The 57,405-nt window shown below is 67.4% G+C and carries 51 protein-coding genes (2 of these 51 only partly in view); 20 read left to right on the plus strand and 31 right to left on the minus strand.

Going from position 1 to position 57,405, the window contains the following annotated elements:
* The 3 genes from WS64_RS22390 to WS64_RS22400 all read right to left on the minus strand — a co-directional run.
* Positions 1 to 511, minus strand: partial view of a dimethylarginine dimethylaminohydrolase family protein gene (locus WS64_RS22390; protein WP_060968551.1) — the 5' portion only. It extends 248 nt beyond the left edge of the window; only the first 511 of its 759 coding nucleotides appear in the window; its start codon is at positions 509 to 511; its stop codon lies beyond the left edge, outside the window.
* A gap of 175 nt (positions 512 to 686) precedes the next feature.
* The gene (locus tag WS64_RS22395; protein ID WP_060967739.1) at positions 687 to 1,937 is read right to left on the minus strand and encodes a DUF1479 domain-containing protein; all 1,251 of its coding nucleotides are present in this window, start codon (positions 1,935 to 1,937) and stop codon (positions 687 to 689) included.
* 111 nt (positions 1,938 to 2,048) lie between these two features.
* Positions 2,049 to 2,438, minus strand: a complete 390-nt coding sequence (locus tag WS64_RS22400; protein WP_060967740.1) for a VOC family protein — start codon at positions 2,436 to 2,438, stop codon at positions 2,049 to 2,051.
* A gap of 71 nt (positions 2,439 to 2,509) precedes the next feature.
* Here WS64_RS22400 and WS64_RS22405 point away from each other — a divergent pair, with 71 nt between their 5' ends.
* Positions 2,510 to 3,487, plus strand: a complete 978-nt coding sequence (locus WS64_RS22405; protein ID WP_060967741.1) for a helix-turn-helix domain-containing protein — start codon at positions 2,510 to 2,512, stop codon at positions 3,485 to 3,487.
* Positions 3,488 to 3,577: 90 nt separating this feature from the next.
* Here WS64_RS22405 and gltA read toward each other — a convergent pair whose 3' ends face one another.
* The 7 genes from gltA to WS64_RS22440 all read right to left on the minus strand — a co-directional run bounded on the left by gltA (position 3,578) and on the right by WS64_RS22440 (position 9,500).
* Positions 3,578 to 4,879 carry a citrate synthase gene (gene gltA, locus WS64_RS22410; RefSeq protein WP_011881720.1) on the minus strand — a complete coding sequence of 434 codons (1,302 nt, stop codon included), beginning with the start codon at positions 4,877 to 4,879 and terminating at the stop codon, positions 3,578 to 3,580.
* A 66-nt stretch (positions 4,880 to 4,945) separates the two neighbouring features.
* Positions 4,946 to 5,218: an FAD assembly factor SdhE gene (locus WS64_RS22415; protein WP_059582797.1), complete on the minus strand. Its 273-nt coding sequence runs from the start codon at positions 5,216 to 5,218 to the stop codon at positions 4,946 to 4,948.
* A gap of 6 nt (positions 5,219 to 5,224) precedes the next feature.
* Positions 5,225 to 5,926 carry a succinate dehydrogenase iron-sulfur subunit gene (locus WS64_RS22420; protein WP_006479352.1) on the minus strand — a complete coding sequence of 234 codons (702 nt, stop codon included), beginning with the start codon at positions 5,924 to 5,926 and terminating at the stop codon, positions 5,225 to 5,227.
* 21 nt (positions 5,927 to 5,947) lie between these two features.
* Entirely contained in the window at positions 5,948 to 7,723 is a 1,776-nt protein-coding gene (gene sdhA / locus WS64_RS22425; protein ID WP_059582803.1) for a succinate dehydrogenase flavoprotein subunit, read from the minus strand.
* 3 nt (positions 7,724 to 7,726) lie between these two features.
* The gene (gene sdhD / locus WS64_RS22430) at positions 7,727 to 8,095 is read right to left on the minus strand and encodes a succinate dehydrogenase, hydrophobic membrane anchor protein (protein WP_006487767.1); all 369 of its coding nucleotides are present in this window, start codon (positions 8,093 to 8,095) and stop codon (positions 7,727 to 7,729) included.
* Positions 8,096 to 8,099: 4 nt separating this feature from the next.
* Positions 8,100 to 8,516 (minus strand): succinate dehydrogenase, cytochrome b556 subunit, encoded by a 417-nt coding sequence (gene sdhC / locus WS64_RS22435; protein ID WP_040139410.1) that lies wholly within the window; start codon positions 8,514 to 8,516, stop codon positions 8,100 to 8,102.
* 168 nt (positions 8,517 to 8,684) lie between these two features.
* Positions 8,685 to 9,500 (minus strand): GntR family transcriptional regulator, encoded by an 816-nt coding sequence (locus WS64_RS22440; RefSeq protein WP_060968552.1) that lies wholly within the window; start codon positions 9,498 to 9,500, stop codon positions 8,685 to 8,687.
* 297 nt (positions 9,501 to 9,797) lie between these two features.
* On the opposite strand from WS64_RS22440, the gene WS64_RS22445 reads away from it, so the two are divergent.
* The 5 genes from WS64_RS22445 to acnA all read left to right on the plus strand — a co-directional run bounded on the left by WS64_RS22445 (position 9,798) and on the right by acnA (position 16,973).
* A complete protein-coding gene (locus WS64_RS22445; protein ID WP_006487742.1) occupies positions 9,798 to 10,784 on the plus strand; it encodes a malate dehydrogenase in 987 nt (328 codons plus the stop codon).
* A 183-nt stretch (positions 10,785 to 10,967) separates the two neighbouring features.
* Positions 10,968 to 11,975: an HpcH/HpaI aldolase/citrate lyase family protein gene (locus tag WS64_RS22450; protein WP_060967742.1), complete on the plus strand. Its 1,008-nt coding sequence runs from the start codon at positions 10,968 to 10,970 to the stop codon at positions 11,973 to 11,975.
* 229 nt (positions 11,976 to 12,204) lie between these two features.
* Complete coding sequence (locus WS64_RS22455) at positions 12,205 to 12,720, plus strand: hypothetical protein (RefSeq protein ID WP_059582813.1); 516 nt, start codon at positions 12,205 to 12,207, stop codon at positions 12,718 to 12,720.
* 31 nt (positions 12,721 to 12,751) lie between these two features.
* Positions 12,752 to 14,203 (plus strand): bifunctional 2-methylcitrate dehydratase/aconitate hydratase, encoded by a 1,452-nt coding sequence (locus WS64_RS22460; RefSeq protein WP_059639161.1) that lies wholly within the window; start codon positions 12,752 to 12,754, stop codon positions 14,201 to 14,203.
* A gap of 52 nt (positions 14,204 to 14,255) precedes the next feature.
* Positions 14,256 to 16,973 (plus strand): aconitate hydratase AcnA, encoded by a 2,718-nt coding sequence (gene acnA / locus WS64_RS22465; RefSeq protein WP_059582818.1) that lies wholly within the window; start codon positions 14,256 to 14,258, stop codon positions 16,971 to 16,973.
* A 103-nt stretch (positions 16,974 to 17,076) separates the two neighbouring features.
* Here the strand turns inward: acnA and WS64_RS22470 are convergent, their stop codons facing one another.
* The 4 genes from WS64_RS22470 to WS64_RS34480 form a co-directional block, all read right to left on the minus strand.
* Positions 17,077 to 17,514 (minus strand): DUF1801 domain-containing protein, encoded by a 438-nt coding sequence (locus WS64_RS22470; protein WP_059582820.1) that lies wholly within the window; start codon positions 17,512 to 17,514, stop codon positions 17,077 to 17,079.
* Positions 17,511 to 17,942 (minus strand): SRPBCC family protein, encoded by a 432-nt coding sequence (locus WS64_RS22475; RefSeq protein ID WP_059582822.1) that lies wholly within the window; start codon positions 17,940 to 17,942, stop codon positions 17,511 to 17,513. Before WS64_RS22475 ends, WS64_RS22470 begins: the two co-directional genes overlap by 4 nt.
* Positions 17,942 to 18,265 (minus strand): ArsR/SmtB family transcription factor, encoded by a 324-nt coding sequence (locus tag WS64_RS22480; protein ID WP_059582824.1) that lies wholly within the window; start codon positions 18,263 to 18,265, stop codon positions 17,942 to 17,944. Before WS64_RS22480 ends, WS64_RS22475 begins: the two co-directional genes overlap by 1 nt.
* A 61-nt stretch (positions 18,266 to 18,326) precedes the next feature.
* Positions 18,327 to 18,500, minus strand: a complete 174-nt coding sequence (locus tag WS64_RS34480) for a hypothetical protein (protein ID WP_155720465.1) — start codon at positions 18,498 to 18,500, stop codon at positions 18,327 to 18,329.
* Between the two features lie 412 nt (positions 18,501 to 18,912).
* Between WS64_RS34480 and WS64_RS22485 the strand changes: the two genes are divergently transcribed.
* Positions 18,913 to 20,646 (plus strand): S53 family peptidase, encoded by a 1,734-nt coding sequence (locus tag WS64_RS22485; protein ID WP_060967743.1) that lies wholly within the window; start codon positions 18,913 to 18,915, stop codon positions 20,644 to 20,646.
* A 64-nt stretch (positions 20,647 to 20,710) separates the two neighbouring features.
* Here the strand turns inward: WS64_RS22485 and WS64_RS22490 are convergent, their stop codons facing one another.
* The 5 genes from WS64_RS22490 to WS64_RS22510 all read right to left on the minus strand — a co-directional run bounded on the left by WS64_RS22490 (position 20,711) and on the right by WS64_RS22510 (position 26,867).
* Complete coding sequence (locus WS64_RS22490) at positions 20,711 to 22,129, minus strand: MFS transporter (RefSeq protein ID WP_081103895.1); 1,419 nt, start codon at positions 22,127 to 22,129, stop codon at positions 20,711 to 20,713.
* A 257-nt stretch (positions 22,130 to 22,386) separates the two neighbouring features.
* Entirely contained in the window at positions 22,387 to 23,223 is an 837-nt protein-coding gene (locus WS64_RS22495; protein WP_059583143.1) for an ABC transporter permease, read from the minus strand.
* 37 nt (positions 23,224 to 23,260) lie between these two features.
* Complete coding sequence (locus tag WS64_RS22500) at positions 23,261 to 24,526, minus strand: ABC transporter permease (RefSeq protein WP_208606877.1); 1,266 nt, start codon at positions 24,524 to 24,526, stop codon at positions 23,261 to 23,263.
* Positions 24,527 to 24,637: 111 nt separating this feature from the next.
* A complete protein-coding gene (locus WS64_RS22505; protein WP_060967745.1) occupies positions 24,638 to 25,684 on the minus strand; it encodes an ABC transporter substrate-binding protein in 1,047 nt (348 codons plus the stop codon).
* 76 nt (positions 25,685 to 25,760) lie between these two features.
* Positions 25,761 to 26,867, minus strand: a complete 1,107-nt coding sequence (locus WS64_RS22510) for an ABC transporter ATP-binding protein (protein ID WP_059582835.1) — start codon at positions 26,865 to 26,867, stop codon at positions 25,761 to 25,763.
* Between the two features lie 107 nt (positions 26,868 to 26,974).
* Here WS64_RS22510 and WS64_RS22515 point away from each other — a divergent pair, with 107 nt between their 5' ends.
* Positions 26,975 to 28,495 (plus strand): MocR-like pyridoxine biosynthesis transcription factor PdxR, encoded by a 1,521-nt coding sequence (locus WS64_RS22515; protein ID WP_060967746.1) that lies wholly within the window; start codon positions 26,975 to 26,977, stop codon positions 28,493 to 28,495.
* Between the two features lie 27 nt (positions 28,496 to 28,522).
* Here the strand turns inward: WS64_RS22515 and WS64_RS22520 are convergent, their stop codons facing one another.
* The 5 genes from WS64_RS22520 to WS64_RS22540 form a co-directional block, all read right to left on the minus strand.
* Complete coding sequence (locus tag WS64_RS22520) at positions 28,523 to 29,557, minus strand: lipase secretion chaperone (RefSeq protein WP_060967747.1); 1,035 nt, start codon at positions 29,555 to 29,557, stop codon at positions 28,523 to 28,525.
* A 3-nt stretch (positions 29,558 to 29,560) separates the two neighbouring features.
* Positions 29,561 to 30,655: an esterase/lipase family protein gene (locus tag WS64_RS22525; RefSeq protein WP_060311245.1), complete on the minus strand. Its 1,095-nt coding sequence runs from the start codon at positions 30,653 to 30,655 to the stop codon at positions 29,561 to 29,563.
* A 221-nt stretch (positions 30,656 to 30,876) separates the two neighbouring features.
* Entirely contained in the window at positions 30,877 to 33,009 is a 2,133-nt protein-coding gene (locus WS64_RS22530; RefSeq protein ID WP_060967748.1) for a TonB-dependent copper receptor, read from the minus strand.
* Between the two features lie 83 nt (positions 33,010 to 33,092).
* Complete coding sequence (locus WS64_RS22535) at positions 33,093 to 33,461, minus strand: DUF2946 domain-containing protein (protein ID WP_060967749.1); 369 nt, start codon at positions 33,459 to 33,461, stop codon at positions 33,093 to 33,095.
* 154 nt (positions 33,462 to 33,615) lie between these two features.
* Entirely contained in the window at positions 33,616 to 34,152 is a 537-nt protein-coding gene (locus tag WS64_RS22540; RefSeq protein ID WP_059582855.1) for a cytochrome b, read from the minus strand.
* Positions 34,153 to 34,376: 224 nt separating this feature from the next.
* On the opposite strand from WS64_RS22540, the gene WS64_RS22545 reads away from it, so the two are divergent.
* A complete protein-coding gene (locus WS64_RS22545) occupies positions 34,377 to 35,015 on the plus strand; it encodes a Pr6Pr family membrane protein (protein WP_060968554.1) in 639 nt (212 codons plus the stop codon).
* Positions 35,016 to 35,081: 66 nt separating this feature from the next.
* On the opposite strand, the gene WS64_RS22550 is transcribed toward WS64_RS22545, so the two are convergent.
* Positions 35,082 to 35,816, minus strand: a complete 735-nt coding sequence (locus tag WS64_RS22550) for a peptidoglycan DD-metalloendopeptidase family protein (RefSeq protein ID WP_060967750.1) — start codon at positions 35,814 to 35,816, stop codon at positions 35,082 to 35,084.
* Between the two features lie 416 nt (positions 35,817 to 36,232).
* Between WS64_RS22550 and WS64_RS22555 the strand changes: the two genes are divergently transcribed.
* On the plus strand, positions 36,233 to 36,553 hold the full coding sequence (locus WS64_RS22555; RefSeq protein WP_011694691.1) for a hypothetical protein: 321 nt from the start codon (positions 36,233 to 36,235) through the stop codon (positions 36,551 to 36,553).
* Positions 36,554 to 36,663: 110 nt separating this feature from the next.
* Here WS64_RS22555 and WS64_RS22560 read toward each other — a convergent pair whose 3' ends face one another.
* From WS64_RS22560 to WS64_RS22575, 4 genes are all read right to left on the minus strand, one after another.
* Positions 36,664 to 37,008: a DUF4148 domain-containing protein gene (locus tag WS64_RS22560; RefSeq protein ID WP_060967751.1), complete on the minus strand. Its 345-nt coding sequence runs from the start codon at positions 37,006 to 37,008 to the stop codon at positions 36,664 to 36,666.
* Positions 37,009 to 37,205: 197 nt separating this feature from the next.
* The gene (gndA, locus tag WS64_RS22565; protein WP_027791098.1) at positions 37,206 to 38,618 is read right to left on the minus strand and encodes an NADP-dependent phosphogluconate dehydrogenase; all 1,413 of its coding nucleotides are present in this window, start codon (positions 38,616 to 38,618) and stop codon (positions 37,206 to 37,208) included.
* 97 nt (positions 38,619 to 38,715) lie between these two features.
* The gene (locus tag WS64_RS22570; RefSeq protein ID WP_060967752.1) at positions 38,716 to 39,357 is read right to left on the minus strand and encodes a DUF938 domain-containing protein; all 642 of its coding nucleotides are present in this window, start codon (positions 39,355 to 39,357) and stop codon (positions 38,716 to 38,718) included.
* Positions 39,354 to 40,241: an NAD-dependent protein deacetylase gene (locus WS64_RS22575; protein WP_230943776.1), complete on the minus strand. Its 888-nt coding sequence runs from the start codon at positions 40,239 to 40,241 to the stop codon at positions 39,354 to 39,356. Before WS64_RS22575 ends, WS64_RS22570 begins: the two co-directional genes overlap by 4 nt.
* Positions 40,242 to 41,320: 1,079 nt before the next feature.
* On the opposite strand from WS64_RS22575, the gene WS64_RS22580 reads away from it, so the two are divergent.
* Together WS64_RS22580 and WS64_RS22585 are read left to right on the plus strand one after the other, a co-directional pair.
* Positions 41,321 to 42,280, plus strand: a complete 960-nt coding sequence (locus tag WS64_RS22580; protein ID WP_060967753.1) for an LLM class oxidoreductase — start codon at positions 41,321 to 41,323, stop codon at positions 42,278 to 42,280.
* A 348-nt stretch (positions 42,281 to 42,628) separates the two neighbouring features.
* Positions 42,629 to 45,076, plus strand: a complete 2,448-nt coding sequence (locus WS64_RS22585) for a mechanosensitive ion channel family protein (RefSeq protein WP_060967754.1) — start codon at positions 42,629 to 42,631, stop codon at positions 45,074 to 45,076.
* A 33-nt stretch (positions 45,077 to 45,109) separates the two neighbouring features.
* Here WS64_RS22585 and WS64_RS22590 read toward each other — a convergent pair whose 3' ends face one another.
* Positions 45,110 to 45,946 (minus strand): CerR family C-terminal domain-containing protein, encoded by an 837-nt coding sequence (locus tag WS64_RS22590; protein ID WP_060967755.1) that lies wholly within the window; start codon positions 45,944 to 45,946, stop codon positions 45,110 to 45,112.
* Positions 45,947 to 46,037: 91 nt separating this feature from the next.
* On the opposite strand from WS64_RS22590, the gene WS64_RS22595 reads away from it, so the two are divergent.
* From WS64_RS22595 to WS64_RS22615, 5 genes are all read left to right on the plus strand, one after another.
* Positions 46,038 to 47,162 (plus strand): HlyD family secretion protein, encoded by a 1,125-nt coding sequence (locus WS64_RS22595; protein WP_059582880.1) that lies wholly within the window; start codon positions 46,038 to 46,040, stop codon positions 47,160 to 47,162.
* The gene (locus WS64_RS22600; protein ID WP_060967756.1) at positions 47,155 to 48,741 is read left to right on the plus strand and encodes an MDR family MFS transporter; all 1,587 of its coding nucleotides are present in this window, start codon (positions 47,155 to 47,157) and stop codon (positions 48,739 to 48,741) included. The genes WS64_RS22595 and WS64_RS22600 overlap by 8 nt, the downstream gene beginning before the upstream one ends.
* A 13-nt stretch (positions 48,742 to 48,754) precedes the next feature.
* Positions 48,755 to 50,242, plus strand: a complete 1,488-nt coding sequence (locus WS64_RS22605; protein WP_060967757.1) for an efflux transporter outer membrane subunit — start codon at positions 48,755 to 48,757, stop codon at positions 50,240 to 50,242.
* Positions 50,243 to 50,476: 234 nt separating this feature from the next.
* On the plus strand, positions 50,477 to 52,012 hold the full coding sequence (locus WS64_RS22610; RefSeq protein ID WP_060967758.1) for a catalase: 1,536 nt from the start codon (positions 50,477 to 50,479) through the stop codon (positions 52,010 to 52,012).
* A gap of 77 nt (positions 52,013 to 52,089) precedes the next feature.
* A complete protein-coding gene (locus tag WS64_RS22615) occupies positions 52,090 to 52,701 on the plus strand; it encodes an ankyrin repeat domain-containing protein (protein WP_060967759.1) in 612 nt (203 codons plus the stop codon).
* A gap of 12 nt (positions 52,702 to 52,713) precedes the next feature.
* Here WS64_RS22615 and WS64_RS35100 read toward each other — a convergent pair whose 3' ends face one another.
* Entirely contained in the window at positions 52,714 to 52,950 is a 237-nt protein-coding gene (locus WS64_RS35100; RefSeq protein WP_060967760.1) for a hypothetical protein, read from the minus strand.
* A 98-nt stretch (positions 52,951 to 53,048) separates the two neighbouring features.
* On the opposite strand from WS64_RS35100, the gene WS64_RS22625 reads away from it, so the two are divergent.
* The 3 genes in view from WS64_RS22625 to WS64_RS22635 are tightly spaced (at most 20 nt apart) and all read left to right on the plus strand, a layout consistent with a single transcriptional unit that may run on beyond the window.
* Positions 53,049 to 54,209: an efflux RND transporter periplasmic adaptor subunit gene (locus tag WS64_RS22625; protein WP_060967761.1), complete on the plus strand. Its 1,161-nt coding sequence runs from the start codon at positions 53,049 to 53,051 to the stop codon at positions 54,207 to 54,209.
* Positions 54,210 to 54,229: 20 nt separating this feature from the next.
* Positions 54,230 to 57,373, plus strand: a complete 3,144-nt coding sequence (locus WS64_RS22630; RefSeq protein WP_060967762.1) for a multidrug efflux RND transporter permease subunit — start codon at positions 54,230 to 54,232, stop codon at positions 57,371 to 57,373.
* A 4-nt stretch (positions 57,374 to 57,377) separates the two neighbouring features.
* Positions 57,378 to 57,405 carry the 5' portion of an efflux transporter outer membrane subunit gene (locus WS64_RS22635; RefSeq protein ID WP_059639138.1) on the plus strand. Its footprint extends 1,403 nt past the window's final position, so 28 of the gene's 1,431 nt are visible here — the first part of the coding sequence; it begins with the start codon at positions 57,378 to 57,380; its stop codon lies beyond the right edge, outside the window.

Here is a 57,405-nt window from a genome sequence, read left to right on the forward strand (position 1 = left end):
CGTCGCCGAGCGCATTGACGACCGATTTCAGGTGCAGGCCGGCGCCGACCGGCACCGCGACGACCGAGTAGCCATGGCGCGACACCAGCGACTCGAACGCGGCGATGCCTTGCGCGTCGGTGCGGCTCGTCAGCCCGATGAAGAAGCACTTGCCGACCAGCATCACGTCGCCGCCGTCGAGGCGGCCCTGTTGCATCGGCAGCAGCTCGCGATGCACGCGCAGCGCCGCTTCGATGTGCGCGGTCTCGCCGCGCCGGGCGGGCGCGCCGGGGCGCGTGATCACCGCGAATTCCGGCGTGACGACGGCAACGTCCTCGACGAAGTGCGAATCGGGAAACGCATCGAGCGGCGGCAGTTCGGTCAGCTCGACCGCGAGCATGCGCAGCGCGTCGCAGTATGCGCGGAACTGCGCGAGCGTCTTGTCGTAGTCGGGTGCGCCAAGTTCGGCGGTGGTCAGGCCCGCGCCGCAGGACGGCGCGGGACGGCGAACGATCGCTTGCGTGAATTGCATCGACTCCTCCATGTTCTGCGCCGCACCCGTGCCGTGCACGGGCCGGCGGCGTCGTGTCCGGACCATTATCGGAAGCCAAATTGCGCAATTCGCGTCGATTTCGGCGGCGCCGACAGCCGATTGCGTCGAATTGCGCGCACCACGCAGCCGATTCGGCGAACGGGCCGCCCGCGCGTCATGCGCCGGGCTCGAATCCCATCTGCGCGCGGCCGAGCGCCGTGAGTTCGCCCTCCCCCGCGCGCCCGGCGAAATCGACCTCGAAATGGTCGGCCGGGAAATCGGGCGGGCTGTCGCCGCGCAGGAACGCGCAACGCTGGCGTTGCAGGTACGCGTCGTTCTTCGCGCAGCCGGGCGCGGCCGCGATGTACATCACGTTGCTGTCGCCGCTGCCGCGATGCGCATCCTCGACCGCATGCACGACGTCGCCGTGCCAGAACACCGCGTCGCCCGGTTCCATATGCGGGATCGGCACCAGCGCATCGAGCAGCAGCGCGTGCCATTCCGGGCGAATCGACAACGCGCGGCCGGGACGCGCGCCGCACAGGTCGTCGTCGGCGACGTCGTCCTGCAGCGCGCGCAGCACGACATAGGCCATCGCGTTCGCAACCGGGATCAGCTGCAGCGTGCCGTCGCCGGGCCCCTGCGGTGTCAGCGCTGTCCAGCCCTGGAACGTGCGGAACATCGAACACACGGCCGGCGACGGAATCTCTTCGACGTCGGGCCGGAACGCCGCATCGAACGGATCGTACTCGCGCCAGCGGCCGGCCAGCACATGGCGATAGACCTGCCGAAAATTCGCGCCGAGCCAGCGCTCGACCGAGCCGCCGTCGACATGCGGCGACAGCCCGAGCGAAGTCGAACCGGGCGGCCGGCGGCGGATCCGGTCCGCATACGCGGGCACCCGATCGGGATCGAAATGCGCACGTACGCCGTCCGCATGTCGCCACAGGCGGTTCAGGAACACCCGCGCCTGCGTGAGCGCCGGCGACTGGCGCGCGGCCACCTGCGGCTTCGACCAGTAGACGCCGTAGATCTGCGGCTTGCCCGACGCCAGATTGCCGAAATAGCGGTCTTCCGCGCGCGCGTGCAGCCGGTCGGCGAAACGGTTCGCATCCAGATACGCGCCGATCTCGTCGTTCCAGTCGCGTGCCTGCCTCGCATCGAACACGCCGCGGATCACGACCGCGCCATGCGTTCGGATCGCCGCAACCGCATGCGGATCGACCCGGCCGCCCGCGATATCCGTGAACGGCACGACCGGAATCACGTCGTGGCCGTGCGCGTGCGCGCGGCGGATCGCATCGACCTGCCGGGCGATGTCGCCCTCCACTTCGCGGAACGTGGCCGCGTAGCCGGGCAAGTCGGCGCGCAGCGCCCGTTTCGCCGCGCGGATCGCGGCAGGCAGGTCGTCAATCGTCAGTTGCATCGTCGTCTCCTCGCTGAAAGCGTGTCGTGATGTGCTGTCAGCGTACGGCCGGCACACGGCCGCCATCACCACTATCCGGCCAATGATCGATACAATCCTGACAATCGTGCGTCATTCGGGACGATGGCAGACCACGCAGAGCTTGTTGCCGTCCGGGTCGCGGAAATACGCGCCGTAATAGTCGCGGTGATAGTGCGGCCGCAGGCCCGGCGGCCCTTCGCAGGTGCCGCCATGCCGCAGCGCGAGTGCGTGGCAGCGATCGACGTGCGCGCGGGTCGGCGCATCGAACGCGATCGTGTGGCCGTTGCCCGGCTCCGGTGGGCGGCCGTCGAGCGGCTTGCCGAAGAAGAACAGCGGCCGCTCGGAATCGGCCGGCATCCAGCCCGACCAGCCGTCCGGCTCGCGGAATTTCAGGCGCAGCCCGAGTGCCGCGAACAGCGGCGCATAGAAATCGTAGGCGCGCGCCGTATCACCGACGCCCACGCACACATGTGAAAACATGGCATCGCTCCTTGGTGAGAATCGCTCACGATCATGCCACGGCGCACTGCCCGCCCCTACCGGAGGCCGCGATGAAACCGCAATACGAGCACGTGACGTTCGCGTCCGGCTGTTCGATCCGCGTCTATCACCGCCAGCTCGCGCGCATTCCGTTCGAATGGCATCGCCATCCCGAATACGAACTGACGCTGACGCTCAACAGCCGCGGCCAGCGCTTCATCGGCGATCACGTCGCGCGCTACGCGGACGACGATCTCGTGCTCGTGCCGCCGAACCTGCCGCATACGTGGTCGTCGAACGCGCGCATCGATCGCGACGCGCCTGAAGTCGCGCTCGTCGTCTGGTTCGACGGAGACTGGGCGCGGCGGCTGGCCGACTGCTGCCCCGAATACGCGCCGCTGCGCTCGCTGCTGCGGCGCGCGGCGCCGGGGCTGCGCTTCGACGTGGAGACGGCCCGCGCGATGCGCGCGCGGCTGCCGCGGTTGCTCGATCCGTCGCCACGCGTACGGCTCACGGCCACGCTCGACACGCTTGCCGATCTCGCGGAAGCCGGCGGCGAACCGCTCGCCACCGTGCATGCGTACGACCGGCCCGACGGCGCGCCGTCGCCCGGCGGGCCGGGCGCGCCCGAAGCCGAACGCCTCGACCGCGTGCTCGACGCGATCGACCGGCATTTCCACGAACCGCTGCGCATCGACGCACTCGCCGCTGCCGCGCACCTGTCCGAACGCACGCTGCAACGGTTGTTCGTCCGGCATCTCGGCGAAAGCGTCGGCCGTTACGTGCAGCGGCTGCGCCTCGCGCATGCATGCCGCCATCTCGTCGGCACCGACTGGCCGATCGCGACGGTCGCCGCGCGCTGCGGCATTCCGAATGCCGCGAACTTCAATCGCCAGTTCCTCGCCGCGCGCGGCACGACGCCCGGCGCGTACCGGCAGTTCTTCAAGCAGCACGGCCATGCACCGGACGACGACGCGCCCGCGCTCGACACGCGGCCGCCGTCGCTGGAGCGCCGCGCCGGCTCGGGCCAACGCCGGCCGCGCAAATGAAAACACCCCGACGGGCTGACCCGTCGGGGTGTCGTGGCGTTGCGGTTGCCCGACGCGAGCGACCTGCCGGCCGCTCGCGCCGCACACGGTTTAACGTGCGTTGAGCGGCTTCGCTTCGCGCGGCGTATCGCCGATGAACAGCTGGCGCGGACGGCCGATCTTCTGTTCCGGATCGGCGATCATTTCGTTCCACTGTGCGATCCAGCCGACCGTACGTGCCATCGCGAAGATACACGTGAACATCGACGTCGGGATGCCCAGCGCGCGCTGGACGATACCCGAGTAGAAGTCGACGTTCGGGTACAGCTTGCGCGACACGAAGTATTCGTCTTCCAGCGCGATCTTCTCGAGCTGCATCGCGAGCTTGAACAGCGGGTCGTCGTGCAGGCCCAGTTCGTTCAGCACTTCGTAGCACGTCTCGCGCATCAGCTTCGCACGCGGGTCGTAGTTCTTGTACACGCGGTGGCCGAAGCCCATCAGCTTCACGCCCGAGTTCTTGTCCTTCACCTGCTTGATGAATTCGGGGATGTTGTCCGGCGAACCGATCTGCTCGAGCATGTTCAGCGCGGCTTCGTTCGCACCGCCGTGCGCCGGGCCCCACAGACACGCGATACCGGCCGCGATACACGCGAACGGGTTCGCGCCCGACGAGCCGGCCAGGCGGACCGTCGACGTCGATGCGTTCTGCTCGTGATCGGCGTGCAGGATCAGGATGCGGTCGAGCGCGCGGACGAGCACGTCGTTGACCTTGTACTCTTCGCACGGGTTCGAGAACATCATGTGCATGAAGTTCGCGCTGTACGACAGCGAGTTCTTCGGATACACGAACGGCTGGCCGATGCTGTACTTGTACGCCATCGCGACGAGCGTCGGCAGCTTCGCGATCATGCGGATCGCCGACACTTCGCGGTGACGCGGGTCGTTGATGTCGAGCGAGTCGTGGTAGAACGCCGACAGCGCACCGACTGCGGCGACCAGGATCGCCATCGGGTGCGCGTCGCGACGGAAGCCACGGAAGAAGAAGTGCATCTGCTCGTGCACCATCGTGTGCTTCGTGACGGTGTCGACGAATTCCTTCTTCTGCGCGGCGTTCGGCAGTTCGCCCTTCAGCAGCAGGTAGCAGCTTTCGAGGAAGTCCGCGTTTTGTGCGAGGTTGTCGATCGGGTAGCCGCGGTACAGCAGCTCGCCCTTGTCGCCGTCGATGTACGTGATCGCCGAATTACACGAAGCCGTCGACATGAAGCCCGGGTCGTAAGTGAACTTGCCGGTCTGGCCGTACAGCTTGCGGATGTCGATCACGTCCGGGCCCATCGTGCCCTTGTAGATCGGCATTTCGACGCTCGGCGAGTTGTCGCTGAACGATAGCGTGGCTTTAACATCAGACGGAGTCATGGCACATCCTCAATCGAAATAAAGAAACGGGATTCGATAACGGGCGCAGCGCGTTACACCTTGGCGTCACACGTTGCGCAGCATCTCCAACAGCCGGTGAATGTCCGGGCTGTCTAGGTCGCCTTCTGGTTCCTTGCGCGCGAGGAGCAAGTCCATCAGGTCGTTGTCGCTCAGATCGAGCAGGCGCGACAACGCGCCTACGTCTGCATCGGTGAGGTCATGCTCGTATCGGCTGAAGAATCGCTCGAATACGATGTCGTTCTCCAGCAGACCCCGCCGCGCGCGCCAGCGCAGGCGCGCGCGGCGGTGCGGGTCGGATTGATGCGATTCGTCGCTCATCAAACTTTATACCGCGCGCCGAACCATCAGTTCCTTGATCTTGCCGATCGCCTTCGTCGGGTTCAGCCCCTTCGGGCAAACGTCGACGCAGTTCATGATCGTATGGCAACGGAACAGACGGTACGGGTCTTCCAGGTTGTCGAGACGCTCGCCGGTGGCGGTGTCGCGGCTGTCCGCGATGAAGCGGTAAGCCTGCAGCAGGCCGGCCGGGCCGACGAACTTGTCCGGGTTCCACCAGAAGCTCGGGCACGACGTCGAGCAGCTCGCGCACAGAATGCACTCGTACACGCCGTCGAGCTCGTCGCGCTCTTCCGGCGACTGGAGGCGTTCCTTCTCCGGCGGCGGCGCGTCGTTGATCAGGTACGGCTTGATCGAGTGGTACTGGTTGAAGAAGTGCGTCATGTCGACGATCAGGTCGCGCACGACGGGCAGGCCCGGCAGCGGGCGCAGCACGATCTTCTGCGGCAGGTCGTTCAGGTTCGTCAGGCACGCGAGGCCGTTCTTGCCGTTGATGTTCATCGCGTCCGAACCGCACACGCCTTCGCGGCACGAACGGCGGAACGACAGCGTCTCGTCCAGTGCCTTCAGCTTGACCAGTGCGTCGAGCAGCATGCGCTCATGCTGGATCTCGAGCTCGTACGTCTGCATGCGCGGCGCTGCGTCCTTGTCCGGATCGTAGCGGTAGACTTCAAAAATGCGTTTTGCCATTTCGGATTCCTTTGACTCGGCTTAGAACGTGCGCGGCTTCGGCGGCACGGAATCGACCGTCAGCGGCTTCATTTGAACCGGCTTGTAGTCGAGGCGATCGCCTTCGCTGTACCACAGCGTGTGGCGCAGCCAGTTCTCGTCGTCGCGGTGTTCGTAGTCGCTGTGCGCGTGCGCGCCGCGGCTTTCCTTGCGCGCTTCCGCCGACACCATCGTTGCGCGGGCCACTTCGATCAGGTTCTCCAGCTCGAGCGCTTCGACGCGCGCGGTGTTGAACACCTTCGACTTGTCCTTCAGGTGGATGTTCTCCACGCGCGCCTTCAGGCCGGCCATCTGGTCGACGCCTTCCTTCAGCAGCGCCGACGTGCGGAACACGCCTGCGTGCTTCTGCATCGTCGCGCGGATGTCGTTCGCGACGTCCTGCGTGTACTCGCCCGAGCTCGACTTGTCGAGCTTGTTCAGGCGCGCGAGCGAGAACTCGCCCGCATCCGCCGGCAGCGGCTTGTGTTCCTTCTGGTTCTTCACGTGCTGGACGATGTGGTTGCCGGCCGCGCGGCCGAACACCACGAGGTCCAGCAGCGAGTTCGTGCCGAGACGGTTCGCGCCGTGCACCGACACGCACGAGCATTCGCCCACTGCGTAGAAGCCGTTGACCGGTTCCTTGTGATCGCGCGACGTGCCGACGACCTGACCGTGGATGTTGGTCGGGATGCCGCCCATCTGGTAGTGGATCGTCGGAACGACCGGGATCGGCTCCTTGATCGCGTCGACGTTCGCGAACTTCAGCGCGATTTCGCGGATCGACGGCAGACGCTTCATGATCGTCTCGGCGCCGATGTGCGACAGGTCGAGCAGCACGTGGTCCTTGTTCGGACCGACGCCGCGGCCTTCCTTGATTTCCTGGTCCATCGAACGCGACACGAAGTCACGCGGCGCCAGATCCTTCAGCGTCGGCGCGTAGCGTTCCATGAAGCGCTCGCCGTTCGCGTTGCGCAGGATGCCGCCTTCGCCGCGCACGCCTTCGGTGATCAGCACGCCCGCGCCGGCCACGCCGGTCGGGTGGAACTGCCAGAACTCCATGTCCTGCAGCGCGATGCCCGAGCGGGCCGCCATGCCGAGGCCGTCGCCGGTGTTGATGAACGCGTTCGTCGATGCCGCGAAGATCCGGCCTGCGCCGCCCGTCGCGAACAGCGTCGTCTTGCCTTCCATGATGTAGACGTCGCCCGTCTCCATCTCGAGGGCCGTCACGCCGAGCACGTCGCCGTCCGCGTCGCGGATCAGGTCGAGCGCCATCCATTCGACGAAGAACTGCGTCTTCGCCTCGACGTTCTGCTGGTACAGCGTGTGCAGCAGCGCGTGACCGGTACGGTCGGCGGCCGCGCAAGCGCGCTGGACCGGCTTCTCGCCGTAGTTCGCGGTATGGCCGCCGAACGGACGCTGGTAGATCGTGCCGTCCGCGTTACGGTCGAACGGCATGCCGAAGTGCTCGAGTTCGTACACGACGTTCGGCGCTTCGCGGCACATGAACTCGATCGCGTCCTGGTCGCCGAGCCAGTCGGAACCCTTGATCGTGTCGTAGAAGTGGTAGTGCCAGTTGTCTTCGCTCATGTTGCCGAGCGACGCGCCGATCCCGCCTTGCGCGGCCACCGTGTGCGAACGGGTCGGGAATACCTTCGACAGCACGCCGACCGACAGGCCCGCGCGCGACAGTTGCAGCGCCGCGCGCAAGCCGGAGCCGCCCGCGCCGACGATCACGACGTCAAACTTGCGGCGCGGGAGGGAAGTTTTGATTGCAGCCATTCTTTACACTCTCCAGAGAATCTGCGCGGCGTAGCCCGCACATGCGAGCAGCCAGACGATGGTCAGCGATTGCAGCAGCAGGCGCACACCGACGGGCTTCACGTAGTCCATCCAGATGTCGCGCACGCCGACCCATGCGTGGTAGAAGAGGGAAAGCAGCATCACGAAGGTCGCGAGCTTCATCCATTGCGCGGCGAAGATCGATGCCCAGCCTTCGTACGAAAAATCGTGCGCGCCGAAGAACAGGACGAGCAGAATGACCGTGTAGACCGCCATGATCGTGGCGGTGACGCGCTGCGCGAGCCAGTCGCGCAGGCCGTAGTGTGCGCCGACGACGAGGCGCTTCGAGCCGATTCGGTTGTTGGCTGCCATTTTCTTAGAATGCTCCGAACAGTTTGAGTGCCATGGCGATCGTCAGCGCGATCGAGACGACAAAGACGACGACGGCCGTCCGCTTGCCGCCTTCCTTCGAGACGGCGTCGTGGTTGACGTCCATCAGCAGGTGGCGAATGCCGGCGCAGAAATGGTGGAAGAAGGCCCACGACAACGCGAGGACGATCAGCTTGACGACGATGTTGGAGAGGAACTGCTTGAAGACCTCGAAGCTGAGCTCGGAGGTGAGGCTCTGGTCGAAGAGGAACAGCAAGAACGGCAGGAACAGGAACAGCAGCGCGCCGCTGACTCGGTGGAGAATCGACAGTATCGCCGCCAGCGGCATGCGATACTTCAACGTGATGTCGCCGATTCCGATGTTCCGGTATTCCGGCCTCGGCTTTCTTACTGCGTCAGTCATGCTAGACCCCTACTATGTTGTCACACTAATCCGCGATTTTAGCGCCTTTTCATATCGCGCTGCAGCGAAAGTCTGCTCTGGATAATTGCGCGAACACGAACAAAGGCGGCCCGAAACGTGCTTCGCGAGCGTGGGAAACGCGAATGCACGCGGCTGAACCGAACGTCGTCAGCTCAAGTCATTCTGATAGTAGTACCCGGTTGTGACATACCAGCCGCGGCGCACTTCCACCGGCCGGTCCCCGTACGTATAGGACACGCGCTCGACCGACAGCAGCGGGAAACCGGCCGGCACGTGCAGCAGGTCGGCCACCGCCGGATCCGCCGCGACCGCGCGGATCTTCTCCGTCGCGCGGATCATCCGCGTACCGAACTCCGTCTCGAACATCGCGTAGAGCGGCCCCTTGTATTCGCTCAACCGCTCGAACGTCAGCCCGCGGAACATCGCGCCCGGCAGCCAGATCTCGTCGAGCACCGTCACTTCGCCGTCGAATTCCAGCAGGCGGCGCACCTGCACGACGGGGTCGGCGGGCCTCAGGTCGAGCTGCCGTGCGATCTCGGCCGGCGCGCGCAGGCGCCGGCATTCGAGCAGACGGCTCACGTGCGGGTGCTCGGCGCCGTCGTCGGCCAGCAGACGCAGAAAGCGGAATTGCGCGCGATCCTCGTTGTGCGTTGCAACAAAAGTACCCTTGCCCTGCCGCCTGACCACCAGGTTTTCGGCGGCCAGCTCGTCGATCGCCTTGCGAACGGTGCCCTGGCTGACCTTGTAACGGGCCGCGAGCTCCACTTCGCTGGGGATGATCTCGCCCGGCTTCCATTCGCCGGATTCGAGACTTTGCGTGATCAACGACTTGATCTGCTGGTATAACGGGCTGAACGTCGGCGACGCGGCCGCCGCGGGCGAAGCCGCGGGATCGCCCGCGCCCGGCTGCCCTGGGCCGCCTGCGCCGGTCTGATTCGCGGTGTTCGCCTGGTTCGATGTCATGGCGCGCATTTCATCACAAACCGCACTTTTTCGTCCACTCAATTTCCGCAAAACATCTGTCTTATATAAGACATATGATACCGTTTGACTTTGCGCGTGACGGCTCCTACACTCCCGGTCGAGCAAGGGTTCGCGGGTGCAACAGCGCGTCCCCGGCTACGTGCCACGGCCGTCTCCAGGTTCACCGCGTCCGCCATCGCGAGTCCTCCGCCCTGCTTCAATGCAACGCTACGCACAACGCGCATAGAATGGCGTTTTCGCTCGCGTCCAACGCTTCACCCGTCCTGGAGATTTTCAATGGCTAAGCCCGCAAAGCGCGTTGCCGTCACCGGCGCCGCAGGTCAAATCGCTTACTCCCTGCTGTTCCGCATCGCGAACGGCGACCTGCTCGGCAAGGACCAGCCGGTCATCCTGCAACTGCTCGACCTCCCGCAAGCCCAAGCCGCCGTCAAAGGCGTCGTGATGGAACTCGATGATTGCGCGTTCCCGCTGCTCGCGGGCGTCGTGATCACCGACGATCCGAAGGTCGCGTTCAAGGATGCCGACGTCGCGCTGCTGGTCGGCGCACGTCCGCGCTCGAAGGGCATGGAGCGCAAGGACCTGCTGTCGGCGAACGCCGAAATCTTCACGGTCCAGGGCGCCGCGCTGAACGAAGTCGCGAGCCGCGACGTGAAGGTGCTGGTCGTCGGCAACCCGGCGAACACGAACGCGTACATCGCGATGAAGTCGGCGCCGGATCTGCCGAAGAAGAACTTCACGGCCATGCTGCGCCTCGACCACAACCGCGCGCTGTCGCAGCTCGCCGCCAAGTCGGGCAAGCCGGTCGCGTCGATCGAGAAGCTCGCCGTGTGGGGCAACCACTCGCCGACGATGTACCCGGACTTCCGCTTCGCGACCGCCGAAGGCGAATCGCTGCTGAAGCTGATCAACGACGACGTGTGGAACCGCGACACGTTCATCCCGACCGTCGGCAAGCGCGGCGCGGCGATCATCGAAGCGCGCGGCCTGTCGTCGGCAGCGTCGGCGGCCAACGCGGCGATCGACCACGTGCGTGACTGGGTGCTCGGCACGAACGGCAAGTGGGTCACGATGGGCATCCCGTCGGACGGTTCGTACGGCATCCCCGAAGACATCATCTACGGCGTGCCGGTCACCTGCGAAAACGGCGAATACAAGCGCGTCGAAGGCCTGGAAATCGACGCGTTCTCGCGCGAGAAGATGGACGGCACGCTGGCCGAGCTGCTCGAAGAGCGCGATGGCGTCGCCCACCTGCTGAAGAACTAAACATCACGCATCGGGCCGGGCGGCCTTCGGGCGCCCGGCTTCGGCGCGGGCCGGCATGCCGCCGGCTCGCGCCGAGCGATCCGATTCGCGCACGTTTTACCGCCTCGCGCCACCTCTCGCCGGCCCAGAACCTGCCCGAATCCGATTTTCTCCACGTTGACCCGCTTCCCTGACGTAGAAGAGATGGCCGCGCTCACTCCTGCACAAGTGCTCTACGACGGGGCGTCCCCGCCCGCGATCCTGCCCTGCTGCGATCACTACGCGGGCAGCGAGAAGCTGATGCGCAAGTCGCTCGCGCTGCAGGCCGAGCTGGGTCCCGTGTTCGACCTCACGCTCGACTGCGAGGACGGCGCGGCCGTCGGCCAGGAAGCCGCGCACGCGGCGCTCGTGGCCGACCTGCTCGGCAGCGCCGAGAACCGCTTCGGCCGCGTCGGCGTGCGCATCCACGACTTTTCCCACCCGCACTGGCGCGACGACGTGCGCATCGTGCTGCGCGCGGCGCGCGTACCGGCCTACATCACGCTGCCGAAGATCGCGAACGCCGCCGATGCGGCCGAAATGACCGCGTTCATCGAAGGCACGCGCCGCGAGCTCGGCATCGCGCAACCGATCCCTGTCGACGTGCTGGTCGAGACGCACGGCGCGCTCGCGCAGGCAGCCGCCCTCGCCGCGCTGCCGACGGTCGGCACGCTGAGCTTCGGGCTGATGGATTTCGTCTCCGCGCACCACGGCGCGATCCCCGACTCCGCGATGCGCTCGCCCGGCCAGTTCGATCACCCGCTCGTGCGCCGCGCGAAGCTGGAAATCGCCGCGGCCTGTCACGCACACGGCAAGACGCCGTCGCACAACGTGACGACCGAGGTGCGCGACATGAGCGTGGTCGCCGGCGACGCGCGACGCGCGCGCGACGAATTCGCCTTCACGCGGATGTGGAGCATTCACCCCGCGCAGATCCGCCCGATCGTCGACGCGTTCGCCCCGCGCACCGACGAAGTCGCGCTGGCCGCCGAGATCCTGCTGGCCGCGCAGGCCGCCGACTGGGGCCCGACGCGCCACGGCGATACGCTGCACGATCGCGCGAGTTATCGTTATTACTGGTCGGTGCTGCGCCGTGCGCGGGCCACCGGCCAGCCCGTACCGTCCGAGGCCGCGCCGCTGTTCGGCCCGGCCGCCGCGGGCGTCGCGCATTGAGTGCGCACCGCCGGCCGAGTCACGCGTTGCATGCATCCGCCGGCACGCGAGCCGGCAGACGTTTGCGAAACGACAAAAAACGTAACGGAGCCCGAAAACCTGATATATGCGCGGCCAAATAGGTGAAAATAGCGGCCGCTGCGCGCTTTCGGGGCGCGTGCAGTTTCAAACCGGCCGGCAGTGTCGATTGCCGGCCCTTGTCAACTGATTATCGAAAGGTTCTGACTCCATGAAGAAACTCCTGATCGCTACCGCCATCGGCGCCTTGTCCGCCACGATGCTGGTGTCGGCTCCGAGCGCGTTTGCCCAGGGTACGGCCACCACGACCGCGAAAAAGGCAGCGGCCAAGCGCCCGGCGCCGGCCAAGCGCATCATCCCGCGCAGCAAGAAGGCGCAGGCGCGCGCGGCCGCCAAGGTCGATCCGGTGCCGGAAGGCGCGGTCAAGTGGTCCTGCAAGGAAGGTCTGTCGTTCGATCTCGCCGGCGACATGAAGCGCGACCAGGTCGTCACGGTTCACTGGGCGAAGAAGAACTACAAGCTGCCGCGCCAGACCACGACGACGGGCGCCGACACGTTCTACGATCCGGCAGCAGGCTTCAAGCTGGTCGTGATCCCGACCAAGGCGATGCTGTTCTCCGACGCGAACGGCGGCGAGCGCCTCGCGGACGAATGCGTGACGCCGGAAATGGCGCAAGGCGGCGCAGCGCCGACGCAGGCGAACGAACTGAAGCCGGCAACGAACTAAGCGCGCGCGTTTTTCCGCTCTCGGCCCCTCGATGTCCGCCCCGGTCTCCAACGTCCGCCCTGCTCCGGATACGGTACTCGTCGACATCGTCGACTACGTGCTGAACACCGGCATCGACAGCGCGCTCGCGCTGGAGACGGCGCGTCATTGCCTGATCGACACGCTCGGATGCGGACTCGAGGCGCTGTCCTACCCTGCCTGCACCAAGCTGCTCGGCCCCGTCGTGCCCGGCACGATCGTGCCGAACGGCGCGAAGGTGCCCGGCACGTCCTTCCAGCTCGATCCCGTCCAGGCCGCGTTCGGCATCGGCGCGATGATCCGCTGGCTGGACTTCAACGACACCTGGCTCGCCGCCGAATGGGGTCATCCGTCCGACAACCTCGGCGGGATCCTGGCGACGGCCGACTGGCTCTCCCGCACGGCCCGCGCGGCCGGCCGCAAGCCGCTCGCGATGCGCGACGTGCTGGTCGCGATGATCCAGGCCCACGAGATCCAGGGCTGCCTCGCCCTCGAGAATTCGTTCAACGCGGTCGGGCTCGACCACGTGCTGCTCGTGAAGGTCGCATCGACGGCCGTCGTCGGGCGCCTCCTCGGGCTCACGCGCGACGAGCTGATCAACGCGGTGTCCAACGCGTTCGTCGACGGCCACGCGCTGCGTACCTACCGCCATGCGCCGAACACCGGTTCGCGCAAATCCTGGGCGGCCGGCGACGCCACGTCCCGCGCGGTGCGCCTCGCGCTGATCGCGAAAACGGGTGAAATGGGCTATCCGTCGGCGCTCACCGCGAAGACCTGGGGCTTCTACGACGTGCTGTTCGACGGCAAGCCGTTCCGCTTCCAGCGCCCGTACGGCACGTACGTGATGGAAAACGTGCTGTTCAAGATCGCGTTCCCCGCCGAATTCCATGCGCAGACGGCCGCCGAGGCCGCGCTGCTGCTGCACGCACGGCTCGCCGCGGCGGGCCGCACGACCGACGAGATCGGCCGGATCACGATCCGCACACATGCGGCCGCGATCCGCATCATCGACAAGCAGGGCCCGCTCGCCAATCCGGCCGATCGCGACCACTGCATCCAGTACATGGTCGCCGTGCCGCTGCTGTTCGGCCGGCTGACGGCGGCCGACTACGAAGACTCGGCCGCGGCGGACCCGCGCATCGACGCGCTGCGCGCGAAGACCGTGTGCGTCGAGGATCCGCAGTTCACGAAGGATTATCACGATCCGGACAAGCGATCGATCGCGAATGCGCTGACGATCGAGTTCACGGACGGATCGAAGCTTGCCGAAGTGGCGGTCGAATACCCGCTCGGCCATCGGCGGCGCCGTGCGGACGGCATCCCGCTGCTGGTCGAGAAGTTCAGGACCAACCTCGCCCGCCGCTTTCCGGCCAAGCAGCAACAAGCGATTCTCGACGTGTCGCTGGACCAGGCAAAGCTCGAAGCGATGCCGGTCGATGAGTACGTCGATCTGTATATGATCTAGCCGTCAGATACAGGACTCTTTGTTTCCTAGCCTCAAACCCAGGAAAATCACCATGGCCCACAATCTCCACAAGACCCTCAAGGAATTCGACAGCGGTTCCGGCAAAGGCAAGTTCTACTCGCTGCCGCAGCTCGGCAAGGAACTGAAGACGAAGATCGAACGCCTGCCGGTGTCGATCCGCATCGTGCTCGAGTCCGTGCTGCGCAACTACGACGGCAAGAAAATCACCGAAGAGCACATCGAGCAGCTCGCGAACTGGAAGCCGACCGCGAAGCGCGTCGACGAGATTCCGTTCGTCGTGTCGCGCGTCGTGCTGCAGGATTTCACGGGCGTGCCGCTGCTCGCCGACATCGCGGCCATGCGCGGCGTCGCCGAGCGCACGGGCAAGAACCCGAAGAAGATCGAGCCGCTGGTCCCGGTCGATCTCGTCGTCGACCACTCGGTCCAGATCGACTACTTCCGTCAGAAGGACGCGCTCGACCTGAACATGAAGCTGGAATTCCAGCGCAACAACGAGCGCTACCAGTTCATGAAGTGGGGCATGCAGGCGTTCGACACGTTCAAGGTCGTGCCGCCGGGCGTGGGCATCGTCCACCAGGTGAACCTCGAATACCTCGCGCGCGGCGTCCACAAGAAGACGGACGGCGCCGACACCGTGTACTACCCGGACACCCTCGTCGGCACGGACAGCCACACGACGATGATCAACGGCATCGGCGTGGTCGGCTGGGGCGTGGGCGGCATCGAGGCGGAAGCCGGCATGCTCGGCCAGCCGGTGTACTTCCTGACGCCGGACGTCGTCGGCGTCGAGCTGAAGGGCAAGCTGCGCGAAGGCGTGACGGCCACCGACCTCGTGCTGACGATCACCGAAATGCTGCGCAAGGAGAAGGTCGTCGGCAAGTTCGTCGAATTCTTCGGCGAAGGTACGCGCTCGCTGTCGCTGCCGGACCGCGCGACGATCGGCAACATGGCGCCGGAATACGGCGCGACGATGGGCTTCTTCCCGGTCGACGAAAAGACGATCGAGTACTTCGAAGGCACGGGCCGCACGAAGGCCGAAATCGCCGCGTTCGAAAACTACTTCAAGGCGCAGAATCTGTTCGGCATTCCGAAGGCCGGCGACATCGACTACACGAAGACGGTGACGCTCGACCTCGCGACGGTCGCGCCGTCGCTGGCGGGCCCGAAGCGCCCGCAGGACCGCATCGAGATCGGCCACGTGAAGTCGACGTTCACCGACCTGTTCTCGAAGCCGGTCGCGGAAAACGGCTTCGCGAAGAAGGCGGAAGACCTGAACACGCAGTACACGACGAGCAACGGCGTCGACGTGAAGAACGGCGACGTGCTGATCGCCGCGATCACGTCGTGCACGAACACGTCGAACCCGAGCGTGCTGCTGGCGGCGGGCCTGCTCGCGAAGAAGGCGGTCGAGGCCGGCCTCACGGTCGATCCGAAGATCAAGACCTCGCTCGCGCCGGGATCGCGCATCGTCACCGAGTACCTGACGAAGACGGGCCTGCTGCCCTACCTGTCGAAGCTCGGCTTCGAAGTCGCGGCGTACGGCTGCACGACCTGTATCGGCAACGCGGGCGACCTGACGCCGGAGCTGAACGAAGCGATCACGAAGAACGACATCGTCGCGGCGGCCGTGCTGTCGGGCAACCGTAACTTCGAAGCGCGCATCCACCCGAACATCCGCGCGAACTTCCTCGCGTCGCCGCCGCTCGTCGTCGCGTACGCGATCGCCGGCAACATCACGCGCGACCTGATGACCGAGCCGGTCGGCAAGGGCAAGGGCGGCCGCGACATCTACCTCGGCGACATCTGGCCGACGAGCGACGAGATCCACGCGCTGCTCAAGTTCGCGCTCGATCCGAAGAAGTTCGAGGACAACTACTCGAAGCTGACCAAGAAGGGCGACCTCTGGAGCAAGATCGAGGGCGAAACGGGCGAGGTCTACGACTGGCCGAAATCGACGTACATCGCCGAGCCGCCGTTCTTCGGCAACGACTTCTCGATGGAGCCGGCCGCGTCGATCCCGACCGTCAAGGGCGCGCGCGCGCTGGGCATCTTCGGCGATTCGGTCACGACCGACCACATCAGCCCGGCAGGCTCGATCAAGGAAGATTCGCCGGCCGGCAAGTGGCTGAAGGAAAACGGCGTGCAGAAGGCCGACTTCAACAGCTACGGCTCGCGCCGCGGCAACCACGACGTGATGATGCGCGGCACGTTCGCGAACGTCCGGATCAAGAACCTGATGATCCCGGCGAAGCCGGACGGCACGCGCGTCGAAGGCGGCCTGACGATCCACCAGCCGAGCGGCGAACAGCAGTCGATCTACGACGCGGCGATGCGGTACGTGGCCGCCGGCACGCCGACCGTCGTGTTCGCGGGCGAGGAGTACGGCACGGGCTCGTCGCGCGACTGGGCCGCGAAGGGTACGCAGTTGCTCGGCGTGAAGGCCGTGATCGCACGCAGCTTCGAGCGCATCCACCGCTCGAACCTGGTCGGCATGGGCGTGCTGCCGCTGCAGTTCAAGGGCGCGGACAGCGTCCAGTCGCTCGGCATCACCGGCGAAGAGACGTACGACATCGAAGGCCTCGGCGACGACTTCAAGCCGCAGCAGGACGTCACGCTCGTGATCCATCGCAAGAACGGCGAAACGCAGCGCGTGCCGGTGCTGCTGCGCATCGATACGCCGATCGAAGTCGACTACTACAAGCACGGCGGGATCCTGCCGTTCGTGCTGCGCTCGCTGCTCGCAGCGTAAGCGCTGCCTGTTGCAGGTGCCGCAGCCGCCTCGCGGGCGGTTGCGGCCGATTTGGATGCCCGACCTCGTGTCGGGCTTTTTTTCGCCGGTGCTCGATGCGGCCTTACGCCGCCTTGTCGCCGCGCGCCTTCGCGGCCGCCCCTCGCGCGTTCTTCTTCAAATGCATGCGGTTGTATTCGATTGCCGCACGCACGAGGTGCTTCAAGGCCCGCTTGTCGATCTCGTCGCCTTCGACAAAATCGATCGCGCGACGCGCGTTCCCTTCGAGGCCCGCATTGAACAGCCCGTCGGGATCGGGCAGGTGCGCGCCGTGCATGAACGTCAGCTTCACCTTGCCCTTGTGCGCGTTCGCGACCGCGATCATCCCGTCGCACGACCACACGGGGCTGCCCATCCACTTCCATTCCTCGACGATGCCCGCTTGCGCATCGAGAATCGTCTGGCGCAGGTCGGCGAGCGTCTCGCCGCGCCAGTCGGCGATGCCGGCGATCAGCGCGTCGATGCGCTCGGACGGTTGCAGCTCGTTGGCACGCGTACTCATGCGCGGGCCTCCGTTTGCGCGTCGGGGCGCGCCAGCACCTGTTCGAGCGCGTCGAGGAACCGTACCCAGCCGTACTGCGCACCGCGATACGCCTGCTCCTGATCGGGCCGGAAGCCGACCTGCTCCATGCGCAGGCGCGTGCCGGCCGGCGTCGGCGTGAGCGTCCACGTCACGACGCTTTCGAGGCCGTGGGCCGCCCACGTATAGGACAGCGCGCGGTGCGGCTCGATCGTGAGGACCGTGCAGTCGACCGAGCCCCAGTCCGCCCGGAAGCTGAACGCCCGGCCCGCGACGGGCTCGAAGTCGCTCTTCATCAGCCACGCCTCGATCAGGTGCGGTTGGGTGAGCGCGCGCCAGATCTTCTCCGGCGGATGCGGCAGCTCCCGGTCGACGACGACGGAGCGCGTTTCGGTAGTGGCTTGGTTCATTACTGATCCATCCTTTTGAGCAGATCTTCAAGGGCATCGAACCGGCTCCGCCAGAAGCCCGCCATCTGGCTCGTCCAGTCGATCAACGGGGCCAGCGCCTGCGGCTGCGCGCTGTAGTGCGTCTGCCGGCCTTCGTGACGGTCGTTCACGAGTCCGGCCTGCTTCAGTACGCCAAGGTGCTTCGACACGGCCGGCTGCGACACGCCCGCATCGGCCGTGAGCGCGGCAACCGTCAGCTCGCCCTCCGCGCACAGCCGTTCGAAAAGCGCGCGGCGCGTCGGATCGGCGAGTGTCCGGAAAAGCGTGTCGTGTGCATTCTGCATATCGGTCACAATTCATAACTGCGTGGTTATGGATTGAAGCATATCCGCTGATCGGCTCGAGTCAAGGCGGGATTTCGCGAACGGCGCCGTTCGATTCGGCGCACGCATCGCTCGGTCGCGCCGGCGCGCGGCCTTCGTCGAATTCGAGACTCTCCTCTAATCCGCAATCGCGCCACGCGATCCGAAAGCCGCCTGCAAGACTGCCCGGCGTGCTGTTCCACAGTTCGGGAAACATCCCGGCTCCACCGGCCCCGTCGTTGTGCATGCGCGAATCCGTTCCTGACGAGTCGCTTCCAATGACCACATAGTGCGATACGGCGCGCAGCCATTGACACGCACGCGCCATGCATCCATGCGGCGCGCCCTTCCGAGACCGCGCACATTCCGATGCTGCAACGGACGGCTCGTGTGTGCGAGCGACGCGCGTTGCCGCGCCGTCGTACCGCAAACCGGTCCGCTCGCCGGGCCCACCATCGCCGTCGCGTACGACGCCGCGCGTGCCCGTCATGCGCCCGGTTGTCAGAACTGACAGCTATGGAAACTGGCAGCTACCCGAACGGCATCGACGCCCTACGCTCGTCACCGCTCGCGGCCCCACAAGGGCCGGGGGTTCCAGTAACGTCGCCTCTCCTAAAAAAGGACTCCCGATGAAAAGGAACGCCTGGTTTGCCCTTCCCCTTCCGTCGCCCCGCCGCCTGGCGTGCGTGGCTCCGCTCGTGTTCGCCGCCGCTGCGGCGCATGCGGCGACGGATTGGGTCGATACCCATACGAAAGCCTTTCTGACCGGCCCGCAGTTGATGGCGCGCAGTGCGGCGCCGTCGCTCGAACTCGCGGCCGGCGAGACGACCAACGTCGTCGTCAGCCTGAAGCTGCGCAACGCCGCGCAGCTCAAGCAGCTGGCGCGCGACGTGAACCGGCCCGGCAGCGCGCATTACCGCCAGTACCTGACGCACGAGCAGTTCCTCGCGAACTACGCGCCGACCGATGCGCAGGTGAAGTCGGTCGTCGACTATCTGCACAAGAGCGGCTTCACGAATGTCGAGGTTGCGCCGAACCGCCTGCTGGTCTCCGCCAGCGGTACGGCCGGCACGGTGAAGACGGCCTTCAACACGTCGCTCGTGCACTTCCAGTACGCGGGCCGCTCGGGTTTCGCGAACACGTCGACCGCGCAGGTGCCGCGCGCACTCGGCGACGTCGTCGGCTCGGTGCTCGGGCTGCAAAGCGTCGCACGGGCGCGGCCGATGCTGCGCATCGGCAACGTCGCGAAGCCGCAGGCGCTCGCCGCCGGCACGGCGACGGGCCACTATCCGAAGGAATTCCCGGGCCTCTACAACGCGACCGGCGTGCCGACCGCCGCCGGCGTGACCGTCGGCATCATCACGATCGGCGGCGTGTCGCAGACGCTGCAGGACCTGAAGCAGTTCACGTCGAGCAACGGCTACGGCACGGTCTCCACGCAGACCGTCAAGACCAACGGCACGGGCGGCAGCTACGCCGACGACCAGGACGGCCAGGGCGAATGGGATCTCGACAGCCAGTCGATCGTCGGCTCGGCCGGCGGCCAGGTCGGCAAGCTGGTGTTCTACATGGCCGATCTGAACGCCGCCGGCAACACCGGCCTCACGCAGGCGTTCAACCGCGCGGTGTCGGACAACACCGCGAAGGTGATCAACGTCTCGCTCGGCTGGTGCGAAACCGATGCGGACGCGGACGGCACGCTCGACGCCGAGGAACAGATCTTCACGACGGCAGCCGCGCAAGGCCAGACGTTCTCGGTATCGTCGGGCGACGAAGGCGTGTACGAGTGCAACAACCGCGGCTATCCGGACGGCTCGAACTACACGGTGTCGTGGCCGGCTTCGTCGCCGCACGTGCTCGCGATCGGCGGCACGACGCTGTACACGACGTCGGCCGGTGCGTTCTCGAACGAGACCGTGTGGAACGAAGGGCTCGATTCGAACGGCAAGCTGTGGGCAACGGGCGGCGGCGTCAGCTCGATCCTGCCCGCGCCGTCGTGGCAATCGGGCAGCAATCGCCGGTTGCCGGACGTCGCGTTCGATGCCGCGCAAAGCACGGGCGCGTACATCTACAACTACGGCCAGTTGCAGCAGATCGGCGGCACGAGTCTCGCCGCACCGATCTTCACGGGCTTCTGGGCGCGGCTGCTCGCGGCGAACGGCACGGGCCTCGGCTTCCCGGCCGGCAACTTCTATGCGGACATTCCGTCGCATCCGTCGCTCGTGCGCTATGACGTCGTGTCCGGGAACAACGGCTATCAGGGGTATGGCTACAAGGCCGGCACCGGCTGGGATCTGACGACCGGCTTCGGCAGCCTGAACATCGCGAACCTCAACCAGTTGATCAAGTCGGGCGGGTTCTGAGCGATGCATGAAAGCCGGCGCGCGGCGATGGCTTGCCGCGCGCCGGCGGTGACCGTGCCGCGCGCTACTCCGCCGCCGGCTCCTTCACGCGCTCCGACACGACCGGCGCGCCGGCCCGATGCGACGGCGCGAACAGCCGCAGCCCGCTCGCGACGCTCGCCGCGCCTGCGAACCCCGCACCGAGCATCAACGCAAGCGTCGGCCCGTGGCGGCCCGCGATCCCGAACGACAGCGCAACCAGCGCCGCGCCCGTCGCCTGCCCGATCAGCCGTGCGGTCGCGATGATCCCGCTCGCACCGCCGCTGCGTTCGGGCGGCGCACTCGACATCAGCGCCTTCAGGTTCGGCGACTGGAAGAAGCCGAAGCCCGCGCCGCACAGCATCATCCGCCAGCCGATGTCGACGACGCCCGGCGACACCGGCAGCGCGGCGAGCGACACCATCCCCGCACTCAGCAACGCGAGGCCGATCGCGCCGAGCAGCCCCGGCGGATAACGATCCGACAGCCGCCCCGCGATCGGCGCGGCGAGCGCGACGACCGCCGACCACGGCGTCATCAGGAAGCCCGTTTCGACCGCGCTGCGATGCAGGACGGTTTCGAAATAGAACGGCAGCGACACGAACGCAAGCCCCTGCGCGGCGAACGCGCACACGGCGGTCAGCGCGGACAGCGTGAACACGGGCCGGCGGAACAGGTCGACCGGCAGCATCGGCGCCGGGTGCCCGGCCTGGCGGCGGATCAGCAGCCAGCCGAACGCGAACGCCACCGCGGCCGCCGCGCACACGACGGAGCGCGGCCCGCGCTGCGCGAATTCGCCGAGCGCGAAGATCAGCGATGCGAACGTGATCACGTTGAACAGCGCGGCGACCGGATCGAATACATGCTTGCCGCGCGCCGTCCGCGGCAGCGACGGGATCGCCACGGCGAGCGCGAACACGCCGAGCGGCACGTTCACCGCGAACAGCCACGGCCATGCGGCCACCGAGAGAATCAGCGACGCGATCGTCGGCCCCACCGCGAACGACACGCCGACGACGAGCGCGTTGAAGCCGACGCCGCGCCCGAGCCGGTGCGCGGGAAACAGGCCGCGGATCAGCGCGACGTTCACGCTCATGATCGCGCTCGCGCCGAAGCCCTGCACGATGCGCGCGGCGGTCAGCATCGGCAGCGTCGCCGCGAGCGAACAACCGAGCGACGCCAGCGTGAACACCGCCAGCCCGGCGACATACACGCGCTTGTGGCCGACGATGTCGCCGAGCGACGCGAACGGCAGCAGCGTCGCGACCATCGCGAGCTGGTACGCGTTGATGATCCACACGGACGCGGCCGGCGACGCGTGCAGGTCGGCGGCGATCGCGGGCAGCGCGGTGTTCGCGATCGCGGTGTCGAGCGTCGCGAGCGCGACGGCCAGCAGCACGGCGGACATCGCGCGCCAATTGACGGCCGGCTCGTGCGTGCCGGCGGGGGAAGCGAATTCGGACAAGATGGGCTCGGCTGACGAGCGACGCGCGGCGTCGCGGATTGAGCGGCGCGGCGCCGAACGCTCCGTGCAGCAGCACGGGAACGCGCGGCACCGCGAGCCGTATTGTTGCAGAGCCGCATCGATCGTGCAGGAGGCCGCTTCGTCAGTCAGCGAAACGAAAGATTCGGCGCGCCGCGGCGGGCGCGCGGCACCGATGCAGACGCAACGACCGGCGCACTCGCGGCCCCGCCGGACGGCACGCGGCCGGCCGCCGCCATTTACGACACCGCACGCCGCGCATTGCGGCCGCGCAGCCATTCGAGCGCGAGCAGCAAACTCGTCGAGAAGATGATCAGGATCGTCGCGAGCGCGGCGATCGTCGGGCTGATGTTCTCGCGAATGCCCGTGAACATCTGGCGCGGCAGCGTCGTCTGGTCCGCGCCCGCGAGAAACAGCGTGACGACCACTTCGTCGAACGACGTCGCGAACGCGAACAGCGCGCCCGACATCACGCCCGGTGCGATCACCGGCAGCGTCACGCGGAAGAAGGTCGACACCGGGTTCGCGCCGAGCGACAGGCTCGCGCGCACGAGATTCTGGTTGAAGCCCTGCAGCGTCGCGGCCACCGTCGTCACGACGAACGGCACGCCGAGCGCCGCGTGCGCGGCGATCAGCCCCGTGTAGGTATTCGCGAGCCCGAGCGGCGCGAAGAACAGGTACATGCCGACGCCGACCACGACGACGGGCACGATCATCGGCGACAGCAGCACGGCCATCAGCAACGCCTTGCCGCGGAAGTCGGCCTTCGTCAGGCCGATGGCCGCGAGCGTGCCGAGCACGGTCGCGACGACGGTCGCCGACGGCGCGACGATGAAACTGTTCTTCGCGGCCATCCGCCACTCGTCCGACGCGATCAGGTTCTCGTACCAGCGCGTGGAAAAGCCTGGAATCGGATACACGAGGAACGTGCTCGACGAGAACGACAGCGGCACGATCGCGAGCACCGGCAGGATCAGGTACAGCAGCGTCAGCACGACGAGCACGCGCAACGCGACGTACCACGCGCGCTCGACGAACGACATGTGCGGCGCGAACAGCGGCCTGGCGAGTTTCATGGTCGGCATCCCTTTCCCGTTTTCCTGTGCCCGGCGCTCAGCCGAGGCTCACGTTCGAGCGCGTGAAGCGCCCGTACACCGCATACAGCACGAGCGTCGCCGCGAGCAGCAGCCCGCCGAGCGCACACGCCATGCCCCAGTTGATCGTCACGTTCGTGAAGTACGCGACGTAGTAGCTGACCATCTGGTCGTTCGGCCCGCCGAGCAGCGCGGGCGTGATGTAGTAGCCGATCGCGAGGATGAACACGAGCAGCGCGCCCGCGCCGACGCCCGGATACGTCTGCGGCACGTACACGCGCCAGAACGCGGCGAACGGATGGCTGCCGAGCGACACGGCCGCGCGCTGGTAGGTCGGCGGAATCGACTTCATCACGCTGTAGAGCGGCAGGATCATGAACGGCAGCAGGATGTGCGTCATCGAGATGTACACGCCGACGCGGTTGAACAGCAGCGTGAGCGGATGCGAGATCAGCCCGCTGCCGATCAGCGCCGTGTTGATGAGCCCTTCGCTCTGCAGCAGCACGATCCATGCGGCCACGCGCACCAGCACCGACGTCCAGAACGGAATCAGCACGAGGATCATCACGAGGTTCGCGCGCCGTTCCGACAGCGTCGAGATCCAGTACGCGAGCGGATAGCCGAGCAGCAGCGCGAACAGCGTGACGGCGATGCCGATCACGAACGTGCGCCCGAAGATCGCGAGGTAGATCGACTGGTCGGGATCGGCCTGCACGATATGGCCGAAGCCGTCCTGCTTGTGGTCGAGCGCGGCGAGCAGATAGAACGGCGACACCTGGCTGCCGTTCTTCGCGATCGCCTGCCAGTACGCGAGCTCGCCCCAGCGCGCATCGAGATCGATGAATTTCGCGCGCGTCTGCGCGGGCGTCAGCGCCGCGTCGCCCCCGTTACCGTCGCCCTTGAGCGGCATCGCGCGCGCCGTCTTCGCGACGAGCGAGCGATAACCGGGGATCTCGGTGTTCAGGCGCCGCGCGAGCGCGCCCATCGCCTCGCTGTCGGCCACCTTCGTCATGTCGGCCGCGAGCGCGACATACGCGGCGTCCGCCGGTGGCGTCTTGCGATCCCAGCCCGACAACGCGGCGACCGTGTTCGGCAACGCGGTCGCGATTTCCGGGTTCTGCACCGCGCGCGTGAGCAGCGTGCCGATCGGCACGACGAAGATCAGCAGCAGGAAAATCGCGAGCGGCGCGACCAGCAGCAGCGCCATCGTGCGCTTGCGCGCCTCGGCGGCCTTCAGCTCGCGCTTGAGCGCGGCGGTCGACGGCGAGGAAGGCGCGATCGTGATCGTATTCAACGGTTCTCTCCGGCCGGGCACGTTCCGGCGGAAGGCCGCGCGACGGGTTCGACGCGTCGCGCGGCCGGTTGCATCACGGCATCCTTCAGGATGCCCGACCGGTTACTTCGTGGCCCACGCGGCGAAGCGCTGTTCGAGCTCGTCGCTGTGGTCGGTCCAGAAGCCGATGTCCTCCAGTACCGCGTTCTTGCCGTTGGCCGGCGAGTTCGGCAGGTTCGCGAGCGTCTTCGCGTCGAGCGACTTGATCGCCGCGACGTTCGTCGGGCCGTACGCGATGTGCTGTGCATACGCCTGCTGCGGCTTCGGCGTGAGCGTGTACGCGATGTACTGCTCGGCGAGCGCCTTGTTCGGCGAACCCTTCGGAATCGCCCAGTAGTCGAGGTCGTAGATGCTGCCGTTCCACACGACCTTCAGGTTCTTGCCTTCCTTCTGCGCGGCGTCGATGCGGCCGTTGTACGCGGTCGACATCACGACGTCGCCGGCCACCAGGAACTGCGGCGGCTGCGCGCCCGCTTCCCACCACTGGATGTACGGCTTCAGCTCGTCGAGCTTCTTGAACGCGCGATCCTGGCCGGCCTTCGTGCCGAGCACCTTGTAGACGTCCTTCGTCGCGACGCCGTCGGCCATCAGCGCGAATTCGAGGTTGTAGCGCGCGCCCTTGCGCATCCCGCGCTTGCCGGGGAATTTCTTCACGTTCCAGAAATCGGCCCAGCCGGTCGGCGCGGTCTTCAGCTTGTCCGCGTTGTACGACAGCGCGGTCGACCATACGAAGAAGCCGACGCCGCACACCTGCGGCGCTTCCGGAATCAGGTCGGATTTCTTCGCGATCTTCGACCAGTCGAGCTTCTCGTACAACCCTTCGTCGCAGCCGCGGTTCAGGTCGCCCGATTCGACTTCGACCACGTCCCAGTTGACGTGCTTGGCCTCGACCATCGCCTTCACCTTCGCCTGCTCGCCGTTGTATTCGACGGCCGTGACCTTGTTGCCGGTCGCCTTCTCGAACGGCTGGTTGAACGCGACCTTCTGCGCGTCGCCGTTCGCGCCGCCGAAGTTGACGACCGTGAGTTCGGCCGCGGCGGCCGATGCGCCGAACGCGACCAGCGCCAGCGCGAGCGCCGTGCGGCGCGCGGTAAAGCTTGCTCGTTTCATGATGGTTCCTCTCCTCTCGTGGTGGAAGTGGGCTTTGTTGTTGACGACGTGCTACGGAAAACCGGGTGAGCCATGCTCACGCGAACACGCGCAGGTGTTCGGGCGAGAACGCAAGCGAGACGGGTGCGCCGGGCGAGAACGCGTCGAGCGCGCCGGTGCCGAGCGGCACCTTCACGAAGCATTCGTCCTGGCCCGGCAGCGCGCAGCGCATGCGCACGTGATCGCCGAAATAGATGAGGCTGCGCGCCTCGCCGGTCACGCGGTTGGCGGCGGCGCCGTTCTGGTGACCGTTCGCGAGGCCGTTGGCGAGGCTCATGCGTTCGGGGCGGATGCACGCGACGGCCGCCGCGCCCTCGGCGGCCTCGCCGATATGGCGGCCGACGAGCTTCGTGCCGTCGTCGAGCCGGAACTCGCAGAATTCGCCGTCGACGCGCGCGATGGTGCCGCGCAGCCGGTTGCTGTCGCCGATGAAGTTCGCGACGAATTCGTTGCACGGCGATTCGTACAGGCGGTCGACCGTGTCCAGCTGCTGCACGATGCCCTTGTCGAACACGGCGACGCGATCGGACATCGTCAGCGCCTCGCCCTGGTCGTGCGTCACGTACACGAAGGTCACGCCGAGCTTTTCGTGCAGCGCCTTCAGTTCGTACTGCATGTGTTCGCGCAACTGCTTGTCGAGCGCGCCGAGCGGCTCGTCCATCAGCACCAGCTTCGGCTCGAACACGAGCGCGCGCGCCAGCGCGATGCGCTGCTGCTGGCCGCCCGACAGTTGCGCCGGGTAGCGTTTCGCGAAGCGCTCCATCTGCACCATCTTCAGCGCATGCGCGACGCGCTCCGCACGCTCGCCGGCCGGCAGCTTGCGTACCGTCAGCGGATACGCGACGTTCTGCTCGACCGTCAGGTGCGGAAACAGCGCGTAGTTCTGGAACACCATGCCGATGTTGCGCTTGTGCGGCGGCACGTTGTTCAGCAGCTCGCCGTCGAGGCGGATTTCGCCGCCCGTCGGGAACTCGAAGCCCGCCAGCATCATCAGGCAGGTGGTCTTGCCCGAGCCGGACGGCCCGAGCAGCGTCAGGAATTCCCCTCGGTGGATGTCGAGGTCGAGCGATTTGACGACCAGCGTCTCGCCGTCGTAGGTCTTCCGCACGCCGCGAAAGCTGACGATTACATCATCGGACTTCATCGTGCTGTCCCCTGGTTCCGCGCCAATTGATTTTGAGATGCGAGCCACTATACGGCCCGCACGGTTCTATACTAGGGAACCATTTCAATATTCCTAGTAGGACCACTTTGGATACCGTGATCCTCGCCGACTGGCTGTCCGCCCGTCTGGACCGCAGCTCGTCCGAGCCGATGTACCGGCAACTGCTGCAACTGATGCAGCAGGCCATCCTGACCGGGGAATTGGGGCCAGGGACGAAGCTCCCGAGTTCGCGCACGCTCGCGGGCGACCTGTCGATCGCGCGCAATACCGTGCTGCACGTGTACGACCAGCTGACCGCCGAAGGCTACGTGCTGACGACCACCGGCAGCGGCACCTACGTGGCCGACACGCGGCCGGACGCCGCCGCGATCCGCGTACCGGGCGCCGCGCCGCCGTCAACGGCCGGCGAACTCCCGCCGCCCGACGCGCAGGGCAGCCTGTCGATGCGCGGGCGGCAACTGGTCGAGCATGCGGGCGTCTCGCGGCGCCAGTGGGGCGCCTTCATGCCGGGCGTGCCGGACGTGTCGGAATTCCCGAGCCGCACGTGGAGCCGCCTGCAGGCACGGCTGTGGAAGGAGGCCAATCCGGAGCTGCTGACCTATGCGCCGGGCGGCGGCTACCGCCCGCTGCGGCGCGCGCTCGCCGATTACCTGCGCGTCGCGCGCTCGGTCAAATGCTCGCCGGACCAGGTGATCATCACGACCGGCATCCATCAGTCGATCGATCTCGCGGTGCGGCTGCTGTCCGACATCGGCGATCGCGCGTGGGTCGAGGAGCCGTGCTACTGGGGCGTGCGCAGCGTCCTGCAGGCGGCCGGCCTCACGCTCGCGCCGGTGCCAGTCGACCAGGAAGGGCTCGACCCGCGCGCGAGCGACATGCAGCATCCGCCGCGGCTCGTGCTCGTCACGCCGTCGCACCAGTACCCGCTCGGGATGGTGATGAGCCTCGCGCGGCGCCGCATGCTGCTCGAATATGCGCGCCAGCACCGCTGCTGGATCATCGAGGACGACTACGACAGCGAATTCCGCTACGGCAGCCGCCCGCTCGCGTCGCTGCAGGGGCTCGACGACGGCGGCCGCGTAATCTACGTCGGCAGTCTCGGCAAGATGCTGTTTCCGGGGCTGCGGATGGGCTACATGGTCGTGCCCGAGCATCTGGTCGACACCTTCCGCACGGGGCTGTCGGAGTTGTACCGCGAAGGCCAGCTGATGCAGCAGGCCGTGCTGGCCGAATTCATCATGGACGGCCACCTCACGTCGCACGTCAGACGCATGCGCACGCTGTACGGCGAGCGGCGGCAACTGATGATCGACGCGATCCGCGCGCGCTTCGGCGACGCGCTGCCCGTGATGGGCGACGAGGCCGGCCTGCACCTGGTGCTCGGCCTGCCCGATGCGTGCGACGATCGCACGGTCACGCAGAGTGCATTCGACGCCGGCGTGATCGTGCGCCCGCTCACCAGCTACTACAGCAATGCCGACACCGCGCGGCAGGGTTTGCTGCTCGGCTATGCATGCGTCCCGCACGAAGGCATCCGGCCCGCGTTCGACACGCTCGCCCGTGCCATCGAGCAACATCTGCCACGCAACATCCCGCGCGCGGCATGACGCCCGCCGCGCGCGGCGGCGCGCGGATCAATGCGCGCTTCCCGCTCCACGATCGAGCGATGCCGCACGCACGGCCTCGCCGGGCTTCGTAAACACCCGCTGCCGCAGCGCGGCGATCTGCGCGTCGCGATCCTGCGGCGACAGGCCGGCCGACTCGATCTGCACACGCTGCGCCGCGTAGTCCGCGTAACGGCTCTGCCACGACGCGTCGTCCTGCTGCATCTGCGCGACGCGCGCGGCCGCCTCGGGGCCGAGGGTCTGCGTCAGTTGCGCGCGCATCGCGTCGGGCGTCGCGCCGCTCCTCTGCAATTGCGCGATCTGGTCGATCGCGGCGCGCTGCCGGTCCACCCGCTGCCGCGCCGCACGTTCGTCGGCCGGCATCTGCTGTTCGAGCGCCGCGAGCCGCTCGGCCTTCTGCTCGTCCGTCAGTGAGCGATCCTGAACGATCTTCAATCGTGCGAGGTCGTAGCGCTGCCGCCACTGCTCCGCGCCGAAAAACGGCTGGCTCCAGTCGCCGAGCGTGCGGTACGCAAGCGACGCGCGCTGGTCGAGCGCGAGTTGCAACGCACCCGGGTCGGACTTGTCGACCGCGCCGGCATCGGGCAATTTGGCGAGCGCGTCGAGATACGCGCGATACCGGTGCCACACGTCGAGCGCCTCGGCCTGCGCGACCGTGCCGTCGAGCTGCGCGGCGATTTCGCGGACGACGAACGCGTCGAGCGCGGCCGCGCTCAGGTCGCTCCGCGCGGTCAGACAATAGTCGAAGAAATCGCGCACCGCGCGCGATTTCGCGAGATGGCCGCCTGCATCGAGCGGCAACCGCGGCGCGCTGGAGCCGGCGAGCGACGGCGGCAGGCCCGCCCTCGCCGGCGCGGCGGCCTGCGGTGCGGCGGTCGCCACGCCCCCGACCGCGGCCGCATCCTGCGCATCACTCGTCGCGCCCGTGCCTCGATGCGATCCCGCACCGCTCCACATCGCGACGCCGGCAATCGCCGCCAGCCCCACGACACCATAGATCGCAGCGCGCCGCGCGAGCGGCGCGCGCCCTTCACGTGCCGCCATCGATCACACGCCCGCGAGCTTCAATCGGTTCGCATGCGTGCGGATCACCGCGACCGGATCTTCCGCATACGCGCCGCGCACGCCGAGCAGCTGGTTGATCTCGTCGACATGGTTCCACTTGTAGCTCGTGCTCAGCACCTGGCCATACAGCGCGCTGCACTTCGACACGAGCCCGTCGTTCGGGCCCGAGCCGCGATTGATCATCACCGTGCCCGTGCCGTACAGCGCGGGCGTCGACACGTCGAGCGCGTTCGCCGGATCGACGACCGGAATGGTGCTCGTGTCCGTCGCCCCCGTCACGCCGAGCACGGAAAGCGTCGGCTGGATCGCCGTGCCGGCCCACGAATACAGCAGATGCGTGTTGCCGCCGACGGTTTCCGTCGGCGCGCCGGTCTGGCAACTGCCGGGCGCGCCGAGGCCCGCGCTCGGATAGTTCTGGTTGTAGGTGGCCGCCTGCGCGGTCGTCAGCGTCTTCAGTGCGGCGAGAGCGTCCTGGTTCGTGTTGTGGCTGCTGCTCGTCAGGATCCCGAACACATTGACGAACGCGGCGATCACCGTCGACGACAACCCGGTCGGATCGTACGCGAGCACGCCCTGCACGAAGTCGGCGAACTCGGAGCCGCGATGCGGCGTGCCGATCGTCGTCACCGACGCGACGAGATCGGGCGCGACGGCCGCGACATAGCGCGACGTCAGCCCGCCCTGGCTGTGACCGACGAGATTGACCTTGGTCGCGCCGGTCGCGGCGAGCACCGTCTTCACGTAGGCCAGCAGCTGCTCGCCGCGCCCGTTCGGGCCGTCGTCGCTCTGGAAGCCCGACACGTTCGCGACGTAGACGGTCGCGCCATGCTGCTGCAGGTCTTCCTGGATACCGTACCAGTAGTCGAGTACGCCCGCATACTTGTCGGTGCCGGTCAGCCCGTGCACGAGAATGATCGGATAGCGCGTCGTCGCATAGTCGTCGGCGGGCGCGGTTGCCGCCATCGCCGTATGCGTCGTCGCGAGCGTCGTCAGTGCGGTCGTCCCCGCGAACGGCGCGACGCTCATCGCGCATGCCACTGCCCCTGCCATTACCCTGGAACGCATCGATTTGGCCATGCATGTTCTCCTGGTTATTGTGCTGCCGGTGCGAATGACACCGGATCGACACGCACGCCGCATCGCGCGCGCCGCGTGTGTCGAATGCGGGAGTGAAGCACGACTCGCGAACGTTTGCGCCCCGACTAGATACGGTTCTCTAATCGGTTGACGCGCGCCGCCCGTTCGGGCGGTGCGGCGCCCAGGCACGCGCATGCTGCGACGCACACACGCGTGGCTCGCTACAGCTTCGCGCTCACGCGCACCCACGCGGTACGCCCCGGCTCCATCACCGGCGCATTCGCCGGATAGCCGAAGCCCGCGTTGCCGGCGAGGTTCAAATGCTCGGTGTAGGCCTTGTTCAGCACGTTGTCGACGCCGACCGAGATCTGCACGGTCTTGCTGACGTTGTACTGCGTATGCAGCGACAGCACGCCGAATCCTGCGCTCGGGCCGAAGTCCTTGCCGACCACGTTGCCCGCGTTCAGCGCATAGCGATGCTGCGGCGCAACGATGCGCCACAGGCCGCCCGCCGACCATGCGCCGCGCGTGTATTCAAGCCCGATGCGCGCCTCGAGCGGCGGCATCTGCGGCAGCGGATCGCCGCTCGCCACGTTGCGCCCCCACGCATACGCGAGCGACGTCTCGACGCGCAGCGGCGCGACCGGCCGCCACGACATGCCGGCTTCGCCGCCCATGATCTGCGCATTGACGTTCGTGGCCTGCGTGGTCGCGCCCATCATGCCGGCTGCATAGTTGAACAGGATGAAGTCCTGCACGTAACCCGCATACGCGGACACCCACGCATCGAACCGGTCGCTCTTGTATTGCGCGCCGATATCGAGCTGCGTGGTCTTCTCCGGCTGCACCGCCGAGAATGCGTTGACCGAGCCGGCCGGCCCGCGCGTCGCGGAAAACAGTTCCCAGTAGTCCGGATAACGCTCCGCATGGCCGATCCCCGCGTACCACGTGACGGGCAGCGACGCGAGATCGCGCTCGTAGCGCACGAAGCCGCTCGGCAGCACCGTCGACCGGTCGTCGTCGAAAGTCGGGTTCGGCTTGCTCGTCATCATGCCGCTCGTCGTCGCGCGCTTGTCGCGTGCGCTCGCATAGTCGGCGCGCGCGCCGCCGATCACGCGCGACACGTCGCTCGCATACCAGGTCAGCTCGCCGAACACGCCCGCGTTCCACATCGTCGCCTGCGCATTCCACGGCTGGTCGCGGTAGTTCTGCCGCCCCATCGACGAACGCGAATCGAGCCGGTTCGATTGCGCATCGACGCCCGTGACGAGCTTGACGTCGTCGCCGAAGCGGAACGTCGCGGCCGCGCGCGCGCCGACCGTGCGGCGCCGCACGTCCGCGGCCATCCGCATCGGCATGCTGCTCGTCGGGTCGGGCTGCCGCAGCGTGTAGTTGTCCATCACGTGATCGGCTTCGTTGTAGTACACGCGCGCCTCGATCCGGTCGAGCACGTCGCCGAGATGCCGCTTGTCGAACGACAGGCCGAACGTCTCGCGGCGGAAATGCGCGCCGTCCATCCCGCGGCCGGCGTAGCGCGCATAGCCGTCGCCGGTGCCGGCGGTCAGCTCGACGCGCGTATGGTCGTCGGGTGTCCAGCCGAGCGCCGCATCGGCGTTCCACTTGTCCCACTGCGACGGCACGGTGTTGCCGTTGCCGTCGTGGTAGTCCTGCGAATGTGCGTGGTTCGCGGTCACGCGGCCATAGACGTCCGGCGTGCCGGCGCTCAGGTCGACGTTCTGGTCGTTGCGGCCGAACGACCCGCCGACGAGGCTGCCGTCGAAGCGCATGCCGGGGCGCTCGAAACGCGGTGTCACACGTTCGAACAGCACGGTGCCGGCCGACGCGCCCGGACCGTACAGCACGGTCTGCGGCCCCTTCACGACGGTGACCTTGTCATAGCTTTCCGGTGCGATGTACGACGTCGGCGCATCCATCCGGTTCGGGCACGCGCCGAGCGTCGGCATCCCGTTCGCCAGGATGTTCAGCCGCGATCCGAACATCCCGCGCAGCACGGGGTCGCCGTTCGTGCCGCCGCTGCGGATCGACGTGAAGCCGGGGATCGTCTTCAGGTAATCGGCGCCGTCGCTGGCGGGCAGCGGCTGGCGCGGCGCCTTCGGATCCGTGACGACGACGAGCGGCGTCGACAGCGGCGACGCGACGACTTCGACGGGCGGCAACAGCGCGGCCGCGTCGGCCGTCGCCGCACCGGCAGCAGGCACGGTTTCGGCCGCGGCGGTGCTCGCGGCGAGCGCGCCGGCGGCCAGCGCGGGAACGGTAAATTTCAGCATGCGCGGCAGAGGCCGCGCACAGGCATTGCGGGGCGCCTGCGGCGCACGCAACCGGGAATGGGTCATGATCGAAAGCCCGAGTGACGCCCTCCACGCGGCCTTGGCGGGCCGCACGGATATCGGCGGTGATAGGAACGGAAAGAAACGCGTCAGGCGCGCTCGGGCGGTGCGCGCGGATAGGCGCGCGGATAGCGGTCGCTGTGCGCCGCGACGGCAGGCGACGCGGCGGCGGCAACGGAAACGACGGGAATGGATTCGACCGACGCGGCGGCAGGCGCGCCGATCGCCGGGCTATGCGCGAAGAAAGCGCAGTAGCCGCACGCGTCGAGATGCAGCGCATGATCGTGCACGCCGCCCGCGTCGGATGAACGATGCGCACCATGCTCGGTGCTGCAGACGATCGCCTCGGGCGTGGCCGCCTGCGCGATACGCCACTGCGACACCAGCGGCGCCGCGATCGCGATCCAGATCGCGAGCAGGCCAAGCCAGGCAGTCAGGTGACGATGTCGGTACGGCATGGACGGCGACGCGTAAGCGGAACGTAAAAACAGCCGAGATGTTACAGAATGTTCAACGTGATGACCAGTGCGGACGACCGTAAACGAACCGGGGGCGCATGGTTGTCAACACAACCATGCGCCCCCGCGTGCGATGCGCGCCGGCGGCGGATGATCAGGGCGCCATGCGCCGCAACACGTCGTCGCGCCGGATGAAGTGATGATAGAGCGCGGCCAGCGCATGCAGACCGATCACGAAGTAGAACGCGTTGCCGATCAGCTCGTGCGCTTCCTTGATCGTCGGCCGCAGCGCCTTGTCGGGGCCGAACAGCGTAAACGACACGCCGAGCCAGTCGAGCGACACCGGCTTGCCGCCCATGTTGATCGTCATGATGCCGAGCAGCGGCTGCGCGATGATGAACGCATAAAGCGCGAAATGCGCGAGCTTCGACAGCCAGCGCAGCAGCGCCGCCTGCGCAACCGGTTCCGGCACGCGACTGACGACGCGCCACAGTACGCGCAGCACCGACAGCACGAGGACGCACGTACCGGCCGTCACATGTACGTTCATCCAGAACGCGCGGCTGTCGCTGCCCTTCGGTCCGCGGATCTCGATGGCCAGATAGGCGAGCGCGACCAGCAGGAAGACGGCCCAGTGGAAGAAGATCGCGGGCGAGCTGTAGCGCGTCTGTTTCGCGAGGATGTTTTTCATGCTTCGTCTCGTGTCGTATTCGGGGAGAGGCGCCGGCCACCGGCCTGCGCCCGGCAAAGCTGTGACGATTGTAGCCGCACGGGTGTCCGGCTTTGCACGACGCGGTCAAATATCCGATCCATCGTCGACGCGCGCCGCACAATGGCCGCCCTATGGAAAATCCGCATCGCGCGCCCGGGCGGCTGTGGCACGATGAAGCTTTGGTGCGACGGCGCGCGGGCATCATGAGCAAGGCGTTCTTCGTTGCGGCCTACCGGCTGATCGCCGCGTTGCTCGCGGTGTCCACCACGCTGCACAGCGTCGCCGACTACTGGCGCCTGCCGGATTTTCATCTCGGCAACTACCTCAGCTACTTCACGCAACTGAGCAGCCTCTACGCGGCCGCGATGCTGGCCGCGGGGCTGTCGCGCATCGCGCGCCCCGGCTCCGCCCGCTACGAATCGATGCGCGGCGCGGCGGTGCTGTACGTGCTGATCACCGCGATCGTCTACGAGCTGCTGCTCGCGCGGCTCGATGCGCTGCGCCACGTCACGCCGCCGTTCAACAACTGGGTGCTGCACCGGATCGTGCCGCTCGTGGTGCTGTGCGACTGGCTGTATGTCGAACCGCGCTCGCCGATTCCGCGCCGCAGCGCGTTCGCGTGGCTCGGCTTTCCGGTCGTCTATCTGGGCTATACGCTCGTGCGCGGCGCGGTGGAGAACTGGTATCCGTATCCGTTCGTCGATCCGCGGCCGCACGGGTACCTGCCGGTCGCGATCCAGTGTTCGATGATCGCGCTCGGCGCGGCGGCGCTCGCGCTGAGCATTTGCTGGCTCGGCAATCATGCGAGACAGTCTGGCAGCGCGACGCTTAAGGAAGGATGAAGGCGGAAAAGAGGAAAGAAGCGGGAACGTGTGCGCCGCCCGGCGCACACGTGGCGATGCGGGCGATCAGCGGCCGTTGCGCGGCAGGAAGTTCATCGGATCGACGACCTTGCCGTTCTGGCGGACTTCGAACTCGAACGTCGAACGACCGCTCGCGTCGGTGCCCATTTCGGCGACCGGCTGACCCTGGCGCACCGCGTCGCCTTCGTTGACGAGCAGCTTGCCGTTGTGCCCGTAGGCCGTGATGAGCCCGTTGTCGTGTTTCAGGATCACGAGCGGACCGTACGCCTGGACGCCGGAGCCGGCGTACACCACGCGCCCGTTCGCCGCGGCCCGCACCGAACGGTCGGGCCCGGATGCGGCGATCACGACGCCGCGCGTCTTGCCGGCCGAGAACGGCGTCGCGACGACACCCGTGGCCGGCCATGCGAGCGAGCCCGGCTGGGCGGCCGACGCGGGCGGCTGCCCGTACGAGGTCGCAGCCGGCGGCGGAGCGACCCGCAGCACCTGGCCGGGCGACACGGCATCGGTGGGCGCCATGTGGTTCCAGTTGGCGACGTCCTGCACGCGCTGCCCGTAGGCGCTCGCGATGCCCGCCAGCGTATCGCCCGGGTTCACGCGGTAATAGCCGGCGATCACGCCCGGCGTTGCCGCCGACGTGGGCGCCGGCTGGCGCGCGGGCTGCCAGTTGTCGGTCCACGGCGTCATCGTGCAGCCCGTCAGCGCGATGGCTGCGGCAACGAGCGCCGCCTGCGGCAGCCAGCGCGTGAGCGTGTCGTGGATGGGAATAGTTTCTCTCAAGGGTCCTCCCGGATTTGCGTCGTTGCGCCGCCCACCGCCCTCCGGCGCGCGACGCACGATGTCCGGCCGAACGGCCGGATCAATCAGTATCCGACCGCTTGCGCGGCCGTCAGTTTCCACAGCGGAACGTCGACGCGAATGAGCTCACCGGCCCCTTTTTCGCGCGTCGTCCCGATCGGCAAAGATACCATTTGTCGCGGTCAAGGCCCCGACAGTTGCCCGACCCGGAAACAATCTTGCGGCGTCGCACGGGGTGCGCCGGTCGCCTGCGGGCCGTGCCGGCGGGCGCTTTGGGGGGGTTTCGCTGGCGCGGCCGCCCTTGCCCGCCGTCTCGGCGCCGTCATATTGTCCGCTTCGATCCCCGCCTATACTCGGTGATGCGCAGCGCGAATCCAACGACAACGACGAGGATGACAATGAACAACGCGACGTTTCTCTCCGTGCAGCTCGACGCCGACGATTTCGCCGGTTCCAGCGGTCTGGTCGAATTGCTCAACCGGCACCTGTTGTTCGCGACCGACGTCGCCGAAGCGGCCGATGCGCTCGTCCAGTTGGCGAGCGTCACGCATTTGACCGGCGCCACGCGCCACAGCGTCGAGCTGCCGGTCCTCGCGATCGAGCGGCTGCGCGACGCGCTCGATACGCTGAGCGGTTACGACGAAACGTGGCTGCAGGTACTGGAACCGGCCGAAGCGCTGTTCCGCGATATCGGGCGCGGCAGGCGCCCGCTGCACTGAACGGCCGCGCATCGCGCGCCGCCAATGAAAAAACCCGCCGTACCGCTATGCGGTACGACGGGCTTTTGTACGACAGAGGGTCGGATGCGGTCGCCAGCGCGGCCGAACCATTAACGACCCTTGTAGACCGGTGCGCCGTCCGAGATGCGCTTGACTTGCCAGCCGGTCTTGGCCGGAGCCGGCGCGCCCGATTCCTGGCCGGCGGCCGGTTGCGCACCGTAGCCGGTCGTGTCGGCCGCGGCGACGTTCTGCTGCGGGTTCACGCGGGCTTCAGCAGCCTGGATGCCTTCCGGGTAGTTCGTCCGGTCGCTGCCCAGCTTGTAGCCGGCCTGTTGCAGCTGGACCAGCTCGGCCTTCACCTGGGCACGGGTGACGGGCGCGTTTTGTTGGGCGAACGAGACGGCGGGAACGGCGAGGACAGCAGCAGCAGCGAACGTTGCGATCAGCGATTTCATGATTACCTCCGGGATTTTTTTGCTCCGCCGCACACACCATGTCTGCAGCGATGGAACAGAGTTTAGTCCCGACAGCACCTAGGGAAAACCATGAAAGAGCGAAAACACTGTTTCCCCGGAGCCAACAATGTCAGCATCCGGGATAGAAAAACCCTATTGAAAGAATAGATTTTCGCAACAATGCCGCCGCAAGCCGGTTACGACCAGTTCGCGTGGAAGCTGCCCGGCTTGTCGGTGCGCTCGAACGTGTGCGCGCCGAAGAAGTCGCGCTGCGCCTGCACGAGGTTCGCCGGCAGCCGCTCGGAACGGTAGCTGTCGAAATACGCGACCGCCGATGCGAAGGCGGGAACCGGCACGCCAGCCTTCACCGCGGCCACCACGACGTCGCGCAGCGCCGTCTGGTAGTTCGCGGCGATGTCCTTGAAATACGGATCGAGCAGCAGGTTCGCGAGCGCCGGATCCTTCGCATATGCGTCGGTGATCTTCTGCAGGAAGCGCGCGCGGATGATGCAGCCCGCGCGGAAGATCTTCGCGATCGTCCCGAGATCGAGGTTCCAGCCGTATTCTTCCGACGCCGTGCGCAACTGCGCGAAGCCCTGCGCGTACGAGATCACCTTGCTCAGATACAGCGCGCGGCGCACCGCTTCGACGAACGCGGCACGATCGCCGTCGAACGGCGCGGCGGCCGGGCCCGACAGGATCTTGCTGGCCGCGACGCGCTCGGTCTTCAGCGACGACAGCACGCGCGCGAACACCGACTCGGTGATGAGCGGCAGCGGCACGCCGAGATCCAGCGCGTTCTGGCTCGTCCACTTGCCCGTGCCCTTCTGCGCGGCGCGATCGAGGATCACGTCGACGAGATGCTTGCCGGTCTCTTCGTCCTTCTTGCCGAAGATCTTCGACGTGATCTCGATCAGGTAGCTGTCGAGCTCGCCCTGGTTCCATTCGGTGTACACGGCGCCGAGTTCGTCGTTGGTCAGGCCCGCGACGTCCTTCAACACCGAGTAGCTCTCGGCGATCAGCTGCATGTCGCCGTATTCGATGCCGTTGTGCACCATCTTCACGTAGTGGCCCGCGCCGTCCGGGCCCATGTACGCGACGCACGGCTCGCCGTCCGACGGCGCCTTCGCGGCGATCTGCTTGAGGATCGGCTCGACGAGGTCGTACGCGTCGCGCTGGCCGCCGGGCATGATCGACGGGCCGCGCAGCGCGCCCTCTTCGCCGCCCGACACGCCGGTGCCGATGAAATGCAGGCCCGACTGCGCGAGTTCCTGGTTGCGGCGGATCGTGTCGGTGAAGTGCGTGTTGCCGCCGTCGATCAGCACGTCGCCCTTCTCGAGCAGCGGCTTGAGCGATGCGATCGTCGCATCGGTCGCTTCCCCGGCCTTCACCATCATCAGGATCCGGCGCGGCGTTTCGAGCGACGCGACGAACTCTTCGAGCGTATAGGTCGGCACCAGATTGCGGCCGGGGAATTCGGCGATCAGTTCGTCGGTTTTCTCGCGGCTGCGGTTGTACACCGATACCGCGTAACCGCGGCTCTCGATATTGAGTGCGAGATTGCGGCCCATCACCGCGAGCCCGATCACACCGATTGCTTGTTTGCCCATTAGTCAATTCTCCGGAAAAAACGGGGCGCGACCCGAGCCGGGCCGCGCGCACAGGCGAAAGGATAGAGGAAACCCGGCGGCGCTGCGCGCTTGCGTGTCATTGCTCCGCGAGCGGCAGACGCCGGAACACGACGCTCAGGTTGTTCGCCGGCATCTCGACGACCTCGCGGCAGTCGAGCCCGCGATCGAGCCCGAGCGCGACCACCGTCTCGAGATCGCGCACGCCCCACGACGGGTCGCGGCCGCGCAACTGCTGGTCGAAGGCCGCGTTCGACGGCGCCGTATGGCGGCCTTCGCGACGGTACGGGCCGTACAGGAACAGCACGCCGCCCGGCCTCAGCACGCGCGACGCGCCCGCGAACAGCGCTTTCGTACAGGCCCACGGCGAGATGTGGATCATATTGATGCAGACGATTGCGTCGAGCGCCGCGACCGGCCACGGCGTGTCGCGCACGTCGAACGCCAGCGGGCCGGCGACGTTCGCGAGGCCCATGTGCGCGATCCACGCCGCGATCGAGCGCCGCGCCTGCGCGTCGGGATCGCTCGGCTGCCAGTGCAGGCCCGGCAACGCCTGCGCGAAGTGAACGACGTGCTGCCCGGTGCCGCTCGCGATTTCGAGCACGCTGCCGCTCGCCGGCAGCACGCGGCGCAGCACGTCGAGGATCGGCCCGCGATTGCGCTCGGCCGCCGGCGCCGACAGCCGCGCGGACGGATCGGGCGAGGAAGCGGCGCCGGTCACGATGCATGCTCCGTCGTGTGGCTGTTGCTTCCGAGCCCCAGCCGCGCCACGAGCGCGTCGAGCGCGGGGGCGCAGTGCGCCTCGACCTTCAACGTCAGCATCGGGTCCGCGCGCGTATGGCCGAGATTGAGCGCGGCAACCGGCTTGTGCTGCGCCTGCGCCCACACGCAGAAGCGGTAGCCGGAATACACCATCAGCGACGAGCCGACGACGAGCAGCGCGTCGGCCGCATCGAGCGCCTGCGACGCCAGCGCCACGCGCTCGCGCGGCACGTTCTCGCCGAAGAACACCACCGCCGGCTTCAGCAGCCCGCCGCACGCGGGGCACGCCGGGATGCGGAACGTATCGAGCGCGGCCCATTCGAGATGCGCGTCGCCGTCCGCGGCCGGCTCGGCCTGCGCGCCCAGCAGATCCGGATTGTCGGCTTCGAGCACGGCCTGGATCGTCGCGCGCGCGTGATGCGCGCCGCAGTCGAGGCAGGTCACGCCGTTGATGCCGCCGTGCAGCTCGATCACGTCGTCGCTGCCCGCGCGCTGATGCAGGCCGTCGACGTTCTGCGTGACGAGGCGCTCGATCCGGCCCGCGCCGCCGAGCCGCGCCAGCGCGACATGCGACCCGTTCGGCCGCGCGCGCCCGACGACCGGCCAGCCGATCATGCTGCGGGCCCAGTAGCGGCGCCGCGCGGCATCGGAGCCGAGGAATTCCTGGAGCTGGATCGGCGGCGAGCGCATCCATTGGCCATTGCGGTCGCGGTAGCCGGGAATGCCGGAATCGGTGCTGATGCCCGCGCCGGTCAGCACGAGCAGGCGCGGATGACGCTCGACGAACGTGTGCAGCGCATCGAGCGCGGCCGGATCGACGTCGGCGAGGGAGGAATCGGGCAAGGCTTTATCGTTCATGTTGGCAACGTGATCGGTCGTGCCGGCAGGCCGTGCGCCCGCACGGGCTGGCCACGCATGCCAGCACATGATACAGAACGCCGCGCGATCGGGTGGGCCGCCGCCACGGCAAGCCGGGGGCACGAAAAACCCGCAAAAAGACGCCCATCGCCGCTCGGCGACGGGCGCTTCAACAATTGATCCATCGGGGTAGTGGATCAACTGACAGCACAATGTTGCGACGCCCGTCGTACCGCGATTGACGGACGTTCCCCGGACTTCGTGTTCCGCGCTGCCGCGCACATCGGCGCGTCACCGGCTTTTCCGATTCGATCCTGTTCGGCTGGCTCGTCACGCCGACACGATGCTCGGCGTGCAAATGCATTCGCCGCGCGACGACGTGCGTGGCGCCATGGCATGACGATTCCGGGATCCAGGCTGCGGCCATCCGCCTGCGTCGCTGTTCATCGTCGACGGCCGAGCGGCACTGGTCGGCCTCGTGCGTCACGCATGCACGCCGTCGTTCAGAACGAACCCGATTGCCCGGATGGAACGGAAAGCCGCTCGTTCACGTCGCCGTCATCAACGGCGAAGCGACTACCCTGGCAGGTCGGCGATTCATGTTTGCAACACGATTCGTTGCGTTTCGGTCTTTTTTCATTCTCTTGTCCCCGTCTCCGATACATCCGACCCACTGAAGCGATTGCCGGGATCGACTTCGCTCGCGATCGCGCTCACGGCACATACAACCATGCAAGGAGCGCACCATGCTTCATGCCGCAAGGCCTCGCGGGCACCTGCAAGACCGCGAACAAGCATCGCACCCCGCCAGAAAGCGCGAACGTTTCGAAACTGAAACGCATCGCCGGGCCCGCCGGGCGTCGTCGTGCGGCCTCCGAGCCGGGCGGTCGATTACCTTACGATCGCCTTGAGATCGCCCGACGTTTGGCGCCGCGCGGCACGCCCCCCCGCGGGCCGGATAGCGCGAGCTTGGCCGTCCCGCTCGTCCGTCGCGCAAACACGCTAGAGTCTCTTTACATAGGGAACGCCGCGCGTTCCCGCCGCCTCGCCTCCAAGGACCCGCCATGACCGCACTTGCTGCCGCCCACCCCGACGTCGCGCATCCCGTGTTTTCGGCCGGGCGGCTGTCGATCGGCCTCACGCTTCCGCTCCTGCGCAGCGGCCACGTCGTCGCGGACTTCAACGAACAGCTCGAACTCGCGGCGCGGGCCGATTCGCTCGGCTTTCGCGCGCTGTGGATTCGCGACGTGCCGCTGAACAGCGCAGATTATCCCGACCCGGTCGGCCACCTCGACCCGTGGGTGCTGCTCGGCGCGCTTGCGGCGCGCACCCGCCGGATCGCGCTCGCCAGCGGCGCGATCGTGCTGCCGCTGCGTCATCCGCTGCATATCGCCAAAGGCGCGCTGTCGGTCGCGACGCTGTCGGGCGGCCGCTTCATCCTCGGGCTCGGCTCCGGCGACCGGCCCCCCGAATATGCGGCGTTCGGCGTCGACGCGGAAACGCGGCGCGACCGCTATCGCGCGCACTGGGACGTCGTCGCGGCCGCACTCGGCGTGCCGTCGCGCGTGCGGCCGGACGAAGCGCCGCCCGATGCGCCCGAATTCACGCTGCTGCCGCGCAGCGCCGACGCGGTGCCGATGCTTGCGGTCGGCTCGGGCGGACAGAGCGTGGACTGGATCGCACGGCATTCGATCGGCTGGATGACGTATCACCGCGATCCGGATACGCAGCGCGCCCGCTATTCGATGTGGCGCGCGGCGGTCGACCGGCTCGCCTCGCCGGCATTTCGCGCGTTCGGCGTCGCGATGCGGCTCGACCTCGCCGCCCGTCCGGATACGCCCGCCACCGCGCTGCCGCTCGGTTATGCAACCGGGCGCCGCGCATTGGTCGATATCCTGCAGGACATGCGTGCGGCGGGTACGCACCATGTCACGCTGAACCTCGGATCGGACCGGCCCGTGCGCGAAGTCATCGAAGAAATCGCCGAACATGTCCTGCCGGTATTTCACGACGAGCAAGCGTGATTCATCAGGAATCCAAATTCATATGACGCGATGCGAGCGTGGATCGCGGCCGGACGGACGCTCGCCGGGCAACGCATCGCGAGTCGGCATCGAAAGACACGCGTTACAGGCGGCTCCCCTGCGATCGGGAAAGCGGGACGTTCCCGCCGATGCCGGACGGCGGCAGCCTGCATCAGGTACCAGGTACATGACTTGCGGACATGCACGGCCAGCGCCCGCACAGCCCCGTTCATACCGGATCCGAATAGTCGGCGACGGAACTATTCGCTCACGGTCGCAATCATGTTAACTTCCGTCCATCGTTCAGCCCGGCGGCCCGCGTGACGATACGCACCGCCTTCCCACTCCATGCGACATTTCCTCCTCGGCTGGCTGCTCGCCGCCGTCGTCTCGGCCGCCCACGCGGCCGCGCCCGCTCCGGCCGCCGCGTCGGCCGCCTCCGGCGCCGAGCCCGCACTGACGCCGCAGCAGGCGCGGCAGGCATTGAATGTGCTCGAGAACCCGCGCGAGCGCGCACAGGTCGAAACGACGCTGCGCGCCATCGCGGCCGTCGGCGCGTTGAGCGCGCCCGCCGTGCCGGCAAGCGCCGCGCCTGCCAGCGGCGCATCGGCTGCCGCGGCGCCGGCGGCGCTCACGTCGAACGGGCTCGCATCGATGCTCGTTCGCCAGGGCTCGCGCTGGGCCGTCCAGATCGGCAATGCACTGCAGGAATCGCTGCGCTCGCTGCTCGATATCGGGTCGGTGGGAAGCTGGTGGCACGACAGGCTCGTGCGCGCCGACCAGCGTGCGGACCTCGCTCACACGCTCGTGATCCTCCTCGCGGTGCTCGTGCCCGCGCTCTTCGTCGAATGGCTCGCGAAGCGGCTGCTGCGACGCGCGCTGGCTGGAGTGGCCGCGCGCCGCGCGGCGTCCGATTCCGCCGCGTCGGACGGGGGCAACACGCCGCCGCCCGATACGTCCACCGCGCCCGACACCGCAACCGCAGGCACGGCAGACACCGCCCCTACGTCCTCGCAAAGCCGAGGCCACGCACGCCGACACACCACGCTGCTGCACCGGATGCCGCGCGCGCTCGTGAGTCTCGCGCTGCGCGCGGTGCCGCTGCTCGTGTTCGTCGGCGTCGCGAGCCTGACGATGTCGTTGCTCGATGAAGCGGACACGCCGATCGAATCCGCGCTCGAAGCATTGATCGACATCTACGTGATCTGCCGGCTCGTCACCATCGTCAGCCGGCTGTTCTTCCAGCCCGATGCGCGGCAGTTGCGGCTGCTGCATATCAGCGACGCATGGGCCGATTTCGCGCAACGCTCGATCGCGCGGATCGTGATCGTGGTCGGCGCGTGCACGGCGGCCGTCGAGATCGCCGCCAACTTCGGCCTGACCGAAGCCGGCCATGTCGCGCTGCTGAAGGCCGTCGCGCTCGTCGGGCACGTGATGATCTCGGTACTGATCCTGCAGTGCCGCCGGCCGGTGGCGGCACGCATCCGCGCCGCCGGCGCGGATCGGCCGACCTTCACCGTCGTCGGCAACGCGCTCGCGGACGCGTGGGCGCCTGTCTCGGTCTTCATCGTGATGGCGCTGTGGTTCGTGTGGGCGCTCGACGTCCACAACGGCTACCGCGTGCTGATCGCGCTCGGGGGCCGCTCGATCGCCGTGATGATCGCGATGCGAATGGTGTCGATCGTCGTGTTCGGCGCGCTCGCGCGGCTGTTCCAGCGCCGCGAGGACGACCGCACGCTCGTTCATCTGCACGCGTACCGCTACTACCCGCTGCTGCGCCAGATCGTGTCGGGCGCGATCGGCATCGTGACCGCCGTACTGCTGCTGCAGATCTGGGGCGTGCCGATCTTCCGCGCGTTCGAGACGGGCACGATCGGCCACCGCCTCGCGTCCGCGCTGGTGACGATCGCGATCGCGGCAATCGTCGCGCTCGTCGTGTGGGAAGCGGCCAACATCGCGATCGAGCGCCGCCTGCAACGCTGGACGCGCGAAGGCAACCTGGTGCGCGCGGCGCGGCTGCGCACGCTGCTGCCGATGCTGCGCTCGCTGCTGTTCGTGATGATCGCGCTCGTCGTCGTGCTGACGGGCCTCAGTGAACTCGGCGTAAACGTCGGCCCGCTGCTGGCCGGCGCCAGCATCTTCGGCGTCGCGCTCGGGTTCGGCTCGCAGAAGCTCGTGCAGGACTTCATCACCGGGATCTTCCTGCTGATGGAAAACGCGATGCAGGTCGGCGACTGGGTCACGCTCGCCGGCGTATCGGGCACGGTCGAATACCTGTCGATCCGCACCGTGCGGCTGCGCGCCGGCGACGGGTCGCTGTACACGATCCCGTTCAGCTCGGTGACGACCGTCAACAACACGAATCGCGGGCTCGGCAACGCGGCCGTCAAGGTCAGCATCGCGTACGGCGAGGACATCGACCGCGCGATCGCGACGCTGAAGGAAATCGGCGCCGCGTTGCGCGACGATCCGAAATACCACGACGGCATCCTGTCGGATTTCAGCTACTGGGGTATCGATCAGGTCGATGGCGCGGCGCTCGCGCTGGCCGGGCAGATCCAGTGCACGGACTCGGCGCGCTGGAGCGTGCAGCGCGAATTCAACCGGCGGATCGCGGAAACGTTCCGCGAACGCGGGATCCGGATCGCCAATCCGCAGCGCAGCGTCGTAGCCTATGCGGATGGATCGCGGCCTGTCGGCAACGATGAGAACGACGCGCGCCCCGATACGCGGAATGCCGCCGAACCGGCAGCCCGGCCGCCGTCGCCCGACGGAGCGGAGCGCAAGCCGGGCTAATCGCGCTCGCCCGGGGCCGGCGACCGGCCGCGCTCAACGCGCGGCAGGCTTCTTCACGCGCGCCGTGCTTTTCGCGGCGGGCGGTACCGCCCCCGGCTTCGCGGCACGTGGTTTCGCCGCGGCACGCTGCCCGCGCTTCGCAGCGGTTGCCGGGGCAGCGGCACCCGCATCGCGCTGCGCATGCCATTGCTCGAGCAGCACGCGCGTCTGCTCGGCAATCGTGTCGGTTACCAGCGCCGCACGCTCGCCCTCGAATGCGTCCCATTCGAGCAACTGCAGCGCCGAACGCTGCGCAATGTGAAACACCGTGATCTGCCCGAACAGGCTGAGCGCGCGCAGCCGGGTAACCGGATCATCGGCCCGCCGCCCCGAGATGCGGCCGATCAGCTCGGCGCTCACGTCGTTGAGCGGCTTGCGCAAGCGCTTCATCAGGATTTCGCTCGCGCTCGCCGGCTCCTGGCCGCCCTGCTCGCGCGCGAAGAACATCCGCTGGTTCATCGTCTTCGGTGCGGTGAACATCCGGTCCGACAGCGCGCGCAGCAGCCCGACGAACGCATCGATCAGCTCGTCGACGCTCGCGTCCGTGTCGAGCATCGCCCGCGCATGGCCGACCGCCGGCGCGAACACCGCCCAGCCGTGCTCGGCGATCGTCTCGACGCACGCGCGGTACACGCCTTCCTTGTTCTCGAAGTAGTACTGGAGCGCCGGCGCGTTCACGCCCGCCCTCGCGGCGATCTCGCGCGTCGACGCGCCCGCGAACCCGCGTTCGCCGAACAGTTCGAGCGCCGCCTCGATGATCCGCTGACGCGTTTCGTCGCCGCGCGCGTAGCCGCCCGCCGACGTGCGGCGCAGCTTCTTCGCTTCGTTCATGCCTTCCTCGTCATTCGATCGATCGACATTCTACTTGACACAATTTTATCAACTGGAATAATTCTTCCAATTGGAATAAATTGGACCCAGCATGTCGACGCCACAAGACCCGCCACAGAAAGCAGATCGTCAGGAAAACGGAACAACGCCCCGCAACGGAAACGGCGGGAGAAGGCGGCGCATCCTGCTCGCGGTCGCCGTGCTCGCGGCCGTCGGCGGCGCGGTCTGGCTCGGCCGCTGGTGGACGGTCGGCCGCTTCATCGAGAGCACCAACGACGCGTACCTGCAAGCGGACAGCATGACCGCCGCGCCGAAGGTCGCCGGCTACGTGACCGACGTCTATGTACGCGACAACCAGCCCGTGAAGGCCGGCGATCCGCTCGTGCGGCTCGACGTGCGCCAGTATCAGGTCGCGCTCGCGCAGGCGCTCGCTACCGTCGACGCCCGCCGCGCCGATATCGCGCGCGCCGAAGCCGACATCAGCCAGCAGCGCGCGAATCTCGAGCAGGCCGAAGCGCAGGCGAAGGTGTCGCGCATCAACGCGCAGCACGCAAGCGACGAGTACACGCGCTACGCGCCGCTCGCGGCGACCGGCGCCGAGACGCACGAACGCGTGGCCGACCTGAAAAGCACGCGCGACCAGGCGGCGGCGACGCTCGCCGCGAACAACGCGTCGATCGCCGCCGCCCGCACGCAGATCGCGTCGTTCACCGCACAGCTCCAGCAGGCGCGCGCGCAGCTCGAGGCCGCGCAGGCGAGCGCCGCACAGGCGCAGCTCGACCTCGACAACACGATCGTGCGCAGCACGCTCGCGGGCCGCGTCGGCGATCGCACGGTGCGCGTCGGGCAATACGTGCAGCCCGGCACGCGTCTGCTGACCGTCGTGCCGGTCGACTCGATCTATCTCGTCGCGAACTTCAAGGAAACGCAGATCGGCAACATGCGCATCGGCCAGCCCGTCGAGCTGCATGTCGATGCGCTGCCGGACGGCCCGCTGTCCGGCGTCGTCGACAGCTTCGCACCCGGCACCGGCGCGCAGTTCGCGCTGCTGCCGCCCGAGAACGCGACCGGCAACTTCACGAAGATCGTCCAGCGCGTGCCGGTGCGCATCCGTCTCGCCGCGGATGCCCGCGCGCAACGCATGCTGTTGCCCGGGCTGTCGGTGACGGTCGACGTCGATACGCGCTCGGCCCGCGACGAGACGCATCATGGCTGATACGTCCGCCACGATACCCATGCCGCCGCATGAAGGCCGCGCGAGCGTGACCGACTGGATCGCGGTCGCGGCCGGCGCGCTCGGCGCGCTGATGGCGACGCTCGACATCTCGATCACGAACTCCGCGCTGCCGCAGATCCAGGGCGAAATCGGCGCGACCGGCACCGAAGGCACGTGGATCTCGACCGGCTACCTGATGTCGGAAATCGTGATGATCCCGCTCGCCGCGTGGCTCACGCGCGTGTTCGGGCTGCGCAATTTCCTGCTGACCAACTCCGCGCTGTTCATCGCGTTCTCGATGATGTGCGGCTGGTCGCATTCGCTGCCGATGATGATCGCCGGCCGGATCGGCCAGGGCTTCACCGGCGGCGCGCTGATCCCGACCGCGCAGACGATCATCCGCACGCGATTGCCGCTGTCGCAGTTGCCGGTCGGGATGACGCTGTTCGGCCTGATCGTGCTGCTCGGGCCGCTGTTCGGCCCGGTGCTCGGCGGCTGGCTCGCGGAAAACGTGAACTGGAGCTGGTGCTTCTTCCTGAATCTGCCCGTGTGCCTGCTGCTGATGGCGCTGCTGGTGTTCGGGCTGCCGTCGGACCGCCCGCAATGGAGCGCATTCTTCAACGCGGACTGGCTGGGCATCTTCGGCCTCGCGATCGGCCTGAGCTCGCTGACCGTCGTGCTCGAGGAAGGCCAGCGCGAGCGCTGGTTCGAATCGCAGATGATCGTCACGCTGAGCGTCGTGTCGTTCGTCGGGATGATCCTGATCGCGCTGTCGCAGCGCTTCGCGAAGCGGCCGATCATGCGGCTGTCGCTGATGCGCAACCCGCGCTACGCGAGCGTGATCGTCATCGTGTCCGCGGTCGGCGCCGGGCTGTACGGCGTGTCCTACCTGCTGCCGCAGTTCCTCGCGATCGTCGCCGGCTACAACGCGGAACAGGCCGGCGCGATCATGCTGCTGTCGGGGCTGCCTGCCTTTCTCGTGATGCCGATCCTGCCGCGCCTGCTCGGCAAGGTCGATTTCCGCATCCTCGTGATCGCGGGGCTGCTGCTGTTCTGCCTGAGCTGCATGCTCGACATCAGCCTGACCGCGCAGAGCGTCGGCCACGATTTCGTGTGGTCGCAACTGATCCGCGGCCTCGCGCAGATGCTCGCGATGATGCCGCTCAACCAGGCGTCGATGGCAGCCGTCGCGCGCGAGGATTCAGGCGATGCGGCCGGGCTCTACAACATGGCGCGCAACCTCGGCGGCTCGATCGGGCTCGCGATCATCGGCACCGTGATCGACCGGCGCACGACCTTCCATACGGCCGCGCTGCGCGAATCGGTGAGCGCGAACTCGCTGATCGGGCAGGATCGCCTGTCGGCCTATGCGGCCAACTGGTTCGCGCACACCGGCGATCTCGCGTATTCGAACATGCGCGCGCTCGGCCAACTGGCGCAGCAGATCCAGATCCAGGCCATCGTGATGACCTATTCCGAAACCTTCTATCTGCTCGGCCTCGCGCTGCTCGCCTGCGTGCCGCTCGCGCTGCTGCTGCGCACGCCGCGCGGCCCGCAACCGATGTCGTCCGGCCATTGACCCGTCTTACGCGATGAAACCCTTCTCCCTGCCCCGCCGCCCCGCGCTCACCCTGTGCGCGGCCGCGTGCCTGCTCGCCGGCTGCACGGTCGGCCCCGACTACCGCGGCGCGCCCGCCGCACCGGATGCGCCGACCTTCGTGCGCGCACCGGCCACCGGCATCGACACCGCCGCGCCCGCGCCGAGCGCGTGGTGGCACGCGCTGAACGACCGCCAGCTCGACGAACTGATCGTCGCCGCGCTCGTCTACAACCCCGATCTGCACGCGGCGCAGGCGCGCTTGCGCGCGGCACGCGCGCAGCTCTCGCAACAGCGCGCCGCGCGAATGCCGAAATCGTCGGCCACCGTCGCGGCCATCCGCATGCGCGAACCGGACGTCGGCGCGCTCGGCTCGCTGCTGCCGTCGAACGACTCGGGCCAGTCGGCCGGCACGTCGCCGTCGCTCGGCGGCTCGGGGCCGCTGCAACTCTATTCGGCGGGCTTCGACGCGACCTGGGAAATCGATCTGTTCGGTGGCACGCGTCGCGCGATCGAAGCCGCATCCGCACAAGCCGAAGCGGTCGATGCCGATCTTGCCGACACGCAGGTGTCGATCGCGGCGGAAGTCGCGAATGCGTACGTCGACCTGCGCGACCAGCAGCAACGGCTTGCGTTGTCGCGGCGCACCGCGCAATTGCAGCAGCAGATGCTCGAACTCACGCAGCAGCGCCGCGCGCGCGGCGTCGCGGCCGATGCGGACATCGAGCGCCTGACGACGCAGGTCGAGAACACGCGCGCCTCGCTGATCCCGCTCGATGCCCAGGTGACCGAATCGCTCGACCGGCTCGCGATCCTGACGGGCCGCGCGCCGGGGGCGCTCGACGCCGCGCTGTCGACGCCGGACGCGGCATTGCCGACGCTGCCGGGCAGCGTCGCGATCGGCGATCCGGCCACGCTGCTGAAACAGCGCCCCGACATTCGCGCGGCCGAACGCCGGCTCGCGTCGAGCAATGCGCAGATCGGCGAGCATGTGGCCGACTATTTCCCGAAGGTGACGCTGCTCGGCGATCTCGGCTTCAGCGCGACCGACCCCGGCCACCTGTTGCGCAAGCAGAATTTCACGTGGGTCGGCGCGCCGTACCTGCAATGGAACATTCTCGACTTCGGACGCACGCGCGGTGCGGTACGCGCGGCCGAAGCATCGCGCGACGAAGCGGAAGCGAATTATCAGAAAGCCGTGCTCGATGCATTACAGGATGCCAACACCGCGTTGCAGCGTTACGGGCATCAGCGCGAACATGTGGTCGCGTTGACGAAGGTGCAGACGTCGGCCGTGCATTCGCGCGCGCTGATGGACCAGCGCTATCGCGCGGGCGTCGCGTCGATGATCGACCTGCTCGATACGCAACGCGAAGCGCTAGCCGCGCAGCAGAACGTGATCGCCGGGCAAGCCGAACTGATCAAGGACTACGTGTCGGTGCAGAAGAGCCTCGGGCTCGGGTGGCAAACAGGCGCCGGTTGACGGTGCCGCTGCAAATCATGCACGACCGATGCATCATGCTCGTCCAAACAATTCGGTAACGACTCATTGCGCGCGCAACAATACTGCTTCGTTTCGTGCGCGACGAACGGTTCGCGCCGCATCGTGCCCACGGCTATCGATGACATATCGAATATCAATTAGCCAATCGTCTGACGATCTCTTCTAATTCAGTCGGCTTCCCCACCACCGATCGGATCAAGGAGTTCCATCGTCATGTCCTCGTCTTCCCATCGCGTGCTGCGGCACGCAGTCGCCGCAATCTGCGTGGCACTCTCCGCTTCCCCGTACGCCGCTGAACTCACGCGCGACACCGGCGCACCCGTCGGCGACAACCAGAATTCGCAGACGGCCGGCCCCGCCGGCCCGGTGCTGCTGCAGGACTCCGCGCTCATCGAGAAACTGCAGCGCTTCGATCGCGAACGCATTCCGGAACGCGTCGTGCATGCACGCGGCACCGGCGCATTCGGCGAGTTCGTGCCGAGCGCCGACATCTCCGACCTGACGAAAGCGAAAGTCTTCACGCCGGGCACCCGCACGCCGGTGTTCGTGCGCTTCTCCACCGTGATGGGCTATCGCGGCTCGCCCGAGCAGGCGCGCGACCCGCGCGGCTTCGCGGTGAAGTTCTATACGCAGCAGGGCAACTGGGACATGGTCGGCATCAACTGGCCGGTGTTCTTCATTCGCGACGGCATCAAGTTCCCCGACTTCGTGCACGCGAACAAGCCGAGCGCCGTGACCGGCGTGCAGGATCCGAACCTCGCGTTCGACTTCTTCGCGCACACGCCCGAAGCGACCCACATGCTGACGCGGCTGTACACGGACGAGGGCATGCCCGATTCGTATCGCCGCATGGACGGCTTCGCGGTGCATGCGTTCAAGTTCGTCAATGCGCAAGGAGACGTGCACTACGTGAAGTTCCACTGGAAGAGCCAGCAAGGCGTGCACGGCCTGCGCCCGCAAGAGATCGCCGCGTCGATCGGCCGCGACTGGAACATGATGACGAACGATCTGTACGGCGCGCTGAAACAGGGTGATTTCCCGAAGTGGGACCTGTACGTCCAGGTGCTCACGCCGAAGGACCTGAACCGCTTCGATTTCGACGCGCTCGACGACACGAAGGTGTGGACGGGCGTGCCTGAACGCAAGATCGGCACGATGACGCTCAACCGCGTGCCCGACAACTACTTCCAGTCGACCGAGGAATCCGCGTTCGCGCCGTCGCGGCTCGTGCCCGGCATCGAGCCGTCCGAGGACCGGATGCTGCAGGATCGCCTGTTCGCGTACGCCGACACGCAGATGTACCGGCTCGGCGCGAACTACATGGATCTGCCGATCAACCGCCCCGTCGTGCCGGTGGTCAACAACAACCAGGACGGCAAGATGAACGCCGGCGACCGCAAAGGCGAGGTGAACTACGAGCCGTCGACGCTGAACGAGCTCGCGCAGGATCCGCAGTACAAGTCGGTCCGCATGGCGCTCAGCGGCACGACGCAGCAGGAAGCGATCCGCAAGAAGCTGCCGTTCCGTCAGGCCGGCGAGTACTACCGCAGCCTGTCGCAACAGGACAAGGACGACCTCGTCACCGCGCTGTCCGGCGACCTCGGCCAGGTGAAGAACGCGCAGAACCAGTACGCGATGCTGTCGTACTTCTACAAGGCCGACGCCGACTACGGTACGCGCCTCGCCCAGGCCGTTCACGCGAACGTCCAGCAGGTGCAGTCGCTCGCGGCGAAGCTGAGCGACAACTGATCCCGCGACGCCGGTCGCTGCCGACGTGCGACATTGCGCCGCGCACGTCGGCCCGGCCACCTCATCAGGACTTCCCCATGCGATCCGAACGCTTCCCCCATGCGATCCGCGCGGCCGCGGCGGCGCTCGCGCTCGCCGCACTCGCCGGCTGCGCGCACCTGCCCGACCAGCCGGCGTACGGCAAGGCCGATCCCGCCGCGCTGCGTCGCTATGACGACGACTGGTTCGACGCCGCGCGCGTCGGCCGCGTCGATATCCTGCGCGCGTTGCACGAGGCCGGCTATCCGGTCGACGCGACCGACAGCCACGGCTATACGGCCGTGATCCTCGCGTCGTACGACGGCCAGCCCGCGGCGCTCGACTACCTGTTGTCGGCCGGCGCCGACGCGTGCGTCGGCGATCGTCACGGCAACACCGCACTGATGGGCGCGCTCTTCAGGAACGAGCGCGACATCGCGCGGCGCCTGATCGACACGCGCTGCCCGATCGACCAGACCAACGGCGCCGGCGAAACCGCGCTGGGGTTCGCGACGCTGTTCAACCGCTTCGAGCTGATTCCGCTGCTCGTCGCGCATGGCGCGAATCCGAACCATGTCGACCGGCGCGGCCAGTCGCTGCTTCAGCTCGCGCTGACGCACGACAACACGTACGCCGCGGACGCGCTGCGGGAAGCCGGCGCCAGACCGTAGCGCGACGGCGCGTCAAATGGCGCGCCCCATTCTCTGCCCCCCGCCCGCTTCGCCATCGCGCGACGCCGGCGCCGCGTCGTCGGGCGGTTCGCCCGGCGGCCCTGCCGGCTCGACCTTTAAGTACCGGCGCGAGCCGACGCCCGCATCGAGCCGAAACATCGCGCGCATGACACCGCGCGGCATCCCGTTCGTCCGAGCATTCCGCTTCGCCTCACCCCCCTGCTTTTCGGCGCCTTTCGCCGCCTCCATCGAATCTCCATCTTTCCGCATAAAAGCCGCCAACTACTCCAAGCACACTCCGCCCCGTCAAAGCAGGCAGTGGGCTGCCTGCGCTTCCTGGAGTCGTTATGAACAATCAGAACCGATGCTGCCACGGCGCCGTATGTGTGCTGGTGGCGGCGATGCTGGCCGGTTGCGGGCCGTCCGAACAGCAGGCCGCCGCGCCGGCCACCCCGGTGGCGGCCATGACCGTGGCCGCCACGCGCGTCGACGTGACCGAAGATCTGCCCGGCCGCGTCGCGGCCGTGCGGGTGGCCGAGATCCGGCCGCAGGTGAGCGGCATCGTGCAACGCCGGCTGTTCGAGCAGGGCACCGAAGTACGCCAGGGCCAGCCGCTGTTCCAGATCAATCCGGCGCCGTTCAAGGCCGAGATGGATACGGCCGCCGCCTCGCTGCTGCGGGCGCAGGCCGCGCTCGAACGCGCGAAGGTCCAGACCGCGCGCTTCAAGCCGCTCGTCGAAGCCGATGCGATCAGCCGCCAGGTGTACGACGACGCCGTATCGCAACGCGACCAGGCCGCGGCCGACGTCGCGCAGGCCCGCGCGACGCTCGCGCGCCGCCAGCTCGATCTGAAATTCGCGACCGTGGAAGCGCCGATCGCCGGCCGCATCGACCAGGCGCTCGTGACGGAAGGTGCGCTGGTGTCGAGCGGCGACAGCCAGCCGATGGCGCGCATCCAGCAGATCGACCAGGTCTATGTGGACGTGCGCCAGCCGGCCGCGTCGCTCGAAGCGCTGCGCGGCGCGCTCGCGTCGCAGCCGCAAGCGTCGGACGGCAACGGGCTGCCGGTCGACGTGCTGCGCGACGACGACACGCGTTACGACGTAAAGGGCCGCATGCTGTTCTCGGGCGTCAACGTCGATCCGGGCACCGGCGACGTGCTGCTGCGCGTGCTGGTCGACAACCCGAAACGCCAACTGCTGCCGGGCATGTACGTGCGTGCCCGCATTCCGCGCGCGCACTACGCCAACGCGGTGATGGTGCCGCAACAGGCCGTCGTGCGCGCCGGCGGCAAGCCGCAGGTGTGGGTGCTCGACGCGAAAGGGCACGCGCGTCTGAAGGCCGTCGAAATCGGCGAGCTCACGAACCGCCACTACCGCATCAAGTCGGGCCTGCAGGCCGGCCAGAAGATCGTCGTCGAGGGCATGGAACGCCTGACCGATGGCGCGCCGGCCGCCGCGACCGACTGGAAGTCGCCTGACGCGGCCGCCGCCGCGTCCGCGCACTGAGTCACGAGGAGCCTCCAGCCATGGCTGAATTCTTCATCCGCCGCCCGGTGTTTGCGTGGGTGATCGCCCTCTTCATCATCCTGATGGGGGTGATCGCGATCCCGCAACTGCCGGTCGCGCGCTACCCGTCGGTCGCGCCGCCGTCCGTCACGATCACCGCGAACTACCCGGGCGCCACGCCGCAGACGATGAACGACGGCGTACTGAGCCTCATCGAGCGCGAACTGTCCGGCGTCAAGAACCTGCTGTATTTCGAATCGTCGGCCGATACGTCCGGCTCGGCGCAGATCACCGTGACGTTCAAGCCCGGCACCGATCCGGCGCTGGCGCAGGTCGACGTGCAGAACAAGATCAAGTCGATCGAGCCGCGCCTGCCCGCCGCCGTGCGCCAGAACGGGCTGATCGTCGAATCCGCGTCGTCCGGCTTCCTGATGCTGATCGGCCTGCGCTCCGACAACGGCCGCTTCGACGAAGGCGCGCTCGCCGACTACATGGCGCGCAGCGTGTCCGAGGAGTTGCGGCGCATCGACGGCGTCGGGCGTGTGCTGCAGTTCGGCTCCGAGCGCGCGATGCGCATCTGGGTCGATCCGCAGAAGCTGATCAATTTCGGCCTGTCGATGAACGACCTGACGACCGCGATCGGCCAGCAGAACGTGCAGATCGCGCCGGGCAGCCTCGGTGCGCTGCCCGCGCTGCCGGGCCAGCGCGTGACCGTGCCGCTCACCGCGCAGGGTCAGCTCACGACACCGGAGGAATTCGCGAAGGTCGTGCTGCGCGCGAACGCGGACGGCTCGAAGGTCGTGCTCGGCGACGTCGCGCGCGTCGAACTCGGCTCGCAGAACTACATGTTCGTGAGCCGCGAGAACAACAAGCCGGCCACGCTCGCCGGCGTGCAGCTCGCACCGGGCGCCAATGCCGTGAAGACGGCTGACGCGATCCGCACGCGCATGGCCGAACTGGGCAAGTCGATGCCGTCGGGCATGCGCTACTCGATCCCGCTCGACACGTCGCCGTTCGTGAAGATCTCGATCGAGAAAGTGCTGGCCACGCTGTTCGAGGCGATGGTGCTCGTGTTCCTCGTGATGTACCTGTTCCTGCAGAACGTGCGCTATACGCTGATCCCGGCCATCGTCGCGCCCGTCGCGATGCTCGGCACCTTTGCGGTGATGCTGCTGACCGGCTTCTCGATCAACGTGCTGACGATGTTCGGCATGGTGCTTGCGATCGGCATCATCGTCGACGATGCGATCGTCGTCGTCGAGAACGTCGAGCGCCTGATGGCCGAGGAAGGGCTGTCGCCGAAGGACGCGACGTCGAAGGCGATGAAGGAAATCACCGGCGCGATCGTCGGCATCACGCTGGTGCTGACCGCGGTGCTCCTGCCGATGGCGATGGCGAGCGGCTCGGTCGGCGTGATCTACAAGCAGTTCACGCTGTCGATGGCCGTGTCGATCCTGTTCTCCGCGTTGCTCGCGCTGACGCTCACGCCGGCCCTGTGCGCGACGATGCTCAAGCCGCTCGCACCGGGCCATCACGAGAAGCGCGGCTTTTTCGGCTGGTTCAACCGTCGCTTCGATCGCCTGACGAAATGGTACGAGACGCGCGTCGGCCGCCTGGTCGGCCGCACCGGCCGCGTGATGCTGGTGTTCGTCGCGATCGCGGGCGCGCTGGTGTTCGGCTTTCGCAGCCTGCCGTCGTCGTTCCTGCCGGACGAGGATCAGGGCTACTTCATCACCAGCTTCCTGCTGCCCGCGGACGCTACCGCCGAGCGCACGCATGACGTGGTCAACACGCTGGAAAAACATCTTGCCTCGCGTCCGGCAATCCAGTCGAGCATTTCCGTGATCGGCTACGGTTTCTCGGGACAAGGGCCGAACGCGGCGATCAACTGGTCCGTGATGAAGGACTGGAAAAACCGCGGCGGCGCATCGACCCTCGAGGAAGGCATGCTCGCGCAACAGGCGATGGCCGGCGTGACCGAAGGCACGGTGATGAGCCTGCTGCCGCCCGCGATCGACGAACTCGGCAACAGCTCGGGCTTCTCGATGCGCCTGGAAGACCGCGCCAACCAGGGCACGGCGGCGCTCAAGGCGGCCGAAGCGAAGCTGCTCGAACTCGCCGCGCAAAGCAAGGTCGTGACCGGCGTGTACCCGGACAGCCTGCCGGCCGGCACGAGCATCCGCCTCGAGATCGACCGCGCGAAGGCGCAGGCGCTCGGCGTGTCGTTCACGACGCTCAGCGACACGCTGTCGACCGCGATGGGTTCGACCTACGTGAACGATTTCCCGAACGCGGGCCGCATGCAGCAGGTGATCATCCAGGCCGACGCACCGGCACGCATGCAGATCGACAACGTGATGAAGCTGTACGTGCGCAACGCGGCCGGCGGCATGGTGCCGCTGTCGGAAGTGGTGCGCCCGGTGTGGACCGACACGCCGCTGCAGATGGTGCGCTTCAAGGGCTACCCGTCCGCGCGGATTTCGGGCAACGCCGCCCCGGGCCAATCGAGCGGCGCGGCGATGGCCGAGATGGAGCGGCTCGCCGCGCAACTGCCGCCGGGCTTCGCGGTCGAGTGGACCGGCCAGTCGCTGCAGGAACGCCAGTCGGCGTCGCAGGCGCCGATGCTGATGGTGCTGTCGATGATCGTCGTGTTCCTGGTGCTCGCCGCGCTGTACGAAAGCTGGTCGATTCCGCTGTCGGTGATGCTCGTGGTGCCGCTCGGCCTGATCGGCGCGATCGGCGCGGTGCTGCTGCGGGGCTTGCCGAACGACGTGTTCTTCAAGGTCGGGATGATCACCGTGATCGGCCTGTCCGCGAAGAACGCGATCCTGATCGTCGAGTTCGCGAAGCAGTTGCGCGAGGAAGGCAAGGGCTTGATCGAGGCGGCCGTGCAGGCGTCGAAGCTGCGCCTGCGCCCGATCCTGATGACCTCGCTCGCGTTCGGCCTCGGCGTCGTGCCGCTGATGATCGCGACCGGCGCCAGCGCCGAAACGCAGCACGCGATCGGCACCGGCGTGTTCGGCGGCATGGTGACCGCCACGGTGCTGGCCATTTTCTTCGTCCCTGTTTTCTTTGTGTTCGTGATGAGCATCCAGGAGCGCATCGGCGCATGGCGGGCGTCCCGCAAGCAGCCGGCTACCCCGACTCGCGAACAGGAAGGTTGATGCCATGCGATTGCTTGTTCTTCCCCTCATCC

The organism is Burkholderia anthina (genome assembly GCF_001547525.1).
Lineage (GTDB): Bacteria > Pseudomonadota > Gammaproteobacteria > Burkholderiales > Burkholderiaceae > Burkholderia > Burkholderia semiarida.

Coding starts and splice junctions, on each gene's coding strand:
- WS64_RS22395 (WP_060967739.1), bottom strand. CDS start 1,937: ATGCAACTGACGATTGACGACCTGCCTGCCGCGATCCGCGCGGCGAAA.
- WS64_RS22400 (WP_060967740.1), bottom strand. CDS start 2,438: ATGTTTTCACATGTGTGCGTGGGCGTCGGTGATACGGCGCGCGCCTAC.
- WS64_RS22405 (WP_060967741.1), top strand. CDS start 2,510: ATGAAACCGCAATACGAGCACGTGACGTTCGCGTCCGGCTGTTCGATC.
- gltA (WP_011881720.1), bottom strand. CDS start 4,879: ATGACTCCGTCTGATGTTAAAGCCACGCTATCGTTCAGCGACAACTCG.
- WS64_RS22415 (WP_059582797.1), bottom strand. CDS start 5,218: ATGAGCGACGAATCGCATCAATCCGACCCGCACCGCCGCGCGCGCCTG.
- WS64_RS22420 (WP_006479352.1), bottom strand. CDS start 5,926: ATGGCAAAACGCATTTTTGAAGTCTACCGCTACGATCCGGACAAGGAC.
- sdhA (WP_059582803.1), bottom strand. CDS start 7,723: ATGGCTGCAATCAAAACTTCCCTCCCGCGCCGCAAGTTTGACGTCGTG.
- sdhD (WP_006487767.1), bottom strand. CDS start 8,095: ATGGCAGCCAACAACCGAATCGGCTCGAAGCGCCTCGTCGTCGGCGCA.
- sdhC (WP_040139410.1), bottom strand. CDS start 8,516: ATGACTGACGCAGTAAGAAAGCCGAGGCCGGAATACCGGAACATCGGA.
- WS64_RS22440 (WP_060968552.1), bottom strand. CDS start 9,500: ATGACATCGAACCAGGCGAACACCGCGAATCAGACCGGCGCAGGCGGC.
- WS64_RS22445 (WP_006487742.1), top strand. CDS start 9,798: ATGGCTAAGCCCGCAAAGCGCGTTGCCGTCACCGGCGCCGCAGGTCAA.
- WS64_RS22450 (WP_060967742.1), top strand. CDS start 10,968: ATGGCCGCGCTCACTCCTGCACAAGTGCTCTACGACGGGGCGTCCCCG.
- WS64_RS22455 (WP_059582813.1), top strand. CDS start 12,205: ATGAAGAAACTCCTGATCGCTACCGCCATCGGCGCCTTGTCCGCCACG.
- WS64_RS22460 (WP_059639161.1), top strand. CDS start 12,752: ATGTCCGCCCCGGTCTCCAACGTCCGCCCTGCTCCGGATACGGTACTC.
- acnA (WP_059582818.1), top strand. CDS start 14,256: ATGGCCCACAATCTCCACAAGACCCTCAAGGAATTCGACAGCGGTTCC.
- WS64_RS22470 (WP_059582820.1), bottom strand. CDS start 17,514: ATGAGTACGCGTGCCAACGAGCTGCAACCGTCCGAGCGCATCGACGCG.
- WS64_RS22475 (WP_059582822.1), bottom strand. CDS start 17,942: ATGAACCAAGCCACTACCGAAACGCGCTCCGTCGTCGTCGACCGGGAG.
- WS64_RS22480 (WP_059582824.1), bottom strand. CDS start 18,265: ATGCAGAATGCACACGACACGCTTTTCCGGACACTCGCCGATCCGACG.
- WS64_RS34480 (WP_155720465.1), bottom strand. CDS start 18,500: ATGTTTCCCGAACTGTGGAACAGCACGCCGGGCAGTCTTGCAGGCGGC.
- WS64_RS22485 (WP_060967743.1), top strand. CDS start 18,913: ATGAAAAGGAACGCCTGGTTTGCCCTTCCCCTTCCGTCGCCCCGCCGC.
- WS64_RS22495 (WP_059583143.1), bottom strand. CDS start 23,223: ATGAAACTCGCCAGGCCGCTGTTCGCGCCGCACATGTCGTTCGTCGAG.
- WS64_RS22505 (WP_060967745.1), bottom strand. CDS start 25,684: ATGAAACGAGCAAGCTTTACCGCGCGCCGCACGGCGCTCGCGCTGGCG.
- WS64_RS22510 (WP_059582835.1), bottom strand. CDS start 26,867: ATGAAGTCCGATGATGTAATCGTCAGCTTTCGCGGCGTGCGGAAGACC.
- WS64_RS22520 (WP_060967747.1), bottom strand. CDS start 29,557: ATGGCGGCACGTGAAGGGCGCGCGCCGCTCGCGCGGCGCGCTGCGATC.
- WS64_RS22525 (WP_060311245.1), bottom strand. CDS start 30,655: ATGGCCAAATCGATGCGTTCCAGGGTAATGGCAGGGGCAGTGGCATGC.
- WS64_RS22530 (WP_060967748.1), bottom strand. CDS start 33,009: ATGACCCATTCCCGGTTGCGTGCGCCGCAGGCGCCCCGCAATGCCTGT.
- WS64_RS22535 (WP_060967749.1), bottom strand. CDS start 33,461: ATGCCGTACCGACATCGTCACCTGACTGCCTGGCTTGGCCTGCTCGCG.
- WS64_RS22540 (WP_059582855.1), bottom strand. CDS start 34,152: ATGAAAAACATCCTCGCGAAACAGACGCGCTACAGCTCGCCCGCGATC.
- WS64_RS22545 (WP_060968554.1), top strand. CDS start 34,377: ATGAGCAAGGCGTTCTTCGTTGCGGCCTACCGGCTGATCGCCGCGTTG.
- WS64_RS22555 (WP_011694691.1), top strand. CDS start 36,233: ATGAACAACGCGACGTTTCTCTCCGTGCAGCTCGACGCCGACGATTTC.
- WS64_RS22560 (WP_060967751.1), bottom strand. CDS start 37,008: ATGAAATCGCTGATCGCAACGTTCGCTGCTGCTGCTGTCCTCGCCGTT.
- gndA (WP_027791098.1), bottom strand. CDS start 38,618: ATGGGCAAACAAGCAATCGGTGTGATCGGGCTCGCGGTGATGGGCCGC.
- WS64_RS22580 (WP_060967753.1), top strand. CDS start 41,321: ATGACCGCACTTGCTGCCGCCCACCCCGACGTCGCGCATCCCGTGTTT.
- WS64_RS22585 (WP_060967754.1), top strand. CDS start 42,629: ATGCGACATTTCCTCCTCGGCTGGCTGCTCGCCGCCGTCGTCTCGGCC.
- WS64_RS22590 (WP_060967755.1), bottom strand. CDS start 45,946: ATGAACGAAGCGAAGAAGCTGCGCCGCACGTCGGCGGGCGGCTACGCG.
- WS64_RS22595 (WP_059582880.1), top strand. CDS start 46,038: ATGTCGACGCCACAAGACCCGCCACAGAAAGCAGATCGTCAGGAAAAC.
- WS64_RS22600 (WP_060967756.1), top strand. CDS start 47,155: ATGGCTGATACGTCCGCCACGATACCCATGCCGCCGCATGAAGGCCGC.
- WS64_RS22605 (WP_060967757.1), top strand. CDS start 48,755: ATGAAACCCTTCTCCCTGCCCCGCCGCCCCGCGCTCACCCTGTGCGCG.
- WS64_RS22610 (WP_060967758.1), top strand. CDS start 50,477: ATGTCCTCGTCTTCCCATCGCGTGCTGCGGCACGCAGTCGCCGCAATC.
- WS64_RS22615 (WP_060967759.1), top strand. CDS start 52,090: ATGCGATCCGAACGCTTCCCCCATGCGATCCGCGCGGCCGCGGCGGCG.
- WS64_RS35100 (WP_060967760.1), bottom strand. CDS start 52,950: ATGGAGGCGGCGAAAGGCGCCGAAAAGCAGGGGGGTGAGGCGAAGCGG.
- WS64_RS22625 (WP_060967761.1), top strand. CDS start 53,049: ATGAACAATCAGAACCGATGCTGCCACGGCGCCGTATGTGTGCTGGTG.
- WS64_RS22630 (WP_060967762.1), top strand. CDS start 54,230: ATGGCTGAATTCTTCATCCGCCGCCCGGTGTTTGCGTGGGTGATCGCC.